Annotated in this window: 58 protein-coding genes, 2 pseudogenes and 1 riboswitch; of the genes and pseudogenes, 49 read left to right on the top strand and 11 right to left on the bottom strand. The window is 57.1% G+C overall.

Translation table 11 applies throughout. The features are described 5' to 3' along the window. Window positions 1-8: 8 nt before the first annotated feature. On the bottom strand, window positions 9-1,787 hold the full coding sequence (locus tag HMPREF9163_RS00920; RefSeq protein WP_009439738.1) for a nicotinate-nucleotide--dimethylbenzimidazole phosphoribosyltransferase: 1,779 nt from the start codon (window positions 1,785-1,787) through the stop codon (window positions 9-11). Beyond that, the gene (locus HMPREF9163_RS00915; RefSeq protein ID WP_009439737.1) at window positions 1,784-3,973 is read right to left on the bottom strand and encodes a Tex family protein; all 2,190 of its coding nucleotides are present in this window, start codon (window positions 3,971-3,973) and stop codon (window positions 1,784-1,786) included. The genes HMPREF9163_RS00920 and HMPREF9163_RS00915 overlap by 4 nt, the downstream gene beginning before the upstream one ends. A gap of 188 nt (window positions 3,974-4,161) precedes the next feature. Between HMPREF9163_RS00915 and HMPREF9163_RS00910 the strand changes: the two genes are divergently transcribed. Beyond that, on the top strand, window positions 4,162-4,614 hold the full coding sequence (locus HMPREF9163_RS00910; protein ID WP_009439736.1) for a Fur family transcriptional regulator: 453 nt from the start codon (window positions 4,162-4,164) through the stop codon (window positions 4,612-4,614). Window positions 4,615-4,693: 79 nt separating this feature from the next. On the opposite strand, the gene speD is transcribed toward HMPREF9163_RS00910, so the two are convergent. Beyond that, entirely contained in the window at window positions 4,694-5,152 is a 459-nt protein-coding gene (gene speD / locus HMPREF9163_RS00905) for an S-adenosylmethionine decarboxylase (RefSeq protein WP_009439735.1), read from the bottom strand. Window positions 5,153-5,411: 259 nt separating this feature from the next. Between speD and HMPREF9163_RS00900 the strand changes: the two genes are divergently transcribed. From HMPREF9163_RS00900 to HMPREF9163_RS00860, 9 genes are all read left to right on the top strand, one after another. Then, the gene (locus HMPREF9163_RS00900) at window positions 5,412-6,446 is read left to right on the top strand and encodes a rod shape-determining protein (protein ID WP_009439733.1); all 1,035 of its coding nucleotides are present in this window, start codon (window positions 5,412-5,414) and stop codon (window positions 6,444-6,446) included. Beyond that, on the top strand, window positions 6,443-7,384 hold the full coding sequence (gene mreC, locus HMPREF9163_RS00895) for a rod shape-determining protein MreC (RefSeq protein WP_009439732.1): 942 nt from the start codon (window positions 6,443-6,445) through the stop codon (window positions 7,382-7,384). The genes HMPREF9163_RS00900 and mreC overlap by 4 nt, the downstream gene beginning before the upstream one ends. Continuing rightward, complete coding sequence (gene mreD, locus HMPREF9163_RS00890; RefSeq protein ID WP_009439731.1) at window positions 7,381-7,878, top strand: rod shape-determining protein MreD; 498 nt, start codon at window positions 7,381-7,383, stop codon at window positions 7,876-7,878. Before mreC ends, mreD begins: the two co-directional genes overlap by 4 nt. A gap of 20 nt (window positions 7,879-7,898) precedes the next feature. After that, window positions 7,899-9,689 carry a penicillin-binding protein 2 gene (gene mrdA / locus HMPREF9163_RS00885; protein ID WP_009439730.1) on the top strand — a complete coding sequence of 597 codons (1,791 nt, stop codon included), beginning with the start codon at window positions 7,899-7,901 and terminating at the stop codon, window positions 9,687-9,689. A gap of 9 nt (window positions 9,690-9,698) precedes the next feature. Beyond that, window positions 9,699-10,355, top strand: a complete 657-nt coding sequence (gene minC / locus HMPREF9163_RS00880; RefSeq protein ID WP_009439729.1) for a septum site-determining protein MinC — start codon at window positions 9,699-9,701, stop codon at window positions 10,353-10,355. 9 nt (window positions 10,356-10,364) lie between these two features. After that, a complete protein-coding gene (minD, locus tag HMPREF9163_RS00875; RefSeq protein WP_009439728.1) occupies window positions 10,365-11,159 on the top strand; it encodes a septum site-determining protein MinD in 795 nt (264 codons plus the stop codon). Window positions 11,160-11,171: 12 nt separating this feature from the next. Next, on the top strand, window positions 11,172-11,459 hold the full coding sequence (minE, locus tag HMPREF9163_RS00870) for a cell division topological specificity factor MinE (protein ID WP_009439727.1): 288 nt from the start codon (window positions 11,172-11,174) through the stop codon (window positions 11,457-11,459). Then, entirely contained in the window at window positions 11,456-12,562 is a 1,107-nt protein-coding gene (rodA, locus tag HMPREF9163_RS00865; RefSeq protein ID WP_009439726.1) for a rod shape-determining protein RodA, read from the top strand. Before minE ends, rodA begins: the two co-directional genes overlap by 4 nt. A gap of 83 nt (window positions 12,563-12,645) precedes the next feature. Next, window positions 12,646-15,258 (top strand): TIGR03960 family B12-binding radical SAM protein, encoded by a 2,613-nt coding sequence (locus HMPREF9163_RS00860; protein WP_009439725.1) that lies wholly within the window; start codon window positions 12,646-12,648, stop codon window positions 15,256-15,258. Between the two features lie 2 nt (window positions 15,259-15,260). On the opposite strand, the gene HMPREF9163_RS00855 is transcribed toward HMPREF9163_RS00860, so the two are convergent. Together HMPREF9163_RS00855 and HMPREF9163_RS00850 are read right to left on the bottom strand one after the other, a co-directional pair. Further along, entirely contained in the window at window positions 15,261-16,157 is an 897-nt protein-coding gene (locus HMPREF9163_RS00855; protein WP_009439724.1) for a transglycosylase domain-containing protein, read from the bottom strand. After that, the gene (locus tag HMPREF9163_RS00850) at window positions 16,154-16,939 is read right to left on the bottom strand and encodes a DUF4931 domain-containing protein (protein ID WP_009439723.1); all 786 of its coding nucleotides are present in this window, start codon (window positions 16,937-16,939) and stop codon (window positions 16,154-16,156) included. Before HMPREF9163_RS00850 ends, HMPREF9163_RS00855 begins: the two co-directional genes overlap by 4 nt. Before the next feature lie 140 nt (window positions 16,940-17,079). Between HMPREF9163_RS00850 and trmD the strand changes: the two genes are divergently transcribed. From trmD to HMPREF9163_RS00825, 5 genes are all read left to right on the top strand, one after another. After that, window positions 17,080-17,820 (top strand): tRNA (guanosine(37)-N1)-methyltransferase TrmD, encoded by a 741-nt coding sequence (gene trmD, locus HMPREF9163_RS00845; protein ID WP_009439722.1) that lies wholly within the window; start codon window positions 17,080-17,082, stop codon window positions 17,818-17,820. A 92-nt stretch (window positions 17,821-17,912) separates the two neighbouring features. Then, a complete protein-coding gene (locus HMPREF9163_RS00840) occupies window positions 17,913-19,370 on the top strand; it encodes a nicotinate phosphoribosyltransferase (protein WP_037345535.1) in 1,458 nt (485 codons plus the stop codon). A gap of 7 nt (window positions 19,371-19,377) precedes the next feature. Then, window positions 19,378-20,244 carry a shikimate dehydrogenase gene (locus tag HMPREF9163_RS00835; protein WP_009439720.1) on the top strand — a complete coding sequence of 289 codons (867 nt, stop codon included), beginning with the start codon at window positions 19,378-19,380 and terminating at the stop codon, window positions 20,242-20,244. Between the two features lie 42 nt (window positions 20,245-20,286). Continuing rightward, the gene (locus tag HMPREF9163_RS00830; RefSeq protein WP_037345532.1) at window positions 20,287-21,594 is read left to right on the top strand and encodes a nitrogenase component 1; all 1,308 of its coding nucleotides are present in this window, start codon (window positions 20,287-20,289) and stop codon (window positions 21,592-21,594) included. After that, entirely contained in the window at window positions 21,587-22,879 is a 1,293-nt protein-coding gene (locus HMPREF9163_RS00825) for a nitrogenase component 1 (protein ID WP_009439718.1), read from the top strand. Before HMPREF9163_RS00830 ends, HMPREF9163_RS00825 begins: the two co-directional genes overlap by 8 nt. Window positions 22,880-22,941: 62 nt before the next feature. Here HMPREF9163_RS00825 and HMPREF9163_RS00820 read toward each other — a convergent pair whose 3' ends face one another. From HMPREF9163_RS00820 to HMPREF9163_RS00810, 3 genes are read right to left on the bottom strand one after another with little or no spacing between them, the layout of a single operon-like run. Then, complete coding sequence (locus tag HMPREF9163_RS00820; protein ID WP_009439717.1) at window positions 22,942-23,727, bottom strand: ABC transporter ATP-binding protein; 786 nt, start codon at window positions 23,725-23,727, stop codon at window positions 22,942-22,944. Between the two features lie 14 nt (window positions 23,728-23,741). Then, window positions 23,742-24,755 (bottom strand): iron ABC transporter permease, encoded by a 1,014-nt coding sequence (locus tag HMPREF9163_RS00815; protein ID WP_009439716.1) that lies wholly within the window; start codon window positions 24,753-24,755, stop codon window positions 23,742-23,744. Next, window positions 24,752-25,813, bottom strand: coding sequence for an ABC transporter substrate-binding protein (locus tag HMPREF9163_RS00810; protein WP_009439715.1), 1,062 nt, complete (start codon window positions 25,811-25,813; stop codon window positions 24,752-24,754). The genes HMPREF9163_RS00815 and HMPREF9163_RS00810 overlap by 4 nt, the downstream gene beginning before the upstream one ends. Window positions 25,814-25,897: 84 nt before the next feature. Here HMPREF9163_RS00810 and HMPREF9163_RS00805 point away from each other — a divergent pair, with 84 nt between their 5' ends. Further along, window positions 25,898-26,677: a Rossmann-like domain-containing protein gene (locus tag HMPREF9163_RS00805; protein ID WP_009439714.1), complete on the top strand. Its 780-nt coding sequence runs from the start codon at window positions 25,898-25,900 to the stop codon at window positions 26,675-26,677. Between the two features lie 65 nt (window positions 26,678-26,742). On the opposite strand, the gene HMPREF9163_RS12285 is transcribed toward HMPREF9163_RS00805, so the two are convergent. Further along, entirely contained in the window at window positions 26,743-27,927 is a 1,185-nt protein-coding gene (locus HMPREF9163_RS12285; protein ID WP_009439713.1) for a TonB-dependent receptor, read from the bottom strand. A gap of 13 nt (window positions 27,928-27,940) precedes the next feature. Further along, the gene (locus HMPREF9163_RS12280) at window positions 27,941-28,741 is read right to left on the bottom strand and encodes a TonB-dependent receptor (RefSeq protein ID WP_009439712.1); all 801 of its coding nucleotides are present in this window, start codon (window positions 28,739-28,741) and stop codon (window positions 27,941-27,943) included. A gap of 88 nt (window positions 28,742-28,829) precedes the next feature. Beyond that, a riboswitch (molybdenum cofactor riboswitch) is annotated at window positions 28,830-28,981 on the bottom strand. Window positions 28,982-29,144: 163 nt separating this feature from the next. Between HMPREF9163_RS12280 and tgt the strand changes: the two genes are divergently transcribed. From tgt to HMPREF9163_RS00650, 30 genes are all read left to right on the top strand, one after another. Further along, the gene (tgt, locus tag HMPREF9163_RS00795; RefSeq protein ID WP_009439710.1) at window positions 29,145-30,266 is read left to right on the top strand and encodes a tRNA guanosine(34) transglycosylase Tgt; all 1,122 of its coding nucleotides are present in this window, start codon (window positions 29,145-29,147) and stop codon (window positions 30,264-30,266) included. A 26-nt stretch (window positions 30,267-30,292) separates the two neighbouring features. Continuing rightward, entirely contained in the window at window positions 30,293-30,571 is a 279-nt protein-coding gene (yajC, locus tag HMPREF9163_RS00790) for a preprotein translocase subunit YajC (RefSeq protein ID WP_009439709.1), read from the top strand. Beyond that, complete coding sequence (locus HMPREF9163_RS00785; protein WP_009439708.1) at window positions 30,571-31,188, top strand: 5-formyltetrahydrofolate cyclo-ligase; 618 nt, start codon at window positions 30,571-30,573, stop codon at window positions 31,186-31,188. The genes yajC and HMPREF9163_RS00785 overlap by 1 nt, the downstream gene beginning before the upstream one ends. A 33-nt stretch (window positions 31,189-31,221) precedes the next feature. Continuing rightward, window positions 31,222-32,454, top strand: a complete 1,233-nt coding sequence (gene secD / locus HMPREF9163_RS00780; RefSeq protein WP_009439707.1) for a protein translocase subunit SecD — start codon at window positions 31,222-31,224, stop codon at window positions 32,452-32,454. Beyond that, complete coding sequence (gene secF / locus HMPREF9163_RS00775) at window positions 32,447-33,364, top strand: protein translocase subunit SecF (protein ID WP_009439706.1); 918 nt, start codon at window positions 32,447-32,449, stop codon at window positions 33,362-33,364. The genes secD and secF overlap by 8 nt, the downstream gene beginning before the upstream one ends. Before the next feature lie 117 nt (window positions 33,365-33,481). Further along, window positions 33,482-35,458, top strand: a complete 1,977-nt coding sequence (gene recJ, locus HMPREF9163_RS00770; protein WP_009439705.1) for a single-stranded-DNA-specific exonuclease RecJ — start codon at window positions 33,482-33,484, stop codon at window positions 35,456-35,458. Next, entirely contained in the window at window positions 35,458-37,689 is a 2,232-nt protein-coding gene (locus HMPREF9163_RS00765; protein WP_009439704.1) for a bifunctional (p)ppGpp synthetase/guanosine-3',5'-bis(diphosphate) 3'-pyrophosphohydrolase, read from the top strand. The genes recJ and HMPREF9163_RS00765 overlap by 1 nt, the downstream gene beginning before the upstream one ends. Window positions 37,690-37,770: 81 nt before the next feature. Continuing rightward, window positions 37,771-38,421 (top strand): HAD family phosphatase, encoded by a 651-nt coding sequence (locus HMPREF9163_RS00760; protein ID WP_009439703.1) that lies wholly within the window; start codon window positions 37,771-37,773, stop codon window positions 38,419-38,421. A 24-nt stretch (window positions 38,422-38,445) separates the two neighbouring features. Next, complete coding sequence (locus tag HMPREF9163_RS00755; RefSeq protein WP_009439702.1) at window positions 38,446-38,697, top strand: IreB family regulatory phosphoprotein; 252 nt, start codon at window positions 38,446-38,448, stop codon at window positions 38,695-38,697. Between the two features lie 8 nt (window positions 38,698-38,705). Then, entirely contained in the window at window positions 38,706-39,119 is a 414-nt protein-coding gene (gene ruvX / locus HMPREF9163_RS00750) for a Holliday junction resolvase RuvX (RefSeq protein WP_009439701.1), read from the top strand. Between the two features lie 29 nt (window positions 39,120-39,148). Further along, window positions 39,149-39,454 (top strand): DUF1292 domain-containing protein, encoded by a 306-nt coding sequence (locus HMPREF9163_RS00745; RefSeq protein WP_009439700.1) that lies wholly within the window; start codon window positions 39,149-39,151, stop codon window positions 39,452-39,454. A gap of 95 nt (window positions 39,455-39,549) precedes the next feature. After that, window positions 39,550-40,647, top strand: a complete 1,098-nt coding sequence (gene mltG, locus HMPREF9163_RS00740) for an endolytic transglycosylase MltG (protein ID WP_009439699.1) — start codon at window positions 39,550-39,552, stop codon at window positions 40,645-40,647. Window positions 40,648-40,660: 13 nt separating this feature from the next. Next, window positions 40,661-41,896 carry a U32 family peptidase gene (locus HMPREF9163_RS00735; protein ID WP_009439698.1) on the top strand — a complete coding sequence of 412 codons (1,236 nt, stop codon included), beginning with the start codon at window positions 40,661-40,663 and terminating at the stop codon, window positions 41,894-41,896. Then, window positions 41,893-42,174, top strand: coding sequence for an acylphosphatase (locus tag HMPREF9163_RS00730; RefSeq protein WP_009439697.1), 282 nt, complete (start codon window positions 41,893-41,895; stop codon window positions 42,172-42,174). Before HMPREF9163_RS00735 ends, HMPREF9163_RS00730 begins: the two co-directional genes overlap by 4 nt. Window positions 42,175-42,182: 8 nt before the next feature. Continuing rightward, window positions 42,183-42,626 (top strand): type II 3-dehydroquinate dehydratase, encoded by a 444-nt coding sequence (aroQ, locus tag HMPREF9163_RS00725; protein ID WP_009439696.1) that lies wholly within the window; start codon window positions 42,183-42,185, stop codon window positions 42,624-42,626. Continuing rightward, complete coding sequence (locus tag HMPREF9163_RS00720; RefSeq protein ID WP_009439695.1) at window positions 42,623-43,699, top strand: Xaa-Pro peptidase family protein; 1,077 nt, start codon at window positions 42,623-42,625, stop codon at window positions 43,697-43,699. Before aroQ ends, HMPREF9163_RS00720 begins: the two co-directional genes overlap by 4 nt. Before the next feature lie 49 nt (window positions 43,700-43,748). After that, window positions 43,749-44,306, top strand: coding sequence for an elongation factor P (gene efp, locus HMPREF9163_RS00715; RefSeq protein WP_006691635.1), 558 nt, complete (start codon window positions 43,749-43,751; stop codon window positions 44,304-44,306). A gap of 24 nt (window positions 44,307-44,330) precedes the next feature. After that, entirely contained in the window at window positions 44,331-44,747 is a 417-nt protein-coding gene (locus HMPREF9163_RS00710; RefSeq protein ID WP_009439694.1) for an Asp23/Gls24 family envelope stress response protein, read from the top strand. Between the two features lie 21 nt (window positions 44,748-44,768). Beyond that, complete coding sequence (amaP, locus tag HMPREF9163_RS00705; protein ID WP_009439693.1) at window positions 44,769-45,344, top strand: alkaline shock response membrane anchor protein AmaP; 576 nt, start codon at window positions 44,769-44,771, stop codon at window positions 45,342-45,344. 12 nt (window positions 45,345-45,356) lie between these two features. Next, window positions 45,357-45,602, top strand: a complete 246-nt coding sequence (locus HMPREF9163_RS00700; RefSeq protein ID WP_009439692.1) for a DUF2273 domain-containing protein — start codon at window positions 45,357-45,359, stop codon at window positions 45,600-45,602. Further along, the gene (gene nusB / locus HMPREF9163_RS00695; RefSeq protein WP_009439691.1) at window positions 45,599-46,009 is read left to right on the top strand and encodes a transcription antitermination factor NusB; all 411 of its coding nucleotides are present in this window, start codon (window positions 45,599-45,601) and stop codon (window positions 46,007-46,009) included. Before HMPREF9163_RS00700 ends, nusB begins: the two co-directional genes overlap by 4 nt. Window positions 46,010-46,086: 77 nt before the next feature. Further along, window positions 46,087-47,292 carry an exodeoxyribonuclease VII large subunit gene (gene xseA / locus HMPREF9163_RS00690; RefSeq protein ID WP_009439690.1) on the top strand — a complete coding sequence of 402 codons (1,206 nt, stop codon included), beginning with the start codon at window positions 46,087-46,089 and terminating at the stop codon, window positions 47,290-47,292. Next, window positions 47,282-47,518: an exodeoxyribonuclease VII small subunit gene (gene xseB / locus HMPREF9163_RS00685; RefSeq protein ID WP_009439688.1), complete on the top strand. Its 237-nt coding sequence runs from the start codon at window positions 47,282-47,284 to the stop codon at window positions 47,516-47,518. The genes xseA and xseB overlap by 11 nt, the downstream gene beginning before the upstream one ends. A gap of 1 nt (window position 47,519) precedes the next feature. Beyond that, window positions 47,520-48,395 carry a polyprenyl synthetase family protein gene (locus tag HMPREF9163_RS00680; protein WP_009439686.1) on the top strand — a complete coding sequence of 292 codons (876 nt, stop codon included), beginning with the start codon at window positions 47,520-47,522 and terminating at the stop codon, window positions 48,393-48,395. 8 nt (window positions 48,396-48,403) lie between these two features. After that, window positions 48,404-49,225, top strand: coding sequence for a TlyA family RNA methyltransferase (locus HMPREF9163_RS00675; protein WP_009439685.1), 822 nt, complete (start codon window positions 48,404-48,406; stop codon window positions 49,223-49,225). Then, window positions 49,222-50,076, top strand: a complete 855-nt coding sequence (locus HMPREF9163_RS00670; RefSeq protein WP_037345523.1) for an NAD(+)/NADH kinase — start codon at window positions 49,222-49,224, stop codon at window positions 50,074-50,076. The genes HMPREF9163_RS00675 and HMPREF9163_RS00670 overlap by 4 nt, the downstream gene beginning before the upstream one ends. Before the next feature lie 11 nt (window positions 50,077-50,087). Next, window positions 50,088-50,540: an arginine repressor gene (gene argR, locus HMPREF9163_RS00665; RefSeq protein ID WP_009439683.1), complete on the top strand. Its 453-nt coding sequence runs from the start codon at window positions 50,088-50,090 to the stop codon at window positions 50,538-50,540. A 15-nt stretch (window positions 50,541-50,555) separates the two neighbouring features. Continuing rightward, window positions 50,556-52,268 (top strand): DNA repair protein RecN, encoded by a 1,713-nt coding sequence (gene recN / locus HMPREF9163_RS00660; RefSeq protein WP_009439682.1) that lies wholly within the window; start codon window positions 50,556-50,558, stop codon window positions 52,266-52,268. Window positions 52,269-52,278: 10 nt separating this feature from the next. Next, on the top strand, window positions 52,279-52,761 hold the full coding sequence (locus tag HMPREF9163_RS00655) for a DUF4367 domain-containing protein (RefSeq protein WP_009439681.1): 483 nt from the start codon (window positions 52,279-52,281) through the stop codon (window positions 52,759-52,761). 149 nt (window positions 52,762-52,910) lie between these two features. Then, window positions 52,911-53,714 carry a hypothetical protein gene (locus HMPREF9163_RS00650; protein ID WP_009439680.1) on the top strand — a complete coding sequence of 268 codons (804 nt, stop codon included), beginning with the start codon at window positions 52,911-52,913 and terminating at the stop codon, window positions 53,712-53,714. Window positions 53,715-53,816: 102 nt separating this feature from the next. Here HMPREF9163_RS00650 and HMPREF9163_RS00645 read toward each other — a convergent pair whose 3' ends face one another. Continuing rightward, window positions 53,817-54,200, bottom strand: a complete 384-nt coding sequence (locus HMPREF9163_RS00645; protein WP_037345521.1) for a VOC family protein — start codon at window positions 54,198-54,200, stop codon at window positions 53,817-53,819. Between the two features lie 300 nt (window positions 54,201-54,500). Here HMPREF9163_RS00645 and HMPREF9163_RS00640 point away from each other — a divergent pair, with 300 nt between their 5' ends. From HMPREF9163_RS00640 to HMPREF9163_RS00630, 3 genes and pseudogenes are all read left to right on the top strand, one after another. Then, window positions 54,501-54,683, top strand: coding sequence for a hypothetical protein (locus HMPREF9163_RS00640; protein WP_009439678.1), 183 nt, complete (start codon window positions 54,501-54,503; stop codon window positions 54,681-54,683). Between the two features lie 238 nt (window positions 54,684-54,921). Beyond that, a pseudogene (locus HMPREF9163_RS11590) lies at window positions 54,922-55,704 on the top strand (DDE-type integrase/transposase/recombinase); the annotation flags it as partial. A 134-nt stretch (window positions 55,705-55,838) separates the two neighbouring features. Further along, window positions 55,839-56,415, top strand: a pseudogene (locus HMPREF9163_RS00630) (hypothetical protein); the annotation flags it as partial.

The following is a 56,415-nucleotide window of genomic DNA, read 5'->3' as shown; positions in this document are numbered from 1 at the left end:
TTACTGAATTATGTATTTACTTGTCGCCCCGCACCTGCGCCGTCGATGGCGACGGCGACGCCGGTCTCGGTGAAGGTTTTCATCTCGTTTACGACGTGGAGGGCGGCGCGTACAATCTCTATGCCGAGGATGCCCGCGATGCCTGCGGTCAGCTCCGTGTCGATCATGAGCATATCTGGGAGGATGTGCAGGATGTAGGGACGTAGGGCGGCGTTCTCATCAGCGGCTGTGCGTGCTGCGCGATCCGTCCGTGCGTCTCCGGGCAGGATGAGGCTTGCGCCTGCCGCCGCTCCATGCAGAGCACCAGTGAGCGCCGCCGAAACAGCGGTGCTTTCCTCCCGTTCATATGCACCGAGGATGAGGATGGGATAGGTGCGGGCGAGGGCATATGCTGTTTCGTATGCGGTGCGTGTGTCCTTTATGACCTGTGAGACGGTGAAAATATGGACGGGGATGGATGCCGACGCCGTGAGTGTGTTGAGAATGTATGCCAGATCGGCGGGCAGTTCCCTGTCTGTGATGAGGAGGAGGGCTGCCTTTGTGTCTATGGGCGGGCGCTCCGTGCCGAGGATGCCTGCAAGCTGCACGGCGATCCGCTCGAGATAGCCGAGGCTGTGGATGGGCTTTGCGAGGTTGTCGAGGCGGTATTGACAGGCATCCATGGAGGCGTGCTGGGGGGGAGAGACTGGCAGGAGCGCCCCTTCCACCGCTGCGCGATTCCCCTCCCCCGTGTCGCACGGGGGAGGCATTGCATTATGCGAGGGTGCATCCACCGCTTCCCATATTTTCAGCATCCGTTCCAGCAGTCGCAGCGCAATCGAGGAGCCTGCCGCCTCGCTGAGGCGGATGTCGAGGCGGAGGATGGGCGTGAGTCCGAGGCGGCGGAGTGCGTGGGGATGGGAGTGCTCCGTCAGGGAGGCATGCGAGGCGAGCAGATAATGTGCACAGTCGGGGGCGAGGGCGTGGGCGATGAGCGCAGCAGATGTCGTATTCGCTCCGTCGAGGATGACGAGCATGTGCCGCGCGGCAGCGCCGAGGATAATACCCGCGATGCAGCCGAGTTCAAAGCCGCCGACCTTCGCGAGGACATCCAGTCCGTCATGCGGATCGGGACGATTGACACTGAGTGCGCGGCGGACAATCTCAATCTTGTGCGCGAGGCGCGCGTCCGAGATATTCGCACCCCGTCCCGTGACCTCCTCAGGTGTTAGTCCAAGGAATGCCGCAACGATGGCGGCGCTCGAAGTGGTATTCGATATGCCCATCTCGCCGGGGAGGATGCAGCGATCGCCGCGATCTGCGCAGTCGTTTGCGAGTACGATGCCCGTCTCGATGGCTGCAATCGCCTGTGCGCGCGTCATGGCAGAGCCCTTCGTCATATTCGCCGTGCCGCGTGCAATACTGTGTTGCAAGAGTCCCGGAATATCATCATAAGCGGCATTTACACCGAGATCGGCAACGACGAGGCGCGCCCCCGCATAGTTTGCGGCTGCATTCGCTGCGCCGCCGCGTGCAATGAGATAGTTGCACATCATATTCAGCGTGGTTTCGGGCGGATAGGCACTGACGCTCTCGGCGGCAACGCCGTGGTCGGCGCAGGAGATAATGACGCTCGTCTGCGGCGGTGCGGGATGGCGCTCGCCCGTGATGTTCATATAGCGAAGGAGGATGGAGCGCAGATGTCCGAAATCTGTGCTTGTCTGTGCGGACAGCGCAGCGTCGACTGCCGAGGAAAGCTCCGTGTCGGGGACATGGATTGCCACTACCGTTTGTTCAAGAAGATTCATGCGCGCGCCTTTTCCTTTTCCATGCGTTTCAGCGAGAGCCCAATGCGCCCGCGTGCCTCGTCGATGCTGATGATCATGACATCGAGCGAGTCGCCGACGGACAGGACATCGAGCGGATGGCGCACGCGGCGGTGGCTCATCTCGGAGATGTGGAGGAGTCCCGCCTGTTTCAGTCCGATGTCGATGAATGCGCCAAAGTCCGTGATATTGCGGACTGTTCCCTTGAGGACCGTGCCGACGGCAAGGTCGGAGAGCTTCACGATGTTCTGGCGCGTGAGTGGTGCGGGCAGATCCTCGCGCGGGTCACGCCCGGGGCGCGCGATTGCCTTGAGAATGTCCGTGACGGTCGGTACCCCCGCGCCGAGCTTCTTTGCGAGCGGCGCTGCACTCATCTGCGCGGTCTTGAGTGCGAGGGCAGGGAGCTTTGCGCGGTCGCGCAGATCGTCCTCGTCCGCGCCGAGCTCCACGAGGATGGAGCGCGCAAGCTCGTACGACTCGGGGTGGATGGCGGTGCTGTCGAGCGGTGTCTCGCCGTCGTAGATGCGTAGGAAGCCCGCGCATTGGGTAAACGCTGCATCGCCGAGGCGCGCGACCTTGTGGAGTGCCTTGCGGCTCGCAAAGCGTCCGTGTTCGTTGCGATAGGCGACGATGTTCTTTGCAATCGCTGCATTGATGCCCGCAATGCGGTTCAGCAGGGCGGGGGATGCCGTGTTGAGATCGACGCCGACATGGTTTACGGCGTCCTCGACCGTTGCGTCGAGTGTTTCACGCAGCTGTTTCTGGCTGACATCGTGCTGATACTGACCGACGCCGATCGCCTGCGGATCGATCTTCACGAGTTCGGCGAGCGGATCCTGCACGCGGCGTGCGATCGAGACGGCGCCGCGAATCGTGACATCGTAGTCGGGCAGCTCGTCCTTCGCGAGCTGTGAGGCAGAGTAGACGGACGCACCCGCCTCGTTTGTGATGAGATAGTGTACGTCTTTGAGGTCGTTGTCGCGGATCAGCGCGGCGACGAATTGCTCCGTCTCATAGGACGCCGTACCGTTGCCAATCGAGATGAGCGTGACATGGTGTGCCTTGATGAGTTTCAGGAGGCTTGTCGCCGCAGATTTGCGCTCGCCGTCGCTCTTCGTGACCTGAATTACACCGCTTGCGAGGACGTTGCCGGTCGCATCGACCAGTGCCACCTTGCAGCCCGTGCGGTAGCCGGGGTCAAGCCCGAGCACCGTATGCCCTGCAAGCGGGGGCTGCAGGAGAAGCTGACGGAGGTTGTGCCCGAATATGGAAATCGCCTTCTCTTCTGCCGCTTCGGTCAGCTGCGTGCGCAGTTCGCGCTCTAGTGCAGGGACGAGCAGACGCTTGTAGCCGTCCTCAACCGCCGCGCGCAGTTCCCCCTCGAAAATGGAGGGGCGTGCATAGAGGCGCTTGTAGATCCAATCGACATTTGCCTCATGATCGACGGCGATGCGTACGGAGAGACATCCCTTCTTCTCGCCGCGATTGACGGCAAGGATGCGATGGGAGGGCAGGGTGCGGACGGGCTCACTGTAGCCGTCGTACATCTGAAATACCTGCGCCTCCTCGGCGTCAGCGTCAAGTGTCGTTTCAAGGACAGCATTCTTCCAGAATTTCTCACGCATCAGGCGGCGCAGCTCCGCCTCGTCCATGATGGTCTCAGCGAGGATGTCGCGCGCGCCCGCAAGTGCATCGGCGGCACTCGGTACATCCTTCTCTGCATCCACGTAAGGGGCGGCTGCATCTTCGGGCGTGCCGCTTGTTTCCTTCTGCAGCAGCATGGTGTTTGCAAGCCCCTCGAGTCCTCGTTCACGTGCGACAGAGGCACGCGTGCGTTTCTTCTGCTTGTAGGGGCGATAGAGATCCTCGAGGATCTGGAGCTTCTCGGCAGCTTCGATGGCTGCGCGCAGCTCGTCCGTCAGCTTGCCCTGTTCCTCAATCCGTGCAAGTATTTCCTCCTGTCGCTTGACGAGGCTGCGCAGATATGTGAGGCGCGCCTCCACCTGACGCAGCATCTCGTCCTCAAGGGAGCCGGTCGCCTCCTTGCGGTAGCGTGCAATAAAGGGAATCGTATTGCCGTCATCGAGGAGGGTGATGACAGATTCGACCTGCTGCGGACGGATGGAGAGCTCGCCCGCGATCGCGGCGGGAATATCGGAAATACGCATGGAATCAAACCTTTCTTTCTGTTAATGTCCTTCATTATAGCATGATTTTCGAGTCGTGCATAAAGAAAGGAAACAATTCTTGCAGAAGGAATATGACGGGACTATTGACAGGAGTTTTCGGATAGAGTATTATAATACATAAATAATAATGATTTTAGATTTAGTAAAAGAGTAAAGTAGGAATAATTATGCGAGAACAGATGATGCTGACATTGAATGAGGTCACGGATATTCTGCGGCAGAACAAGAAAAAGGTGACGCCGCAGCGCCTTGCCGTCTATGCGGCTCTTGCTGCGACGGAGGAGCATCCGACGGCGGAAGCTCTCTATAAGGAGCTGCGTCCGAACTATCCGACGATGAGTCTTGCCACGGTCTACAAGTCACTTGATGCGTTCTGTGAGATCGGCATTGTGCGTGAGCTGAACGTGGGCGAGGAGGCATTTCGCTATGACGCAGATATCTCCGCGCATCCGCATGTGCGTTGCATTGCGTGCGACAAGGTTGCGGACGTGCCCATTGCATCGCTCCCGTCTCTCGACAAGAATGTTGCGTCTGTGACGGGGTATCGCATTGTCTCGCAGCAGATGTATTTCTTCGGCTACTGCCCGCAGTGCCAAGAGGCCAATGCGGTAAAAAATTAAATTCGATCTGATTGAACATATCGCACAAAAAAGTGACATGCACCGCGCGTTCGGTACATGTCACTTTTCATGTGTTCTGTTATCCGCGGTTTCTCCGTGCGAGTATGCGGATGACCTTCGCGCCCGTGCTCTTGATCTTACGGATGGGCGCGACGCGTGTCGTGGTCTTGGGACGAATCTCTCCGGGAGAGCGGAAATCGCCGCGTCGCAGGTGCGTCGTCTTGGTTTTCTCGGGTTGGAACACCCTGCGCATCGTACGTGCAATCGGGTCGAGTGCGGCGTCCTCCGTGCAGAGGTAGATATCGAGTGAGACGTGGCGGAGTTCGGGATGGACATGCAGCGCGAGATGCCCGTCGGGCAGAAGTGCCATCAGGGAGAGGTGACCGCTCTCCTGCACGTCGCTGATGATCTGCAGGGGGACGAGATCAAGGGTTCTGAGTGCTTCGGAGACCTTGGCGCGCAGCGCCTCTTCACTCGTATATTTTTCACCTTTGCAATTATAAAAATCCACTGTCAGCAATCTTGATTGAATGTCCATTCGATTCAGTCTCCTTTACAGTGCTCAGTCTTAGTTTCATTATAGAGGAAAGAGACGCCGCCGTCAAGGAATATAGTCATATCGTCCTAAACAGAATAAAAAGAATCCAGAAGAGAATTACATGCTGTTGTTTTCGCTATAAAATCTCATGGAAAAATAAACGCGCTTATGCTATACTGATTCTGCACATTTCAAGGACTGTGCATATGGAATTATAGAACGTATACATCTCAGGTGATGGAAGGAGACTCCACTTACAATGTTTGGTCTTTTTGGCGGACACGATATGGGGATTGACCTCGGTACGGCGAATACACTGGTGCATGTGAAGGGGCGTGGCATTGTCCTGCGCGAGCCGTCCGTTGTTGCAATAAAGAGTGATTCGGGCGATGTGCTCGCGGTGGGTGAGGAAGCCAAGCAGATGATCGGGCGCACGCCCGGCAATATCGTTGCGATTCGTCCGATGAAGGACGGCGTTATTGCGGATTTTGATGTGACGCAGGCGATGCTGAAATACTTCATCCGCAAGGCAATGCGCTCGAAGTCGTTTGTACGTCCGCGCGTCGTGGTCGGCGTTCCGTCGGGTGTGACGGAGGTCGAAAAGCGTGCGGTTATCGATGCGGCACAGCAGGCAGGTGCGCGTGAGGCATATCTGATCGAAGAGCCGATGGCGGCTGCGATCGGTGCGGGGCTTCCAGTGGAGGAGGCGACGGGCAGCATGGTCGTCGACATTGGCGGCGGCACGACGGAGATTGCCGTCATCTCGCTCGGCGGCATCGTAACGAGCAGGTCCATCCGCATCGGCGGCGATGAGATGGACTCTGCCATCGTGCAGTACATCAAGCGTATGTATAACCTCATGATCGGTGAGCGCACGGCGGAGGAAATCAAGATCACGGTCGGAACGGCGATTGTGACGCCGGATACGGATCGTACAATGGACATCCGCGGCCGTGACCTCGTAAGCGGTCTGCCGAAGACGCTGACGATCCATGCGAAGGAAATTCGCGAGGCGCTGAACGAGCCGATCTACAAGATCATCGACGCCGTGAAGGGCACACTCGAGAAGACACCGCCGGAACTCGCGGCGGATGTTATGGATCACGGCATTATGATGACGGGCGGCGGCGCGCTTCTCATGAATCTGGACAAGCTCCTCTCTCATGAGACAGGCATGCCTGTGCTCGTGTCCGAGGATGCACTCTCCTGTGTTGGTGAGGGGACAGGGCGTACGCTTGAGAACATCGGGCTCCTCAAGAGTGTCGTTATGTCCTCGAAGAAATTGAAGCAATGATTGACCGAATCGGACGGGCAAGGCAGTCGGGACGCAAGATCTGGGCGCTGCTATTCGTTCTGCTCGCTCTTTTCTGTGTCATTTTCTTTGCTGCGCGCGGCCGCTTTCAGGCAACTGCATCGACGAGCACGGTAGGAACTGTGCTTGCCCCATTTGAGATGGTCTTCTCCTATGTGGGGCAGCAGGTTCGACATGTTACATCGGATCTGTGGGAGATCGCTACGGTACATGAGCAGAATAAGATGCTCAAGAATGAGATCGAGCAGCTGCGTCAGCAGAATACGATGGCGGAGGAATACGCGGCAGAGAATGCACGCCTGCGTGAGCTCCTCTCGTACAAGCAGTCGGCGCAGCAGTTTGATCTTCTTGCTGCGCGCGTGATCGGGCGGGACGCTGTGCTCTGGACGAGCACGATCGTCGTGGATCGCGGCTCGAAGGACGGCGTGCGTGAAAACATGCCCGTCGTGACGGGCAAGGGGCTCGTGGGGCGTGTGACGGAAGTCGCTCCGCTCTCGTCCAAGGTACAGCTGATCCTCGATGTGCGCTCCTCGGTTGGGACACTCATTCAGCGTACAGAGTCCCGTGTGACGGGCATTGTCACGGGGACGATGGACAATCCCTATATGCCGCAGATGGTGAATATTCCGCGCAATGCGGATGTGCAGGACGGCGATACCGTCATTACATCCGGTTTCGGCGGCATCTATCCCAAAGGGATTCCCGTGGGGCAGATCGTTTCGCAGCACAGCGATGATACGGGGCTTCTCAAGGTCGCGCTCATCGAGACTGCGGTGGACTTCCAGCGCCTCGAAGATGTGGCGATCATCACGGCATCGCGCGAAGCACCTCCGGCGCCGATTCAGCCAGCTCCGCTCAGTCCGGGAGCGGCTGCGGCGGCACAGATCTCTGCATCGCAGGCAAAGGCGGCGGCACAGTGAAGAGATATAGATTTTTTATCGTATTCTTTATCGCTCTCTTTGTGCTTCAGTTCTCCTTTCTTCCGCTCATCGCCGTGTACGGCGTCGTTCCCGACCTGCTCCTTCTGGCGACAGTTTCCTACGCCTTTTTGCGCGGCAGTGTGTGGGGTGGATTCGTCGGCTTTGCATTGGGGCTGGTGGAGGATCTCAGTGTCGGCTCATTCTTTGGGCTGCATGCATTCACACTGACGCTGATCGGACTCTTTTTCGGACGGTTCTCTGACCGCGTGTTCAAGGAGCAGTTCTTCCTGCCGATTACGGCATCACTCGCGGCGACCTTTGCGAAATATGTGATTTCGGCGCTGATTGTGTATCTGCTTGGCTATCATTTCAATCCATTCCTGCATATAGGACGTGTGCTCTTCATACTGCTCCTCTTCCAGCTGATCTTTGCGTATCCAATCCACTGGACGACGTTCCATCTGGACAAGCGTATACGCGATCGGGAGAGTTAAGATAATCTCGGAGTGTAGTTGTGAACGAAAATGAAGATTTCAGCGGGCGCCTGCAGTTCCTCAGCCTGATGATTGTCCTCATCATTGCGGTGCTCATCGGGCGGGCGGGCTACCTGCAAGTCTATGACGGTGAACTTTACGCGCGTCTTGCCGAGGGCAACCGCATCCGCATCATACCCGCGGAGGCGGCGCGCGGGACGTTCTATGACCGCAACGGAGAACTGCTCGTGACGAATCGTCCCGGCTTTGCGGTGTCGCTGCTCCCTCTGACGGAGCCGATTTCGCCCGAGGTGATCGCGCGTGTGTCAAAGCTCATCAATGTACCCGTGGAGGAGATTCAGAAGAAAATCGACGCACATATTGGCTTCGATCCCATTCGCATCAAAACTGACGTGCTGCCCGATATTGTGACGATCATCGAGGAGCAGAAGGATGACTATCCAGGCGTTGTGATCGAGGTGCTGCCGATTCGTGACTATATTTACGGGGAATATGCGGCACATGTCTTCGGCTATGTGAGCGAGATCAACGAGGAGGAGCTTGAGCGCCGCAAGGACGAGGGCTATAAGTCCGGCTATATCATTGGCAAGTTTGGTCTCGAGCGCGTCTATGACAAGGAAGTGCGCGGTATCAACGGCGGTGATCAGGTCGAGGTGGATGTATCGGGACGCCCCGTGCAGCTCCTCGGTCGGCAGTCACCCGTGCCGGGCAACGATCTCGTCCTGACGATCGATAAGCATATCCAGGAGGCGGCGGAGCAGGCGGTGGACGCACAGCTTGCCATTGTGCACGCCAATGCAGCGGCCGCTGTTGTCATGAATCCGCAGACGGGTGAGGTGCTGGCGATGGTCAGCCGACCCGCGTTCAATCCAAATCTCTTTGCAGGCGGCATCTCAACGCAGAACTGGAATGTGCTGAACAACAACCCCTATCATCCAATGGACAACAAGGCGATCACGGGCGAGTATCCGCCCGGCTCGACGTTCAAGATTGTGACGGGAACGGCGGCACTCGCTGAGCATAAGGTGACGCCGCAGGAGAAGATCTTCGATGCGGGGCATCACTGGATCATTCCGAAGACGAACGCAGGCGGCGAGGCGCTTGGCTGGATCAATTTCCAAGAGGCAATGGCGCATTCGGACAATGTCTACTTCTATGAGATGGGCAATCGTCTTGGTGTCGACACCATCGAGCGCTATGCACGGATGTTCGGGTTGGGCGCGCGGACGGGCATCGATCTGCCGTATGAGGCGGAGGGGCTTGCCCCGAACCGCAAGTACAAGGCGGATAATTACGAAGATGGCGAATGGTATCTCTCTGAGACGTTCGATGCGGCAATCGGGCAGGGGTTCAACCTCGTGACCCCCTTGCAGGCTGCGATGGTCATGGGGGAGATTGCGGCGAACGGCAAGCGCTTTCAGCCGCACCTCGTCCAGCGTATTGTCGATGTGAACGGGAACACGGTGCGCGAGTTTCAGCCGAAGCTCCTCTCGGAGCTGGAGGTGAATCCGTCCGTGATCCGCAATGTGCAGGAGGGGCTGCATGACGTGACGAAGATCGGTACGGCGGCGGGCGTATTCGCCGGATTTCCGATCGACATTGCGGGCAAGACGGGCACGGCAGAGAACTCACAGGGGCGCGACCACGGCTGGTTTGTGGCGTACGGTCCCTATGTGAATGCGAACATTGTCGTGGCGGTCATTGTGGAGCAAGGTGGCTTCGGTTCGATGTCGGCTGTACCGATCGGGCGTAGGATCATGGAGGCCGCCTTTGGGTTGGATCGCGCGCCGCAGAATGCAGGGAAAAAGTGAGGGAGTCAAATGGGCGAGGATAAGATCAAGATCAAAGGGGAAAATGGCGGACTCATACTCGGCTTCCCGGAGGATATGCCCTTTTCGGAGATTATGGAGGAGCTCGACAGGAAACTGGAGTCGGGCGCGGGGTTCTTCCTGCGCGGCACCCTTGTACGCATTCCGCGCGATCGCTTTGCGAAAGAGGAGCTGGCAGAGATGCAGAAGCTCTTTCGGACGCACGGGCTGGTCTGCCGTCTGGCAAAGCCCGAGCCTGCCACACCGATTGCCCCCGCCCCTAAAGCCGCAAAGCCTGCGGAGAAAAAAGAGCAGGAAACGGTTCCAGAGCCGCAGGAGCTGCAGCGCATGCTCGTCATTGACAAGACACTGCGCGGCGGACAGGCGGTGGAGACGGAGGGCTCTGTCATTGTCTTCGGCAATGTCAACCCCGGCGCGCAGATCACGGCGGGCGGCAGTGTGGACATTCGCGGCACCTGCCGCGGAGTTGTGCATGCGGGCGCAGCGGGGGACTCGACCGCATTTATTATTGCAGATCATCTGATGCCGACGCAGATTCGCATTGCGAACTATGTCGCGCGTTCGCCGGATGAGCCGGAGGATTCCGGCAAGGCGGAGCGCGCCTATGTGAAGGATGGTCAGATTGTCATTGAGCCAATAGAGAGGTAGGTTCGAAATATGAGTGAAATCTATGTGGTGACATCGGGCAAAGGAGGCGTTGGAAAGACAACGACGACGGCGAACTTGGGCGTTGGATTTGCCATGCGCGGCAAGAGCGTTGTCCTCATCGATACCGATACGGGGCTGCGCAATCTCGATCTTCTGCTGGGACTCGAGAATCGCATTATGTACGATCTGGTCGATGTTACCTCGGGGCGCGTGCCATACAAGAAGGCGCTCGTTCGTCACAAGAAATACGACTCGCTCTTCCTCCTGCCGACCTCTCAGGTCAAGGATAAGAGCGCAGTCAATCCCGAGGAACTCGCCGCGCTCTGTGAGGAGCTGCGCCGTTCCTATGATGTCATTATCATTGACTGCCCGGCGGGCATTGAGCAGGGATTCAAGACGGCAATCGCGGCTGCCGACACGGCGATCGTCGTGACGATGCCCGAGATCTCGGCTGTGCGCGATGCGGACAAGATCATCGGCGAACTTGGACGCGCGGACAAGGAGGACATTCGCCTCGTCGTCAACCGCATCCGCCCGAAGATGATCGAAAAGGGCGATATGCTCGATATGGACGATATCGATGAGATCCTCTCTGTCACATGCGTCGGTCAAATTCCGGACGATGAGATGGTTGTGACGAGCACGAACCGCGGTGAGCCGTGCGTGACGATGCCGGACTCCCCCGCAGGGCAGGCGTATCTCGATGTGGTTGGTCGCCTCTCTGGCGAGGAGATCCCGTTCCGTGAGCTTGCGAAGGAAAGTCTCTGGGAGACGATCAAGGGCAAGCTCTTTGGGAAAAAGTAAGGGGGGGTTGGCGTGATTGAGGCACTGAAAAGGCTTCTCGGGAAGAAGGAAAGTTCCGGCGAGGTTGCGCGCCGCCGTCTCCAGCTTGTCATCATCAATGATCGGGCGAATGTCTCGCCGGAGATCATGGATAATATGCGCGCGGAGATCATCCAGGTGATCTCGAAGTATATGTATATCGACACGCGGGAGATGGAGTTCGCGCTCGAGAACGAGAACGATACGATGGCGCTCGTCGTCAACATCCCTGTGGTGAGTGTTCAGCACGGCGGCAGTGATCTATCAAGGCGCAGGCGATGATACTCTCAAAGCGCCTCCTGCGCCGCACGGATTTGACACTGATCGCAGCAGCGGCGGCAATCGTCATTATGAGCCTCGTCATCATCGGCAGTGCGACCCATGTCAATACGCCGAGTGAGGAGCGCTACTGGTTCGTTCAGCGGCAGGGCATATCTATTCTCATCGACATTGCCCTCGCGGCATTTCTGATGAATTTTGACTACAAGATATTGCAGCGCTACGGCAATCACTTCTACGTGTTCAATTTGATTCTCCTGATTCTCGTTATGCTGATCGGGCAGTCGGCGCTTGGCGCACAGCGATGGATCGCACTCGGTCCCATCAGCATACAGCCATCGGAGTTCTCAAAGCTCATCATGATCATTGCGCTCGCCGCAATGATGGAAAAGCGCGGGAAGATACAGTCACTCAGTGACCTTGCCCCTGTTGCCGGCTATGTGCTCGTGCCCTTCCTGCTCGTCCTAAAGCAGCCCGACCTTGGAACGTCGCTCGTCTTTCTTGCGATTTTCTTTGGCATGGTGTTTGTCGCAGGGATTCGCCTGCGCATCCTCTTCGGCATCTTCGGGCTCGGACTTGCGGCTATGCCTGTGCTCTGGCACTTTCTGAAGGACTATCAGAAGATGCGTATCATGGTCTTCATGGATCCGAATGTCGATCCGCTCGGCGCGGGCTATCACATCATCCAGTCGAAGATTGCAATTGGTTCGGGGCTGCTCTTCGGCAAGGGGCTGTTTGGCGGGACGCAGAGTCAGCTGAACTTCCTGCCGGAGAACCATACGGACTTTATCTTCTCCGTTGTGGGGGAGGAACTCGGCTTTGTCGGCTGTGCGGTTCTGCTCCTGCTCTATCTCATCGTCCTTTGGCGCGGCATCAAGATCGCGCAGGATGCGAGTGATACGTTCGGCAGGCTGCTCGCGGTCGGCATCACCTCAATGATTGCGTTCCATGTGCTCGTCAACGTCGGTATGACGATGGGAATTATGCCTGTCACGGGCATTCCGCTGCCGCTCATGAGCTACGGCGTGAGCTCGCTCACGACGAATATCATGGCAATCGCCATTCTGCTGAACATTCAGTTGCGGCGGCAAAAACTCTTGTTTTAGAGAAGAATTCTGTGAGGCTGTTCGCCTTCGCGCGGCAGTCTCTTTTCTTTTTTGTGTGTTTATATGTGGGGGAATAAGAAACAATGGTGCAGCTCGATCACAGTATCCTGCAGTCGGTACTGAAACCTGCGCGCTATACGGGTGGCGAATGGAATGCCGTGCGAAAGGACTGGGACAGTGTGCAGTGCAGATTTGCGCTCGCGCTGCCCGATGTCTACGAGGTCGGCATGAGCAATCTCGGGCTTGCCATTCTCTATGAGATTCTGAACCGCCGTGTGGACATTGCGGCGGAGCGCGTCTATGCGCCGTGGATCGACATGGAGGAGAAGATGCGTGAGCGGGGCATCCCGCTCTTTTCGCTTGAAAGCCGCCGCCCCATCAGGGCGTTTGACTTTCTCGGATTCTCCCTCCAATACGAGATGATCTACTCTAATGTCCTCAATATGCTCGATCTTGCGGACATTCCGCTCTATGCAGACGAGCGCGGCGAGAATATGCCCTTTATCGTGGGCGGCGGACCCTGTGTCTACAACGTCGAGCCGATTGCTGACTTCTTTGACTTCTTCGTCATCGGGGAAGGGGAGGAGGTCGTGCCGGAGATCTGCGATGCCTTTATTGCATGGGAAAGAGAGGGGCGTGTGGGCGGACGGCGCGGCTTCCTCACCCGTCTTCTCGGGATCGATGGCATCTATGTGCCCTCGTTCTATGAGCCGGTCTATGATGATGCGGGGAATTTCCGCGCACTGCGCGCGCTGCATTCCAATGCGCGCCCCGTGATCTATAAGCGTGTCGTGCGGGATATGAACGGCGTTATGTCGGTCGAGCATCCGATTGTGCCCTATATGGACATCGTGCACAACCGCATGATGATGGAGCTCTTTCGCGGCTGCTCACGCGGCTGCCGCTTCTGTCAGGCGGGCATTGCCTACCGACCTGCGCGCGAGCGCACGGAGGAGCGTCTGCGTGGGATGGCGGAGGGGCTGATCGCCTCGACGGGCTACGATGAGATGAGTCTCACCTCGCTCTCCTCGGCGGACTATTCCTGCCTCGGGCGGCTTGTGGACGATCTGATGACGGACTATGCGGGGGAAAAGCTCAGCTTTTCTCTGCCATCACTGCGCATCGACAGCTTTTCGATTGACCTCGCACATCGTATGCAGCAGGTGCGGAAATCGGGGCTGACCTTTGCGCCTGAGGCAGGGACGCAGCGCATGCGCGATGTCATCAACAAGGGCGTGACGGAGGAGAATCTGCTGACGGCGTGCGGCGCGGCGTTCCGTCATGGGTGGAAGCAGGTGAAGCTCTACTTCATGATGGGGCTGCCGACGGAGACGGATGAGGACATCATCGGCATTGCACGACTTGCGAAAAAGGTGGTCGATCTCTATACGGAGATCCGCGGGCGTCGTGGCTGCAAGGTGACGGTCTCTGTCTCCTGCTTCGTGCCAAAGCCCTATACGCCGTTCCAGTGGTTCGGACAGCTGCCGATTGAGGAGTTTCAACGGCGGCAGCAGCTCCTCAAGGAGCACATCACCGATCGCTCGATTACGTTCCACTACCACGATGCGCGTCTCTCCGTGATCGAGGGGGTCTTTGCACGCGGCGACCGCCGTCTTGCGCCTGCGCTCTATGAAGCGTGGAAGAACGGTGCAAAGTTTGACGGTTGGTCGGATCTCTTTGACGACAGCCGCTACTTCGCCGCGTTTGAGAAGTGCGGCATTGACTGGGAATATTTCAGCCGCCGCACGCGTACGATTGGTGAGCCGCTGCCGTGGGCACATACATCGCCCGGTGTGCTCGAACGATTCCTGAAGTCCGAGTGGCAGAAGGCACTCGCGGCCTCGCTTACGGAGGACTGCCGCCGCACGCACTGTACGGGCTGCGGCATCTGCCCGACGCTCGGCGTGGACGTGATCGACTATGCGGGCACGGAGACAGAGTACACGGCCGCGCCTGCGGAGGTGCCGCCACGCGCGGCTGAGATGGACGCAGAGCATGCGCCCGCAGAGCGCCGCATCTTTGTCTATCGCGGACTGATTACGAAGGGGGAGGAGCTGCGCTATGTCTCCCATCTCGACTATGCAAATCTCTTTGTCCGCGCGTGCAAGCGTGCGCATCTGCCGATGGCATATTCGGAGGGCTTCAATCCGCATATGAAGGTGGCATTTGCCTCCGCGCTTTCTCTGGGCGCGGCGAGCGATGCAGAGTATGTGGACTTCGAGATGACGGAGTCGCTCGCACCGAGCGAGGTCATGAGGCGTCTCGGTGCGCATTTGCCGCGCGGGGCACAGATTGTTCGTCTGCGTCTGCTCGAGGGCAAGCATCGGGCGTTGATGGCGGATGTGGATGAGGCGCGCTATCGGATCTCCGTGCCTTATGCGGGGGACAGTGCGTCGATACGGGCAAGCGTTGAGCGATACAATGCGGCGGAGAGCGCCGTATGGGAGCGCAGTACACCGAAGAAGAGCCGCATGATCGAGACGAAGGCGTATGTAAAAACGCCCGTCTCCTTTCAACTGGAAAACGGACGTCTTGTCTTTTGGATGAATCTGGTTGTCACCCCGCAGGGCAGCGTGAAGCCCATCGAGATTTTGAGCGTCATGGTGCGTGACTTCGATCTGCCTGTCGACCCGAACGAGGCGTATGTGACGCGAACGGGGCTGTTTGCAGATGGCGCAGCACTGATGGATCGTTGATTTTATCTGGACATTTCTACCTCGCTGGGACGGAAGATCAGCGGCTGCATCTTTGCGTCCTCAGCGGTGCGCGCGTCGATCAGTCCCTGCGCTTCCATCGTGTCGAGGACGATGGCCTGCCGTTTCTTCGCTGCGATGAAGTTCGTGAAGGGGGAGAGCTCGGAGGGCGCGTTCGGAACGCCCGCGAGCATGGATGCCTCGGGAAGGTCAAGCGCAGCGGGGGACTTCCCGTAGTAGCCCTCCGAGGCGGCATTGACCCCGTAAAATCCCGCGCCGTAGTATACGACATTCAGATACATCTCGAGGATTTCGTCCTTGGAGTAGGAGAGCTCAATGTCGAGTGCAAGCAGGAGCTCCTGCGCCTTGCGCGTAAAGGTCTGCTCGTTCGCGAGGAAGAGATTCTTGACGAGCTGCTGCGTGATCGTACTCGCGCCTTCCTCGATGCGTCCGTGCTGGATGTTGACGAGCGCCGCGCGTCCCATGCCCGTGAGGTCGAAGCCCATATGATCGTAGAAGCGGCGATCCTCGATGGCGACGATGGCACTCTTCAGCTCTGGCGAAATACGTCCGATGGGCACATAGTCCGCACGGTCAAGGCGCGCCTCAATGGCACGGCGGATGAAGAGAATGCGCGCAATCTGCTCGGCGGCATCCGGCTCATGCATCTCATGCAGCTGATTCGCAGGCAACTGCCGCTCCGCTGTTGGCAGCATATCGCCGACCTCCTGCCATACCTGCGGGATGAAGAGAAATGTCCCCAGCGAGACGAGCAGGAGGCAGACGAGTCCACTCAAGAAAAAACGCCCAAATCTGAGGGGCGTTTTTTTGCGTGTTCGTTTGCGCGCCGTCGTCTTGCGCCGCTTTCGCTTTGGCGGCAATTCGTTGATTGTATCGTTCATAGATTGCTCCATTTGCTGTCATGTTCAAAATATGTTGCGCGCATCCGATCACGCATCTCCACAAGATTGGACGGGAGAAGTCGGATGTTGTAGCCAATGAAGACGGGAGAGGTGGCAAAGCGCGGCATGATCTTGATAAAGATCTCGTCCCCCTCGTTGTAGAAGAAGATATTGTAGCTTGTGAGAGGGCGGCGGAAGGCGTTCATGAAGAAATCGACGGCGATCTGTATATAGTCCGCAATCGTCCTGACTGACCCTGCATCGGCGGGCACGATGTTCAGCTCCCAGAAGCCGACGCGCGGTGCAGTGGAGAGGTTCAACGTGACGCCGTCCTGCTCTGCCACGGTCAGCCCTTCAAACTCAGCGCGTCGAAATGCAAGCTCCTGACGAAATGAGGGGAAGCCGACGAGCTGCATATGCGGATGACGGATTGTGCCACCCGAATACGGCCCGTAGTTCTTGAAGAAGAGCACAGTCTCGTACTTTCCACTTGCGCGCATCTGTGCCCAATGATCCATGCCGAACGCAATGAGGCGGTGCATATGGTCGCGCGTATAGCTCGGCATATCCGCGTTGCAGTCATGCCCCTCGATGAGGACAAACTGATCTGCCTCCTCGATGACATTGTATTTGTTTTTGAGCAGGATGATGTCGCCATCCGCCGCAATGATGTCCGTGAGCTTATCCGTTTCGCAGAACGGGCAGGCGGCATCGCTGTGGATGATGTTCTCGGGCTTCTGACGTCCAATCTCCGTGTTGAAATGGGCGAGGTTGATGTCCATAAATGCTCCCAGTTTCTGTAATCACTTTCACCCTATTATATCGCTTCTCCACGCATTCGTAAAATATTTTATCGCAGCACTCAATTATCTTCTCTATTCTGCTATAATGGGGAGCATTACGAGATAGAAGGGAAGCAGCTATGAGGATCGATCTTGTCACGCTCTTTCCCGAGATGTTTGCGGGCGTATTCGGCACGAGCATCATTGGGCGAGCGGCAGAGCGCGGCATATTGGATGTTCACTATACAAATTTTCGTGACTATTCGACGGATAAACACCGTCATGTGGACGATACCCCGTGCGGCGGCGGGGCGGGCATGGTCTTAAAGCCGGAGCCCCTTTATGCTGCCGTACGTGACATTCGTGCCAAGACCGCCGACTGTGAGGGGCGGCGGTGCACCATCATCTTCGATCCTGCGGGCGAGGTGTTCACGCAGAAGACGGCAAAGGAACTGGCGGCATACGAACAGCTCATTCTTATCTGCGGACACTATGAGGGCTTTGATGCGCGTGTCTACGATCTCGCAGACCGTCTCATCTCCGTTGGGGACTTCGTGCTGACGGGCGGGGAGATCCCTGCGATGCTCGTGGTCGATGCAACGGCGCGCATGCTGCCGGGCGTGCTCGGCGACGATACGTCTGCACCGACGGATTCGTTTTTTGATGTGCTGCTCGGCTATCCGCAGTACACACGTCCGCGCGAATTCGAGGGAAAGTCCGTCCCCGATGTCCTGCTCTCCGGCAATCATGCGGAGATTGCACGCTGGCGGCGTGAGCAGTCGCTCCTCGCAACGCTGCGTCATCGTCCCGAACTTCTGCCGTTGGCAAAACTGACGAGCGATGACTTGAAATTTCTCGCGAGACAGAATGAAATTCTGTGAAAAACTCTTTTTGCGTGAATCTTGAGGAAATGGTATAATGCAAAGGAATGATTGTTATGCCATTTCTTTCTGCCCGATAGGGGGACACTACTGTGACGCAATTTGATAAGCGAAATTTGTCGATGATGATGGATTTCTACGAGATGACAATGTCCTACGGATATTTTCATCAATGCCACGGCGATGTGCGCGTTGCATTCGACCTCTTCTTCCGCGCTGTTCCGGACAAGGGCGGCTATGCGGTGTTTGCGGGGCTTGAGCACGTGATCGAGTTCGTGGAGAACCTCGCGTTCTCGGATGAGGACATCGACTATTTCCGCGCACAAAAGCTTTTCTCGGAGGAGTTCCTGAGCTTCCTGCGCGGCTTCCGCTTTCGCGGGGATATCTATGCCGTGCCCGAGGGGACGATCATCTACCCCGATGAGCCGCTGATGACGATTGTTGCACCGATCATTGACGCGCAGCTGATCGAGACGGCGATTCTCGCACAGATCAATCATCAGTCCCTGATTGCAACGAAGGCTTCGCGCATCGTGCGTGCGGCAGAGGGGCGCAAGGTGTCGGACTTCGGTGCGCGGCGTGCGCACAACATGGACGCTGCGACCTACGGCGCACGCGCGGCATACATCGGCGGTGTCGATATGACGGCAACGGTGTCGGCAGGACAGCAGTTCGGCATTCCCATATCGGGGACGATGGCGCACAGCTGGGTCATGTTCTTCGAGGATGAGTTCACGGCATTCAAAAAATATGCGGAGCTCTATCCGCAGGCGACCGTGCTCCTCGTCGATACCTACGATGTCATTCATTCGGGGATTCCGAACGCCATTCGTACGGCGCATGAGGTGCTTGCGCCGCAGGGGCATCGCCTTGCGGGGGTACGCATCGACTCGGGCGACCTTGCCTATCTGTCGAAGCGCATCCGCGTGATGCTCGATGAGGCGGGGCTGGCGGACTGCAAGATTATCCTGTCGAACAGCCTCGATGAGTTTACGATTTCCTCACTCCTTCTCCAAGGAGCGCAGGTGGACAGCTTCGGTGTGGGCGAGCGTCTGATAACGGCGAAGTCCGACCCCGTCTTTGGTGCGGTCTACAAGCTCGTCGCCGTGGAGGATGCGGGCATCTTTTCGCCGCGCATCAAGATGTCAGAGAATGTGGAAAAGCTGACGAATCCAGGACTCAAGGATCTCTACCGTATCTACGACAGGTACGGCAAGGCGGTCGCAGATATGCTCGCCGTACAGGGAGAGGAGATCGATCCCACGAAGCCGTTCCGCTATGTTGACCCGCGCAAGCCGTGGAAGAACCGCTTCTTTGAGGGGGTCACGGCGGTGAATCTGCGCCGTCCCTATATGCGTGCGGGCAAGCGCGTGGAGCAGCTGCCGACACTGGAAGAGGTTCGCCGCTATGTGCAAAAGCAGCTGACGGAGGAGATCTGGCCGGAGGAGCAGCGTTTTGAGAATCCGCACCGTCACTATCTCGATATGACACCGATGTATTACGAGATCAAGATGGGACTGCTCGACGATATGCGCGGCAAGCATAGTTAGGATATATATGATTACAGGAAAGACAAGACTGCTCGCCGTCATCGGCGCACCCATCGCCCACAGCCTCTCACCGATCATACAGAATGCAGCCCTGCACGCCGCAGGGCTTGACTATGTCTATGCGGCTCTTCCCGTGCGTGCGGATGCCCTCGCGTCTGCGGTGCGTGGCCTCTATGATGCGGGGATTGCAGGATTTAACGTGACGATCCCGTTCAAAACGGCGATCATCCCGCTGATGGATGCGCTGAGCGAGGACGCGCGGCGCATTCAGGCGGTGAATACCGTAGTGGTCGAGGACGGCAGGTTGGTCGGGTACAATACGGATGTTGCGGGATTCCTTGCGGGATTTGCGGAGCGGGGGATTGCGCTCACAGGAAAAAATGCCGTACTGATTGGTGCAGGCGGCGCAGCGCGGGCGGCACTGTGGGGGCTTCTGCGCAGCGGTGTTTCCTCTGTCGCAATCGGTGTTCGCAGCGTGGAAAAGGGCGCGGCACTTGCGGCAGACTTTGCGGCAGACGGCGATGTGCAGACGGTATCCTTTGATGATGCCGCATGGATTGCTGCGTGCAGCGATGCCGATATTGTGGTGCAGACAACGCCGCTGGGCATGACACCACACACGGAGGAGATGCCGCCTGTGGATGCGGCAATGATAAAGCCCTCTGCGGTCGTCTACGATCTGATCTATACGCCCGCTGAGACGCGCTTTCTGCGCGAGGCACGGGCGCGGGGATGTGAAACGATCAACGGCGAGACAATGCTTGTCGCGCAGGGCGCAGAGGCATTTCATCTCTGGACGGGGAAACGTCCCGACGTGGAACTCATGAAGCGCGTGCTGCGTGAGGAGCTTGCACGGAATACTTTGCGGTACTGACACCGATGGCGGTTGAGGAACTGGAGGACTTGGTGGAGCAGTATGGCAATTAAGGTAAAACGCGCGGGGGTGCGGCGTGCGCAGTGCAGCTGCAGTATGCCCGCTGTCTGGTGGGCGCTCTCGTACGCGCGGGGAGCACTGGTTATCTTTCACAGTCCACGCTCCTGTGCACATGTGGTGCGTGAAAAGGATGTCGGCAGCTTTCACCGTCTGGTCGGTGCGGGCACGTATGCACCGCCGTCGCCCGTACCGCTCCTCACAAGCGGCATCGGTGAGGGCGACGCGGTGTTCGGTGCGGCGGAGCGTCTGCGTGCGTGCGTCCGCTATGCGGTGGAGAAGTATCATCCGCATGCTGTCTTTATCGGCGGCTCCTGCGTGAGTGGCATCATCGGAGACGATACGCGGGCTGTGGCGGAAGAGATGGAGGAGGAACTCGATCTGCCTGTTGTGGCAGTCCCCACGAGCGGCTTTTTGGACAATGAATCCTTTGACGGCTATCTCTCGGTTGCGCGTGTGCTGACCGACCGCTTTATGCATCCACCCGCGCGGGTGCGGCAGGGGACGGTGGCGTTTCTCGGGGACTATGGCGGCTTCTACAGCTCCTATGTGCAGGAGCTGAAGCGGCTGCTCGCGGGGATCGGACTGCAGCTTACGGTACAGTTTCCCACCTATACGCCGCTGGATGAGATACAGGCGGTATCGGAGGCGGAGCTGCTCGTTGTGCTCGGCAGTGCGATGTCGGATGAAAAACAGGAGATGCTCATCGCGTTCGCCGAGGAGCTGCATACGCGCTTCGGTACGCCGTACTTTGCCGAGGCGTTTGCGGGCGGTGCGGAGGAGACGGCGCATTGGCTGCGCTGCATCGGTGCGCGGTGCGGGCGTGCGTCGGAGGCGGAGGAGGTGATCCGATGCGAGGAGGAGGCGTTCGAGCGCATTCTCGTGCGTGCGCGGGAGATGCTTGACGGGCGGCGCACAGTGCTGGTCGTCGGGCGCGAACTGCACTGGCTGCAGCCCGAGATTCTCCTGCGTCTGATCGAAAAGGCGGGCGTACGTCTCGCCGGGATCATCCTCCTCGCGCTCTTTACCGAGGAGCAGCGCACCGCAGTGGAGGAAGGGCTGCGGCAGTGCACGGATGTACCGATCCTTGCGGTGGAGGAGCCCGCGAGCGAGGATCTGCTGCGGTCGGTGGATTTCGTCTTTACCACGCATGAACTCGTGGACGTGGAGCTGCGGCAGATCCTTCTCGGCAAGCTGCCCACGGTCGGGTGGGCGATGGAGCGGCAGCTCATCGAGGATATGGAGCACGTACTCTATCGGCATACGGACAGAGGAGGGCTGATCTATGGATGAGGCGGTTCTCTCCTTCGACGATATGTCCGTGTGGATGGAGAGCTGTGCGCTGACAGGTGCGGCGGCGTTCTTTGCGGGGGTGCGCGGCTGTGCCGTGATCGTCAACGGCCCGCTGTGGTGCTATCTCTTTACGCAGCGGCACATCGAGCAGAGCCAGAGCGACATCTCGCACCGCATGAAGTGCACACAGCTCGACAACGATGCAATTGTGTTCGGTGCGGAGGCGTATCTGCGCGAAGCCCTGCAGCCGCATATCGACCATCCGCCCGCGCTGCTCGCCGTCATTAGCGGCAGTTCGGCAAGTCTGATCGGCGATGATGTCGGTGCGATTGCACGCGCGGCGGGGGTGACCTGCCCCGTGGTCGCCATTGACAGCGGCGGGCTGGTCGGCAGCTTTGCGGATGGATGGGCGCGTGCCTCCTGCGCGACGCTCGATGTGTTGCTCAGAGAGACACGGGGAGAGGTGCGGCGCGGGGTCAACCTCATCGGCATGACCTCGTCCTACTACAACAGTGAGAACGATGTACGGGAGCTTGTACGCCTGTTGACGGGGGCGGGCTATGAGGTGCGCCACGTATTCGGTTGCGACATGCCACCCGAGAACATTGGCGATCTCTCACAGTCGGAGCTCAATATCGTTGTGCATGATGAGCTCGGGCTTGCAGCGGCAAAGCACATCGAACAGCACTGCGGCACGCCGTATATCGCACCGCTTCCCCCGTACGGCCGCGCAGGGACGAAGCGGTGGCTTGCGGCGATCTTTTCCGCACTGCCGCCCGTACGCGGCGAGGATGCCATGGAGGAGATTGCGGCGGCGGAGCGCAGGGACTTCCTGCGGATCAACGATCTCAAGAATACGTGGGGAGAGCTGCTCTTTGATACCGCGCTCATCCGTGCACCGCGCTCGTCGGCGTGGGGGCTTGCCGAGGCACTGCGGACGGAGTGGGCGGATGTGCGCCACCTCGCGGTTGCAGCGCAGCTGCGCGAGGACGCTGCTGCCGTAAAGATCGCGGACGAGCAGCTCGCGGAGACCGATACGGCGCGGGCACAGGGCGTGCTCGCGGCGATGGAGCGTGGTCTGCTCATGGGGAGCAGCAGCGAGTCCGTGCTTGCCGACCCGCGCAGGATGCTCTACGTCCCCGTCTCTTATCCTGTCGTGGATCGGCTTCACATCTCGGATCAGCCGTTTATGGGACTGCGCGGCGCACGGCACATCGAGGACATGCTCTGGAACGGGAGCGTCCTCAGGCGGGAACTGTCTGTCCGCGCAGGTATACATGGATAAGATGGCTGCTCTATGAAAAAACGGGGCTGCTGCACATTTCTTTCGTGCAGCAGCCCCGTTTCTCATTGATGAGCTTGTGGTGGGAGGGGGACACAGGTGCGTGTCTCGGGGATGTGTTCATACCCGACAATCTTTGCGGTGACCCCATACAGTTTTGTGAGTCGTTCCTCTGTGATTGTATCGTTTGTCTGTCCCACGAAAAACACGCCGTCCCGCCCCATGATGGCAGTCTGATCTGCACAGTAAAAGGCATGACTTGGTGCATGTGTCGTCATCATAACCGTGATCCCCGCTGCACTGAGTGTACGGATGCGGTTCATCACGAGCACCTGATTGCCGAAATCGAGGCTCGCCGTGGGCTCGTCCATGCAGAGGAGCTGCGGCTGCTGCGCAATCGCACGTGCCAAGAGGACAAGCTGCCGCTCTCCGCCGCTGATCTTTGTATAGATCTTGTTTGCAAGATGTTCGATGCCGAGCATCTCTAGTGCGTTGTCAGCAATTTTGCGATCCTTTTTTCCGGGAATACCGAGACTGCCGATGTGGGCTGCCCGCCCCATCAGCACAACATCGCGGACTGTGAATGGAAACGGGGGCGTGTGTGTCTGCGGAACATAGGCGATGCGGCGTGCTCGCTCCTCCACGGTCCACGCGGACATATTCTCACCAGATAGAAATACATCACCCGCAAGGGGGGTGAGCAGCCCCAGAATCGTCTTGAAGAGCGTCGTCTTTCCAACGCCGTTCGGACCGAGCAGACAGAGCGTCTGCCCTCGCTCGACAGAAAAGGAAATGTTTTGGAAGATGGGAACGCTCCCATAGCCGCAGGAAACATTTTTTAGTTCAAGCATCAACCGATTCCTCCTCAGTCCCAGCCATGATGGTATTTGACCAGCAGATAGAGAAAGAACGGGACACCGAAGAGTGATGTGAGAATCCCAAGCGGGATCTCCATTGTCCACAGGGTGCGTGCGAGGTTATCCGAGGCAAGCAGGGACAGCCCGCCCATCAGTGCCGACCCAGGCAAGAGAAAGCGGAAGTCCGGTCCAACGATAAAGCGCACAAGATGCGGCACAATCAGACCGACCAGACCGATGATGCCGGATAGCGAAACGGCTGCCGCCGTCATGAGCGTGGCACAGAGAATGACGATGAGACGGAGTCGTTCCACGGGAATCCCGAGAGTCTGTGGCTCCTCATCGCCAAAGGAGAGCAGATTGATCCGCCATCGCAGGAGAAAGAGGGGGATAAATGCCGCGCCCATAAATACGAGCGGAAAGAAAAGGCTGTCCGGCGATATAGCGGCGAGGCTGCCCATCAGCCAGTAAACGATGACAGGCAGCTTGTCATATGGATCGGCGACATACTTAATCATGGAGAGCAGCGATGTAAAGAGCGTGCTCACAATGATGCCCGAAAGGATGATCGCAAGTGTTGTGTTTCCGCCGCGGCAGAACTTTGCGCCGATCACGTACGTGATCCCAACAGCGCACAACCCTCCGAGAAACGTTGCCGCATGGACGAAAAAGGAGGGCACACTCCACAGGATCGCGACTGCCGCCCCAAATGCTGCCCCCGCCGAGACACCGAGAATTGCGGGGGAGACCATCGGGTTGCGGAACATCACCTGATAGGCTGCTCCGGAGACAGAGAGTGCCGCCCCCACCATGACCGCCCCGATGATGCGCGGAAGGCGCAGTTCCATCACGACGTGAGAGGCACTGCGTGTTTCCGGCACAAATCCCATCCAGCCGCCGAATACAGAAATGACATCCGCTGCGCTGAGATGGAATCGCCCTAGCAGGAAGGAAATGAAGATCATCGCAATGAGCAGGAACAGCAATATGGTGAGTTTGAACTGCGGTGAAACGCTGCTCATGGGAGGACACGATCCCGTGCGAGCAATGCATCACACTCCGCATCGCTTAGTTCGTAGTGATAGAAGAGACGATAGTATGCTCTCATCTCCTCGTGCAGATTAATTCCGGATTCCTCGGGATAGAGACGCGCCGCAAGCCATGAGAGCCCCATAAATCGATTGACGGAGGGGGGACGCCCCATCCAATCGTATGGCTTCGATGGCACGCGCAGAACGCGCTGTGACTGCACTGCACGCAGTTCACGCCATGGGAGGGCGGCGAAGTCTACTTCTGTTTCGGCTGCGATCACGAGAACCTCAGGATTCCATGCGAGAATCTGCTCCATCGACACCTGACTCATCGAGCCTTCGGCTGGTGCTGTTGTCACTGCAATGTTATCGGCAAGCAGGTCAACAATCTGTGCATGGAACGACCCTTTGACGACTGCCATATTGCCCTGTGCCCCGCCAAGGTAGAGCAGTGATGGCTTGTTTTGTTTTTTTGCAGCGAGTTCCGTGCTGTGTGCATACACCGTGTGACAGTAGTCAGCGAGTGCATTTCCTTCCGTTTCGCGGCCGAGGATTTTCCCCAGTGTACGATATGCCTCATCGGTATTGTCGAGCCGCGCCTCGATGAAGATCACAGGAATGCCGAGCGATGCCTGAATCTGATCCATATCCTCGACAATGGTCGCTTTTTTCTCCCCCACGTCAATAATGACCTGCGGGTTGACAGAGAGCACCGCCTCCTTGTTGAAATTCTTCATGCCGTAAAACTGACCGAGCACGGGAAGATCGCGGTACTGATCCCCTACATAGGGGAGCGCAGCATCTTTCCACTGTCCGGAAATACCGACGAGCTTGTCCGGAGCAATGGCAAAGAGTGCCATCTGGGCAAGACCGCCGGATGGTGCGATGCGATCAATCTGTTTTGGAAGCTCGACCGTACGTCCTGCGGAATCCGTAAACGTATAGGTTTCAGAGGCAGAGTTCTCCTTTGTCTCCTGGCCGCATCCGACGAGTAGTACGAGGAGGAGGAATAATACGGTGAGCAGTGCATTTCTTTTTTTCACAATCATCTTCCTTTCGTTCTCTGTTCACAGTTGAATCTGCTGAATCGCTGTGTTATTCTAGGGGCAACAGATCTGTGAGGAGGTATTTTCGTGAACTACTGGAATCTTTACGATGAGATCATCGACGGATTGCCGCAGGACATCTATATCGACGACTATGCCGTCGGACGCCCGTGGACGTATGTGCGTGCAGGGGATTTGGTCGGCATCTGCATGACGATCCCTGCGTACAGCCGCCCGCGTCTACGAAAGGAGAGCTTTCTCGGCTGTTCGCTGCGCGAGGCGGGAGAGTACGTGCGCTCGTGGCAAGGGCAGGAGGCATCCATCGCCGCTGCCGCCATCAACGCATTTTACAATCAGCCGTCCAAGGTGGAGGCGATGCAGGGATTCCACGGCGAGGATGCGTCCGCCGAAACACTGGATGAGCGCAAGAAGCTGGAAGCATTCGCCATGTATACGGAGCAAATTCGCGGCAAGAAAGTCGCTGTCATCGGTCACTTTCCGAACTTCCAAAAGAAATGGGAATCGATATGCGAGCTCTCCATCCTTGAGATGCAGCCCGAGTGGGGGGACTACCCGGCGGAAGCGGCAGAGTTCCTTCTGCCGCAGCAGGACTTTGTCTTTATGACAGGGGCGACCTTTGCCAACAAGACTATGCCGCGCCTCTTAGAGCTCTCAAAGAATGCCGTGACTGTCCTCGTTGGTCCCTCCGTGCCCATGCATCCATGTCTTTTTGACTACGGTGCAAATGGGCTCTCGGGATTCACCGCAACCGATGCCGCGCTCGCTGCCGATCTCGTGCATTTCGGCTATGGAACCGACATCGCCAGCTGTGGAAAGATGGCGGACGTTCTTCCACATTTTGTCTGAATACAACATAACAGAGTTGCCGTACGTTCTCAAAGCGTACAGCAACTCTGTTTTATGTCGAGCGATTAGAACGTCATATCCACGCCGAGGAGGAAGTTTGCTCCTTCTGCCGGATGATAGAGCTTGTCCTGATAGTCTTTGTTGAAGATGTTGTTAATGCGCAGGAAGACACCGAGATCCGTCTGCGGCTCATACCGCAGATCGAGATCTGCCGTAAAGTAGCCGGAGCTGTTCGGATACTTTTCACCATTCGTCCATCCGTTCACAGCACGTCCGAGCAGGGTGGAGCGCCATTTGCCCTCGCGATAGGTCAGCCCGAGATTCATCATCTGATGGGGGATACCGGCAGCATCTGTCGTTTTCCCATTTGACTTGTCCTCCGCGCTCATCCATGTATAGTTGGCAAAGGCGGACAATTTCTGTGTGAATTTGTGCTGATAGCCAAGTTCTGCCCCGCGAATCTTGGTCTGATCGATATTATAAAACGGACCTCCTTTGACAAGGCGCACAATGCGATCCGTTACATCCGTATAGAATACGGCAAGATCGAGTTCTGCCTTGGGACTGAAACAATGCTTCCAGTCCAGCTCAAAATTGCGGTCGCGTTCCGGCTTCGGTACAGCCACATTGGCACGAATATTGGTAGCTGCTGACTTTGCTTGCACAAAGACATGCGTGCGTCCTGCCGAGAATCGCAGGGTATCCGCTTTCGTCAGATCATGCGTGATATTGAGGACAGGATCCGTTGCACGATCCGTACTCTTTACATTATTTGCATCCTGTGACAGGGACTCATGGCGCACGCCGAGCGTCATACGCGTCTTTGCGTCAAAGCTCCACGCATCTTCAAGGTAGAAGCTTGTGCGCTTATCCGTTCCCTCATCCCCTTTGGAGAGGTTGTTGGAATCCGTATGCCAGTCAATCTTGACGTACTTTGCCCCAAAACTCAGTTGGTGCTTGTCGCCAAGTGCGGTGGAAGCGTTCGCCTCAATGCCGTTTCCTGTGGAGAACCAGCCACTGCGATACCATTCCGGTCTGCGGGGATTGTTATAGTTTGGAAGAGCTCCGCCGTCGCTTGCCAAGAGATTGTGCACCCACAGATTATTCTCATCAATCAGATGATAGTATTTCACATCATACTGCCACCGATCATTGGGACGGCTTTCGTACTGGAGTGCAGTGTTGCTCTGTTTGAACCCCTTGTAATGCCAGTTGTTCGTTTTGTTCTTCTTTCTATATGACTTCTGCATAGCATCTGAAAGATCATCGACATTGATTGACCAGTTGATATCTGCAGTCAGTGTTTTTCCCGTTTGTGGATCGATACCGTTGGAGATCTCGCTTGTCCATATCGGAGTAATATCCGCTCAATATGAGAGAGGACTTGTCACTCGTTTTGAACTTAATCTTACCGTCAAAGTACAGCTTGTCGTTTTCCGCATTCGGCAGATAGCCGCCCGTATGACGCTTTGATGCATTCAGTGCATAGCTGATATTCTTGTCGCTGCCGCTATATCCGATGCGTGTATCATAGGTATGATGGGAGCCACCGGCGATACTCAGATGGAATTTCCCTGCACCCTTACCGTCCTTCGTTGTTATGAGGATGACGCCGCCCTTGTAGTCTGTGCCATACTGTACGGGTCCCGGTCCCTTGATGATCTCGACCTTTGCAATGCTGTCTGCCGGAATCGTCGAAAGATCAGCCGCTGCATTCGTAGCAATACCGTTGAGAGGAAACGCAGGGATGCCGTCAATATAGACTTTCGTCTGCCCGACCTCCGCGCCACGGATGCGCACCATCTTGCTGTTCTTGTCGGCAGGCGCCATATAAAGCCCCGGGATCTGCGAGAGGATGTCGGCAAGGTCGCGATAGCCGCGCTCCTTGATCTCCTGCTCCGTGATCGTGTTCGTTGTCACAAGGTACTTGTCAACGCCCTCTGCCTCGACTTTGACCGTGTCAGTCTCATATTCCGTGTCGGCGGCGTATGCCTGCGGCAGAAATGCAAATCCTGCCATGACGGCTGCCACGAGGGCGGTTTGGTACTTCCGTGTTCGCTTCATGAATACCTCTCCTTTTCTTCATCACACAAAAATAGACTGTTTCCCGTACGAAGCGCACGACAAACAGTCCCTGCATGACAAAGAAGCAGTCCGTTCCTGTCGTTTTCCTTTTCGATACGGGAAGGCTGTCGCATTTCTTTGACAACCCTGTGAGCAGAAGTGTTCAAAAGAACGCTTGCTCAGGCGAAATATCATAGGCAAACTGCCCTTAGATATTTTTGCTCGGAAAACAAATTTATTTAATTGCGGATTAATTCTATCAAATTGTATGTAATACTGTCAATCCTTATTTTCGATTGAAATCAATGAACTTCATCTTATCAGCGATTCCCATGGATTTGTGTTTTGAAAATCTCTCGCTTTTGTGTTATGATACAGGGTGTTTTGAGATGGGAGGGCATGAGTGGCAGCGATAACATATGAGCTGATTCGCAAAGACGAGACGACGGGCGCACGTGCGGGCGTGATTCACACGCCGCACGGGAGCTTTCCGACGCCCATCTTCATGCCCGTGGGCACGCAGGCGACGGTCAAGGGCGTATCGCCTGACGAACTGCGTGAGCTTGGTGCGGGCATCATCCTCAGCAACACCTATCATCTTTTTCTCCGCCCCGGCATGGAGCTCGTGCGCGAGGCGGGCGGGCTGCATCGGTTCATGCACTGGGACGGTGCAATCCTCACGGACAGCGGCGGCTTTCAGGTGTTCAGCCTTGGCGATCTCCGCAAGATCACGGAGGAGGGCGCGACATTTCGCTCGCACATCGACGGCTCGAAGAAGTTTCTGTCGCCCGAGGTATCGATGGAGGTGCAGAAAGCACTCGGCTCGGATATTGTCATGGCGTTCGACGAGTGTATCCCGTATCCTGCCGACCACACCTATGCAAAGGCATCGACGGAGCGCACGCAGCGGTGGCTCGTGCGCTGCCGTGACGCAATGGCGGATGCAGAGGGACAGGGGCTTTTTGGCATTGTGCAGGGCGGTATGTACCGCGACTTGCGTGCGTGGCACGCCGCTGAGGTAACGGCACTTGAACTGCCGGGCTATGCCATCGGAGGTCTGAGTGTCGGCGAGCCGCACGAGCTGATGGAGGAGATCCTCTCCTACACGGTGGAGCTCCTGCCGGAGCACAAGCCGCGCTACCTCATGGGTGTCGGCACGCCGGACTATCTTCTCACGGGCGTACGGCATGGAATCGATATGTTCGACTGCGTTTTCCCGACCCGTGTGGCGCGCAACGGTATGGCGATGACGTGGACGGGGCGGCTCGTGATGAAGAACGCCGTGCATACGCACGACCATACGGTGCTTGAGGAGGGATGCGGCTGCTATGCCTGCCGCAACGGCTATACACGGGCATACATCCGTCATCTCGTGCGTGCCGAGGAGATCTTTGGTCTGCGCCTCCTGACGCTGCACAATCTTTACTTCTTGCAGGAGTTCATGCGGCGTATGCGTGCGGCGATTATCGCGGGGACGTTCTCCGCATTTTATCACGATTTTATGAATCACTATCATAAAAAATAAGGTTATTAAATGAAGGAGTTGTATTTATGGATGCAGAAATGATGGCACAGCTGAGCTCGTGGGGGCCCATTATCATATTGGTGCTCTTCTTTTATTTTCTTCTCTATCGTCCGCAAAAGCAGGCGCAGAAGAAACGTGATGCGATGCTTGCCGCGCTGAAAGTTGGCGATGAGATTATCACGCTCGGCGGGATGCATGGCAAGATCACGGCACTTGATGATAAAAGCGTGACGCTGCGTGTGGCAGACGGCGTGAACATCGTCTTTGAACGCTCGGCAATCAGTGCTGTGAATACGCCCGAGTGATGCGGTGCGTGGCAGATGAGATTTTAGCGGAACAAAAGAGCATACTGCGGCGGGAAATGCTTGCCCGTCGCCGTGTATTTTCGGCTGAGGAGCGCAAAGAGGCGAGCCGCAGAATATGTGCGCGCGTGGCACAGCTGTCCGTGTTGAAGGCAGCGCAAACCATTATGCTCTACGCCTCCATGGCAGAGGAGATTGACCTGGTTCCGTTTATGGAGATCCTGCTCGCGGACGGGCGGCGTATCGTCCTGCCTGAGATCACGGGCAGGGGGACGATGGAGGCGCGGGAGCTGCCCTCGATGGATGCGCTGACGGACGGTGTTTTCGGTATAGCAACACCGGATCCCACGCGCGGCAGCATTGTCCCCCCCGAGGAGATTGATGTTATCATTGTCCCGGGAGCGGCATTTTCTTCGGACGGCGGACGTTTGGGGCTGGGCGGTGGTTACTATGACCGTTTCCTGCCGCGTGCGGGAAATGCAGTGCGGGTTGTGCTCGCCTTTGATTTTCAGATTGTTCCTGCTGTACCGATGGGTGTGCAGGACGCCCGCGTCGATGTCATTTTGACCGAGCGGCGCATGATTTCCTGCAATGGATACTACCTTGAGGAAGAGGTGTGAGGACTGTTGAGACAACATAGTCTGTTAAAGCTGGTGATTTCGATTGTGGTCATCATCGGCGCGTTTTTTTTCCTAGTTCAGCCGCTCGCGAGCTCGATTCGGCAGGGCCTTGACCTGCAGGGCGGAACGCACGTTGTTTTGGAGGCGGTCGATACGGAGCAGGCGCAGGTCAACGACGATGCGATGAACCGCGTCATTGCAATCATGGAGAAGCGCGTCAACTCGCTTGGACTGACCGAGCCAATCATCCAGCGCGAGGGAGAGCGTCGTGTCATCATCGAACTGCCGGGCATCAAGGATCCCGATGCTGCGATCCGAACGATCGGCAAGACGGCGATGCTCGAGTTCCGCGACGAAGAGGGGCATACGGTGCTCACGGGTACGGATCTGAAGGATGCACAGGCATCGACGAATCCGCAGTCGGGGCAGAACGTCGTCAACCTAGAGTTCTCGGATGAGGGCGCACAGAAATTTGCCGACCTCACGATGAAGAACGTCGGGCGTACGATTGCGATCCTGCTCGACGGCGAGGTGCTGACTGCGCCGAACGTGCGTGAGCCGATTCTCGGCGGGCGTGCGGAGATCACGGGGCAGAAGACGCTTGAGGAGGCGCAGAACCTCGCGGTCGTGCTGCGCAGCGGTGCACTTCCCGTGAAGGTTGAGATCATCGAGACGCGTACGGTCGGCCCGACGCTTGGACAGGACTCGAAGGACAAGTCTCAGTTCGCGTTTGTGGTCGGACTCGGTGCGGTCGTGCTCTTCATGATTTTCTTCTACCATCTCTCGGGCTTTATCGCGGACGTGGCACTCATGGCGTATACGGTCATGCTGCTCGGCATCCTCTATCTGATGGATGCGACGCTGACGCTGCCGGGCGTGGCGGGCATCATTCTCTCGATCGGTATGGCGGTTGATGCGAACGTCCTCATCTTCGAGCATTTCAAGGAGGAGTACCAGGTCAACCAAAAGACCCTGCGGCATGCGATGGATGCGGGCTTCAAGCGTGCGTTTACAACGATCTTTGACTCGAACGTCACGACGCTGATTGCTGCAGGCGTGCTCTTCTTCCTCGGGACGGGGACAATTCGCGGCTTTGCGATCACGCTCGGGGTTGGAACGATGCTCTCGATGTTTACGGCGATTACACTGACGCAGTACCTGCTGAAGCTCATGATTAACTCGAAGCTGTCCGAGAGCCCCGCACTCTATGGTGCGAACGGCTTTATGCTCGGTGTGAAGAAGAAGGGGGATGAGAAGAATGCCTAAGTTCGATATTGCGGGACATCGGAAAATCTGGTTTCTCATCTCCCTCGCGCTCATCATCCCCGGGTTGATCTGCATGGGGGTGCGTGGCTTCAACTTCGGCATCGATTTCACGGGCGGGACGATCATCGACCTGCGCTTTGAGCAGCCTGTGACGCTCTCCGATGTGCGTTCGAGTCTTGCGAAATACGATCTCGATGGCAGTACAATTCAGCTTGCGGGCGCGGAGTCGGGCATCGAGTCCTCCGAGAATGTCATGATCCGTACGATCGACCTCGAGGAGAGTCAGCGCAAGGAGGTCATGGCATCGCTCACGCAGGATGTCGGGCCCTACACCGTGCTGCGCGAGGAGAAGGTCGGCGCGACGATTGGCGGCGAGCTGATTACGAATGCGGTACTCGCGCTTGTCATCTCGTGGGCACTCATCATTCTCTACGTCGCCTATCGCTTTGAGTGGCGCTTCGGCGTGTCGGCGGTGCTCGCGCTCATCCACGACATCATCATCGTGCTTGCCGTGTTCTCCTTTACGCAGCGGCAGATTGATTCGTCGTTTATCGCGGCACTGCTTACCATCGTCGGTTACTCGATCAACGATACGATCGTTATCTTTGACCGCATCCGCGAGAATCTGAAACTGCATTTCCGCCGCGGCGGCGATATTGATGAACTTGTGAACCGCTCCATCTATCAAACGCTGACACGTTCACTCTATACGGTGTTCACGGTTCTGTTCACGACATTTGCACTGTATTGGTTCGGCGGCGAGACGACAAAGGACTTTGCCTTTGCGCTCCTCGTCGGCTTTGCCAGCGGCTGCTACTCCTCCATCTTCATCGCGAGCCAGCTCTGGATCGAGCTGCGCAATCGTACGGAGCGGCATCCTGCCGCAAAAACTGCGGTTGTGGAGGGATAAAAGGAAGCACTGACGAAACGAAATTCTCGGCGTTATCAGTGCTTCTATAAAAGAGCCTGCTTTCGGGAGTCCCGGGACGGGCTCTTTTGCTGTTGCAGGAAGAGAGGAGGTGAGATTATGCTCAAAGAGTGGATTGTACGTGCAGAGACGGCGGAGGGCGCGTCGCTCGCAAGGGAACTTGGGACGGCGCCCATCATCGGGCAGATCCTGTGGAATCGCGGTTTGCAGTCGGCAGAGGAGGCGCGGGCTTTCCTCCATCCGGAGGACGAGCCGTTCCACGACCCGTTTCTCATGATGGATATGGAGCGTGCCGCACGCCGTATCATACAGGCGATTCATGCGGGTGAGCAGATTGTCGTCTACGGCGACTACGATGTGGACGGGATGACCTCGACCACGCTGCTCATGAAAAATATTCGTGCGCTCGGCGGCATGGTTTCCTACTATATTCCGAATCGTTTTACGGAGGGGTATGGGCTCAACGGAGCAGCGCTCCGTCAGATTGCGGCGGATGGCTGCGGCCTGCTCGTCACGGTGGACTGCGGCATCTCATCGGTGGATATTGTGGCGCAGATGGATGGGGCGATGGACATCATCATCACCGACCACCATCTGCCGGGCAGTGTCCTGCCGCCCGCCTATGCTGTCATCAACCCGCACCGCGCGGACTGTCCCTACCCGGACAAGGATCTTGCGGGCGTCGGCGTCGCGTTCAAACTCGTGCAGGCGCTGTGGCAGATCGAGGAAGAGCGCCTCTATGCCGATGATCTGGATATTGCTGCGCTCGGAACAGTCGCCGATCTCGTGCCGCTCGTCGGAGAGAACCGCAAGATCGTCCAACTGGGGCTTGCGCGCATGACAGAGTGTCCATGTCTCGGTATTGCAGCGCTTATCCGCGTCTCAGGCTGTGAGGGCAAGGCAATCAATACGGGGATCGTCGGCTTCCAGCTTGCGCCGCGTCTGAATGCGGCGGGGCGTATCGAAACGGCGCGGCGCGGTGTGGAACTGCTCTCTGCGGAGGATGTACACGAGGCGGATCACATTGCGGTGGAGCTGAACGCGCTGAATACGGAGCGCCGCGATCTCGAGCAAGACATCCTGACGGAAGCGGAATCAATGCTCGGGGGCTTTACACCCGATGTGCCTGCGATTGTGGTCGCCGGTGAGGACTGGAATGCGGGCGTGATCGGCATTGTTGCCTCGCGTCTGGTTGAGAAATACTACCGCCCGAGCATTGTGCTGACGCGGCAAGGCGATGTATACAAGGGCTCGTGCCGCAGCATAGCAGGTCTTCATATGTACGATGCGCTCGCTGCATGCCGTGACACGCTCATCCAATTTGGTGGTCATGCGATGGCGGCAGGATTGACGCTTGAATGCAATCGCGTGGAGGACTTTCGCCGTGCATTCGCGAATTATGTAAATACGCAGTTGAAGATTGAAGACTACACGCCGAAAATCCCTATTGAGGCGCTGGTCGCTCCTGCGGATTGGACGCTCCCGATGGTGGAGGAGATCGCCCTGCTCGAACCGTACGGGATGGGCAACCCACGCCCGATTTTCGGCGTGCGGGATCTTCGCCCACGTACGGCGGCTGCCATCGGAGCGGAGGGAAAGCATCTGCGCATGGAGGTCGGTACGCGGGACAAACGCGTCGCGGCGCTTTACTGGAACTACGGCGAACTTGCGGAGCTCGTGACCGAGGAGGCGGGAGACCTCGCCTATACGCCGAGCATCAACGAGTGGCAAGGCATGCGCTCGGTACAGTGCATGGTGGACTCCATCATGCCCGCCGTGCAGGAGCGCGTCTTCCCGGATCGCACGTTGCTGAAGACCATCTACGCATTTCTCAAGGGGTGTACGGATGCGGATGGGGGCATCCCGTATGGCGCAGTCGCACTCACCCAGCATTTTTCACGCAGGATGGGGCATATCTCGCATTATACGATGGACTGCGCGCTCTGTATCTTTCGTGAGCTCGGGATGCTCACGCAGGAGGAAGATGGTTGGCGGCTCATCCCGCCGCAAGGAAAGCTCGAACTCATGGATGCGCCGACCTTCCGTCGACACGCAGAAAGAAAGGGTGACATATAATGTCAGATGATGCGCAGAGGGCTGTCACTCTCGATATGATCTTGGATAAGGTGCGCTCCTATCAGGCGGATGCCGATCTCGATAAGATCCGAAAGGCGTATGCCTATGCGGAACAGGCGCACAGTGGGCAGGTGCGCATCTCGGGCGACGCCTACATTATCCATCCGCTCAATGTTGCTTACATCCTCACAGGGCTTCACCTCGACGACGAGACGATCTGCGCCGCACTCCTGCATGACGTGGTGGAGGACACCTGCGCGACGCTCGAGGAGATGGAAGCGGAGTTCGGCAAGAACATCATGGCGCTCATCGACGGCGTGACAAAGCTCGGGCGCATCGAGTATATGTCAAAGGAGGACGTCCAGCTCGAGAACTACCGCAAGATGTTCCTTGCAATGGCAAAGGACATCCGCGTCATCATGATAAAACTCGCGGATCGCCTGCACAATATGCGGACGCTCAAGTATATGCGCGAGGACAAGCGTCAGCGCATCGCCAAGGAGACGCTCGAGGTCTATGCACCGCTCGCAAATCGTCTCGGCATTTCCAATATCAAGGTGGAGCTCGAGGATCTCTGTCTGCGCTATCTCGAGCCGGAGGCGTACTATACCCTTGTGGAGGAAGTTAAGCACAAGCGAAAGGAGCGGCAGGAATTCATCCGCGAATCCATCGAGCAGATTCGCGAAAAGCTCGAGGCGGCGGGAATCAAAGCGGAGATCAAGGGGCGCGCGAAGCATTTTTACAGCATCTACCGCAAGATGAAGCGCGACAACAAGAGCGTCAACGAGATCTACGACCTCTCGGCGGTGCGCGTCCTCGTCTCCTCCGTCAAGGACTGCTACGGCGTGCTCGGCGTCATCCACGCGATGTGGAAGCCCATCCCCGGGCGGTTCAAGGACTACATCGCAATGCCGAAGTCGAACGGCTACCAGTCCTTGCATACGACCGTCATGACGCACGGCTATCCGCTCGAAATCCAGATCCGAACGAAGGCGATGCACCAGGTCTCCGAGTTCGGCGTGGCCGCGCATTGGAAATACAAGGAGGCAGGGCGGAGCATCGGCGCAACCGATGAGAACGATCAGAAGATGTCGTGGCTGCGCCAGATGGTGAGCCTGCAAAAGGAATACGACGATCCGAAGGAGTTCTTCGAGGCGCTGAAACTCGACGTGTTCTCCGACGAGGTCTTTGTCTTTACGCCGCGCGGCGATGTCATCGACCTACCGAAGGGCTCGAACCCGATCGACTTCGCCTATCACATTCACACAGAGATCGGGCATCACTGTGTCGGCGCAAAGGTCAACGGAAAGATTGTGCCGCTTGAGTATAAGCTCAAGAACGGTGACATCGTGTCCATCGTCACGAACAAGGCGAGCAACGGGCCGAGTCCCGACTGGCTGAACACAGTCGCCTCCTCTGCGACGCGCAGCAAGATCCGCGCGTGGTTCAAGAAGGAGAACCGCGAGGAGAACGTCGAGCGCGGCATGAACCTCATCCGCGACGAAGCGAAGAGGCTCGGCTACGCGCCGAAGGAACTGATCGCGGGCGGACGGCTCGGCAAGGTCGCGGAGAAGCTCAACGTGCAGAGCGAGAGCGATCTCCTTGCCGCGCTCGGCTACGGCGGCGTGACCCTGCGCGGCGTTATGACGAAGCTCATCGAGCTGCACCAGCAGTCCATCAAGGACAGCACGCCGCCCGAGGTCTCGCAGATGCTCTCCGAGCTCAAGGCACCGCGTAGGGGCAAGCGCAAGAAGGCGAGTCACGGCGTCCTCGTCGAGGGCGAGGGAGGCTACCTCGTGCGTCTCGCACGCTGCTGCAACCCGATTCCGGGCGATCCCATCACAGGCTACATCACGCGTGGACGCGGCGTCTCCGTGCACCGCTCCGACTGTCCGAACGTGCTCAACGATACGGAGTTCACACGTGTAATTGAAGTGAGTTGGGACATCGGGCTCGACAAGGACTATATCGTCGGCATTGAGATTATATGCAACGACCGCAACGGTATGCTCGCGGAACTCCTCGCAGTGCCCGCCGAGATGAAGGTGAACATTCACACGGTCAATGCAACGCCAAACCGCCGCAACAAGACTTCGACCGTCCTCCTCGGGCTGAACGTCAGCAACATCGACCAGATCACACAGGTCATGACGAAGATGCGCCTGCTCAAGGACGTCTACCGCGTCACGCGCACGCTTGGCAGCGCGGGGATTCCGGGTGGCGAAGCGTGACGGTCAGATTGTTTTTTTATACATTTTGTGGTAATATCAACCATGTAAATTTGCGCATGATAATCATCTGTGGGGGTATTCATGAAAAAGGGTGCGATCTTCGATATGGACGGTCTGCTCTTTGATACAGAAACCGTGTATCAGAGGGGCTGGACGATCATTGCCGACGAGTTTGGTGTCGAACGCAAACCGGAGCTGGGGAAGGCATGCTGCGGAACCTGCGGTGACCTGACGTTGCGTCTGGTGAACGAGTTCCATCCGACGGCGGATGCCGAGGCCTATGTTCGCCGCGTGATCGAATACGTTCACGATGAGGCAGCGAAGAATCTGCCCGTGATGGAGGGTGCGCGTGAAATCCTCCACTACTTTCACGAGCACGGTGTACGCATTGCAACGGCGAGCAGTTCGACGGTGGAGCAGATTGAAGCGAATCTGATAAAGAGTGGGTTGCGTGATTATTTCGATGCGGTGGTTGGCGGCGATCTCGTCGTGAACGGAAAGCCTGCGCCGGATATCTTTTTGCTCTCGGCGGAGCGCATCGGTGTTTCACCTGCGGACTGCTATGTGTTCGAGGACGGCTACAATGGGCTGCGCGGCGCTGCTGCAGCTAGCTGTGCACCCGTGATGATCCCCGACACGCTGCCGCCGACAGATGAGATGCGTGCGATCTGCACGGGGGTTTATCCGTCTCTTTCGGCGGCTCTCGCGGCAGTCAAACAGGGCGCATTATAGCTCTTCCTCAGTGAGGTGATTCAAATGGATGAACAAAAAACAATGATGTTCTCCTTCGGTGAGGATAAGCCGAAGGCGGATGTTGTCATACGGGAGGCGGCCGCCGCGATGCGGGAGAAGGGCTACAATCCCATCAATCAGTTGGTCGGTTACCTGCTCTCGGGCGATCCTGCGTATGTGACGAGTCACAAGGACGCGCGGAGCAAAATTCGCAGCCTCGAGCGCGACGATCTGCTCGACGAACTCGTGCGGTTCTATCTGGAGCACGAGAAGTGAAGCGCTATATGTCACTCGACATCGGCGATGCAACCATCGGGATTGCCGTCAGCGACCTGCTCGGACTCACGGCGCAGGGTGTTGAGACAATCCGCCGCACGGAGCTTTCCGCCGATCTTGATCGTCTCAATGCGCTCGTGCAGGAGTATGAAGTGGCGGCATTCGTCGCAGGTCTGCCGAAGCATATGAACGGAGACGAAGGCGAACGCTGCGAAATCGTACGCGCCTTTATGGCGGATGCTGCGCAGCGCTTTCCGACGCTTGAGATCCATTACTGGGACGAGCGCCTCTCGACGGTTGCTGCTTCGCGTGCACTCATCGAGGGCGATGTCTCCCGCAAGAAGCGTCGCAAGGTCATCGACAAGATGGCGGCGGTCTACATATTGCAGGGATTTTTGGATCGGCAGCAGCATTTGAAATAAGAATACTTTAGAGATAAAGGAGAACGAAAATGGCAGAACATGAAGAGCTTCACGATGAGGATGTCATCGTTGTCATGACGAATGAGGACGGCGATGAGCGTTACTACCGTGAGGAGATGATTATCCCGATCGGTGAGGATCGTTTTGCCGTTCTGATTGCGCTCACGGCAACCTCTGAGGAGGAGCTTGAGAATGCTGAGGAGGGGGACGAGGCGACGATTGCGAAGATCGTCACGGACGACGACGGCGAGGATATCTACACCGATCCGACGGATGAGGAGTTCGATGCCGTGCGCCGTGCCTATGAGGAGATGCTGGAAGAAGAGGAAGAATAAAGAAAGAAGGAGGCTGTCATCACGGGAAGATGACAGCTTTTTCTTAGGGCATTTAGGGAATTTATGGAATTTGGATATAGAGAGGGAGGATTCGGTTGAAGGAGTCATTGCGGGGAGTATTGGACTTCTTGAACAACGATGGCTTGCGCAAAGCGCTGGATGCGGTCTATCGAGGGAAGGGGACGCCGATGCAGAAGAAGATTGTATTCGGGATTCCGGCGCTGGCAGTCCTGTTCATTCTGATTGTTGCGTTCGTTATCATTCCACTGTCAGGCTCACCTTCGCATACAGGAGAGCGCGGGACGCCGATCTATTTCACAGTGCGTCCGGGTATGAGTGTGAGCGAGATCGGCAAGGAGCTGCATGAACGTGGGATCATCGACAGCGAGCGAAAGTTCTGGTGGATGGCGAAGCTGAACGGCTTCGAGAACAAGGTCAAGAGTGGCACGTTTGCCATGCATACAGGCATGGAGCCGCGCGATGCGCTTGAGACACTGGTCTATGGCAATACGGTGGTGCTCCGCTTTGTGATTCCCGAGGGCTTTAGTGTGCGCGAAATCGCAGAGCGTCTTGCTGCCGATGGGCTGGTCAATGCGGATGACTTTATGGCGCGTGCGAAGAACTACCGCCCCTATCCCTATGTCGAAAAGCATGAGGATGTGCGCTATGCGGTAGAGGGCTTCCTCTTCCCCGATACGTATGAGATCAACGGGGAATTCGACGCAGCGCGTATTATGGAGATGATGGCGGCGAATTTCGACCGCCGCCTGACAAAGGATATGCGCGACCGCGCGAAGGAGATGAATCTCTCAATCTATGAGCTCGTGACGCTCGCCTCACTCGTGGAGAAGGAGGCGTATCATGAGGAGGATCGCCCGATCATTGCACAGATTTTCCTGAAGCGTCTGCGGATCGGTATGCCGCTACAGGCAGATCCGACGGTACAGTATCTGCTGAACGAGCCGAAGGAGGATCTGCTGTATAAGGATACGGAGATCGACTCGCCTTATAACACCTATCAGAATGTCGGGCTGCCGCCGGGGCCGATTGCAAGCCCCGGGACGGCATCGCTGAACGCTGTGCTGCATCCTGCGGACACGGACTACCTGTACTTTGTCGCCGACCGCAACGGCAACAATTACTATGCGACGAATTATGCGGATCATCTCACACTGGTCGATCAGGCGCGCTGACGGAGGCTGATGAATGAAGAAACCTGAGCTGCTTGCGCCCGCAGGGACGATGGAGAAGCTGCAGATGGCGCTCGCCTACGGCGCGGATGCGGCGTATCTCGGCGGCACGCAGTTCGGGCTGCGCGCGTTTGGCGGCAATTTCACGAACGATGAGATACGGGCTGCAGTGCAGCTGGCACACGCTATGGGGCGAAAAGTCTATGTGACGGTCAATGTATTCCCGCACAATGACGATCTCGTCGCGCTGCCGGACTATCTGCGCTTTCTTGCGGAGGCGGAGGTGGACGCCGTGCTTGTCGCCGATTTGGGCGTCTTTATGTGCGCGCGTGACGTCGCTCCTACGCTGCCCGTACACATCAGCACGCAGGCGAACAATGTGAACTGGCGCACGGTGCGCGCGTGGCAGGAACTCGGCGCAGAGCGTGTCGTGCTTGCACGTGAGCTATCGCGCGAGGAGATACGGGAGATTCGACGGCAGACGGATGTGGAGCTGGAGCTCTTCGTGCATGGTGCGATGTGCATCTCCTATTCGGGGCGATGCCTTCTTAGCAGTTATTTCACGGGGCGCGATGCGAACCGCGGCGGATGCGCACAGTCCTGCCGCTGGCAGTATGCGCTCGTGGAGGCGTCGCGTCCCGGGGAGTACTATCCCATTGCAGAGGATGAGCGCGGCACCTACATCATGAACTCGAAGGATCTCTGCCTCCTGCCGTATCTGGACGAGGTCGTTGCCTCGGGCATCGACAGCCTCAAGATCGAGGGGCGCATGAAGAGCGTCCACTATGTTGCGAGTGTGGTCAAGGCATACCGCATGGCGCTTGATGCTGCGTGTGCGGGTACACCCTATGAAGTGCGGGAAGAGTGGATCGAAGAACTCGGTAAGGTCTCGCATCGTGCCTATACGACAGGATTTTTCTTTGGCAAGACGACGGAGGTAGATCAGATCTACGGTTCGTCCTCCTATGAGCAGACCTCGGACTTCGTGGGGCTGGTGCGCGCCTACGATGCAGAGAGTGGGTTGGCTACAGTCGAGCAGCGCAACAATATGAAGCTGGGGCAGGAGATCGAGATCTTTCAGCCGCATGGCGCATCCTTTCGGCAGGAACTCGCGGAGATGTGGGATGCGGACGGACAGTCGATCACGGCGGCGCCGCATCCGCAGCAGATTGTCCGCATACGGATGATGCAGGCGGTCGAGGAAAATAGCATTCTGCGCCGCGATGTTCCGAAAAAGGAGGAAGTGCAATGAGCGATGTGATTCGCCACTATGCGTGCGCCGCAGGGCGCGTGCAGGGGGTTGGGTTCCGTATGTTCGTCCGCCAGCAGGCGGTGATGAACGACATCACAGGATGGGTGATGAATATGTCCGACGGTACGGTGACAATGGAGCTGCAAGGCAAAGCATCTGCTGTCGAGGCGGCATTTGCGGCAATGCGTACAGGCAACTATTTCATCCGTGTGGAGCGTCTGGACATCGAGGAGCGAGAGCCTGTGGACGGCGAGCGCGACTTTTCGATCAAATACTAGGAGTGCACATGGGAAAGATACTGGTACTGAACGGCCCGAATCTCAATCTGCTCGGCACGCGCGAGCCGGAGATCTACGGCTCTCTGACGCTCGCAGACATCAACGAGCGTCTGCGTTGCCGCGCCGAGGAGGCGGGACTCGACATCGAGTTCTTGCAGTCGAATCACGAGGGCGTGCTCGTGGATGCGATTCAGGCGGCGCGCGGCACAGCGGACTACATCATCCTTAACGCCGCCGCGTTCACGCACTACAGCATTGCAATTCGCGATGCGATTGCGGCGGTGGAGGTGCCCGTCATCGAGGTGCATCTCTCGAACATCCATCAGCGCGAGGCATTTCGGCATACGTCGGTCATTGCACCCGTCGTGCTCGGGCAGATCGCGGGGCTCGGTGCGGAGAGCTATATGGCGGCGCTCGAGGCGATTATCTGCCGCATGGGGGGAGCAAAATGAACATAGAGGATCGGATTGCACGTCTGCGCGCGCTGCTCACGGAGCAGGTCGTGGACGCCGCCTTGATTACGAAGGAGGAGAATGTCCACTATTTCAGTGGCTTTCGCGGGGACAGCACGGCGCTTCTCGTGACGCCCGAGCGCCTCATTCTCGTGACAGACAGTCGCTATACGGAGCAGGCAGCGGCAGAGGCGCCCGACTATGAGATTGTGGAGCAGAGGGACGGGCTGTATCGCAAAGTCGCAGAGCTTGCGACAGATGCGGGCGTCGTCTCGCTCGGCTTCGAGGGCAATGCGCTCGTCTACGATACGGTCGTCAAGCTGCGCGAGCTGCTCGGGGAGGTCTCCTGCGATACCGCACTGAATCTTGATCCGCTGCGGCAGGTGAAGGATGCGGACGAGATTGGGCTCATCCGCCGCGCGTGTAGGATTGCGGACGAGGGATTTGCGCATATCCTCTCGTACATTCAGCCGGGCATGACGGAGATGGAGGTTGCGGCGGAGCTGGAGCATTTCATGCGGCGTGCGGGCTCGGAGCGCCCCGCCTTTCAGACGATCATCGCATCGGGTGTGCGCGGGAGTCTGCCGCACGGAACGGGGAGCGACAAGGTCATTGTGCGCGGCGAACTCGTGACGATGGACTTCGGCGCGGTGTGCGGGGGTTATCACTCGGACATTACGCGAACGGTCTGCGTCGGGCGCGCGGACGCACGGCAGCGCGAGCTCTATGACGCCGTGCTCACGGCGCAGAAGCGGGCGCTTGCGGCGCTTCGTCCCGGAGTGACGGGCGTCGAGGTCGACCGGATTGCACGCGAGTCACTTGCAGAGAAGGAGCTGAACCAATACTTCGGGCATGGACTCGGACACAGCCTTGGCCTTGAGATCCACGAGGAGCCGCGCCTCTCGAAGGCGGGGACGACCGTCCTGCAGGAGAATATGCTCGTCACGGACGAGCCGGGCGTCTACATCCCCGGCTGGGGCGGCATCCGTATCGAGGACACCGTACTTATCACTCGGGATGGGGCGGAGTCGCTGACGCATGCGCCAAAAGAATTTATTGAAATCTGCCAGTAAAACCGCTATAATATGCAGAGAATATGTATTGTATGGAGGAACGAATAATATGATTAACAGCACCGATTTCCGCACCGGCCTCACCATTGAATACGATGGGGGCGTCTGGCAGATTGTCGATTTCCAGCACGTGAAGCCGGGAAAGGGTGCCGCGTTCGTCCGTACGAAGATCAAGAACGTCGAGACCGGCGCTGTGGTTGAGCGTACGTTCAACCCGAACGAAAAGATGCCCGCAGCACATCTTGAGACGCACACGATGCAGTTCCTCTACGAGGCGGACGGCGTCTACACGTTCATGAACACGGAGACCTACGAGCAGTCTGAGCTCTCACGTGAGCAGCTCGGCGACGCGCTGAACTACCTCATGGAGAACATGGAGGTCGCGATGCAGCAGTTCAAGGGGCGCATCATCGGTATTCAGCTGCCGAACTCCGTGAGCCTCAAGGTCGTCGAATGCGAGCCGAGTGTCAAGGGCAACACGGCAACGGGCGCAACGAAGATGGCAAAGGTCGAGACGGGCTACGAGGTGCGCGTGCCGCTCTTCATCAATGAGGGCGATGTGCTCCGTATCGATACGCGCACGGGCAACTACATCGAGCGCGCATAAATACGGCTGAGATATTCCTTGCGAATGGAGGATTTGGAAATGGACAACGAGAAGAATGCAGTCAAGAAGGAAAATGGGCTTGGCACGATCCGCGTTGCGGATGAGGTCGTCAGCATCATCGCAGGTCTTGCCACAACGGAGGTCGAGGGCGTTGCTGGCATGAGCGGCGGCATTGCTGGCGGAATCGCAGAGATCCTTGGACGCAAGAATTTCTCCAAGGGTGTCAAGGTCGAGGTGGGCGAGAAGGAAGCCGCCGTCGATCTCTATATCATCGTGAAATACGGCATCCGTATCCCTGAGGTCGCACTCGCCGCGCAGGAGAATGTCAAGCGTGCAATCGAGACGATGACGGGGCTCTCCGTGATCGAGGTCAATGTGCATGTGCAGGGCGTCGGCTTCCCCGAGGAGGAACCGAAACCTGAGGAAGCGCGTGTACGCTGAATGCATCTGAGGGGCTAAGCAATGGGAATTTTAAATCGTCTCCTGCTCCTGCCCTATGCCCTCGTTACGATGGCGCTGTCCGTTGCCGTCGTTGCCGTGGCTCTGCGCATCGTGCCGGAGAGCATATGGCTGAATGAACTGCGCTATGCACTGTCGCGTCAGGAACTCCTCGCGGTGTGCGGCGTATTCTTCCTCGTCAGCCTCAAGCTGTTCTTTGCGGTCTTTTCCAGAACCTCGCATTCTGCGCGGACGCATGGTGAGTTCATGGTTGTCGATACGAGGGCGGGGGCTGTTCAGGTGGCTCTGCCCGCCGTGCGCGGCATCGTCGAGCGTGTAGCGCTCTCCATGCAGGGGGTTCGGACGGCGACAGCCGTGATCTCGGTACATGACGCGCCCAAGGACAGCGCAGGGACACCGATGCAGGTGGAGCTGAAGATTACGCTCGCCGATCAGACGAGTCTGAATGCCGTCTCCGAGGAGCTGACCGAAAAGGTGCGGCAGGAGCTCCACGATGTACTCGGTATTGCGGATGTGCCCGTGGCACTCCGCGTCACGGAGATCACAAATGCCGGAGCATCGAAGCGTTCGGTGTCTTAGTGGGGGAACGGGATGAAAGAAAATATACTGCTCTTCCTGCAAGACCAGTGGCAGAGTCATCGCGGGCGGTCGGCAGGGCTGCTGCTTGGTGCATTGTTCGGCATATCCGTCCTGATCTTTGGCTTTTGGAGCACGCTGTTCGTCATTCTCTGCGCAGGCATCGGTATGTATATCGGGGTGCGGACAGAGCGCGAGGGCGGTTGGTCGGAGATGTTTGACACGTCAGCACTCAATCGGCTGTTTCGGAGGATGTCATGAGCCGAAGACACGCGCGCGAAGCCGCGCTTCTGACGCTCTTTCAGCTGGAGTTCGGCGCGGATGGTGTACCTGCGGACGGTGCAAGTGAGCTTGCGCTTGATGAGGTCGAGGGGCTCACGGAGAAAGATCTGCCCTATGCCCACGCGCTTGTGCAGGGGACACATGCACATCTTGAAGAGATTGATGCGGAGATCGCACGTCTGGCAAAGGAGTGGAAGCTCCACCGCATGGCGGCTGTTGACCGCAATCTCATCCGCATGGCGTACTATGAGATGCGCTATCAGGACGAACGCATCGATCCGCCCGTTGCCATCAACGAGGCGGTCGAACTGGCAAAAAAATACGGCTCGGACGATGCACGCCGCTATGTAAACGGGATCCTTGCTGCAATGCAAAAATCTCTTTGAGAAATGAATCAAGAAAGAATCCGTTGCGCGAGTATGTCGTGCAATGGTTCTTTTTTTATCAAAATCGAAGGTGTCTTATGACTGTTCACTCTGTCAGCGATGTCACACGCTACATCAAGGGAATGTTCGAGGGGGAGGCAATCCTCTCGGATATCCTCATACGTGGTGAGGTTTCCAATTTCAAACGCTATCCCTCGGGCCACTGCTATTTTACGCTGAAGGACGCAGGCGCGAGCATGAAATGCGTCATGTTCAATGGCTACGCACGCAACCTGCGCTTTACACCGGAGAACGGGATGCAGGTCATTGCGGGCGGCTCTGTGTCCGTCTACGAGCGCGACGGTGTGTATCAGCTCTACGTGAACTCACTGACACCCGAGGGCGCAGGTGCGCTTGCGCTTGCCTTCGAGCAGCTCAAGGAGAAGCTGTATGCCGAGGGACTGTTCGACGAGGCGCATAAGCAGCCTCTGCCGCGTTTTCCGAAGCGAATTGGCATTGTCACATCGTCTGCAGGTGCCGTCCTGCGCGACATCCACAAGGTCGCAAAGCGGCGCTGGCCGAATGTTCAGCTGATCCTGCATCCCGTGCTCGTGCAGGGCACGGAGGCAGCGGAGCAGATTGCAGCGGCGATTCGCTTTTTTAACGAGAAATATCCTGTGGACGTGCTCATTGTCGGGCGTGGCGGCGGTTCGGCAGAGGATCTGTGGGCGTTCAACGAGGAGCCGGTTGTGCGCGCAATCTACGCGTCACGAATCCCCGTGATCTCTGCCGTGGGGCATGAGACGGATACAACGCTCGCGGATTTCGTCAGTGACCGCCGTGCGGCAACACCGTCACAGGCAGCGGAGTTCGCCGTCCCCGATGCCGGCGAGCTGAACCAGTATGCGGCAGGTCTCCTTGCACGTCTCCATGCGGGGCGCAGACGGGCGGTGGAGCAGCAGCGAAGTCGTCTGAGTGCACTGACGGAGCGTCCGTGGTGCAGGAATCCGACACTCCTGCTTGCCGGCGCGGCACAGCGCACAGACCGTGCGACGGAGCGGCTGCACCGTGCGGCAAAGGATGCGCGCACGAGTGCAAGGCATCGCCTGGAACTCCTGCTGAAGCGTCTGGAACTGCTGAACCCCGTCCAAATTCTCTATCGCGGATTCAGCACCGTTGAGAAGGACGGGAAAGCGGTGAGCCGCGCGAAGGATTTATCCGTGGGAGATCATTTGAAGATTACATTTGCAGACGGGAAGATCTCTGCCGTCGTTGAGGCAAAGGAGAAGCAGCATGGCGCGTAAGAAAGAAATGGCGTTCGAGGATGCAATCGGCGCATTGGAGCAGATTGTCGCGGAGATTGAGACGGGGGATCTGCCGCTTGCCGATCTCATGGCGAAGTATTCGGAGGGAATCAAGCTGTCCGACTTTTGCATGAAGTCCCTCAAACGCGCCGAGGAGACGATGGATCTTCTCGTGAAGGAGACGGCGGACGGCGTCTCCGAAGAGAAGCTGGAGATCGGAGGCTGAGATGAAGGAACTTTGGAAAGCGCGTCAGGCGCTTGTCGAGCGTGCGTTGGAGGCGGAGCTGGCGAAGACAGACATTCTGGATCCCATCCTGCGGGAGTCGATGTCATACAGCCTCATGGCGGGCGGCAAGCGCCTGCGGCCAATCCTCCTGATGGCTGCGGCGGATGCCGTGGGTGCGGACGGGACGAAGTTCCTTCCCGTTGCAGCCGCGCTCGAGATGATTCATACCTATTCGCTCATTCATGACGATCTGCCCGCGATGGACGATGACGACTATCGTCGCGGGAAGAAGACGAACCATATGGTATATGGGGACGGCATTGCCATCCTTGCGGGTGATGCCCTTCTCACGCTGGCATTTTCGGTAATCCTGCGGCAGAAGAATGTGCCCGCCGAGGCGCTCTTGCGCGTGGTGGATGAGATCAGCCGTGCGGCGGGTGCTGAGGGCATGGTCGGCGGGCAGGTATTGGATCTCAGAGCCGAGGGCGTGCGAATCACGATGGATGAGCTGCGCCGCATGCATATGGGAAAGACGGGCGCACTCTTTCACGCGGCACTGCGCAGCGGGGCGATCCTCGCGGGCGCGACGGAGAAGCAGCTTGCGGCGCTCACGGCATACGCCGACCACTTCGGGCTCGCATTCCAGATCACGGACGACATTCTCGATGTGATCGGGACGGCGGAGGACATCGGCAAGCCCGTCGGCAGTGATGAGAAGAATCACAAGTCGACCTATGTGACGCTGACTTCACTCGCCGAGGCGCAGGAGCTTGCGCGCCGCACGGTGGAGGAGGCGACTGATGCACTCGCCGTATTCGGCGCGGAGGCTGATTTCCTGCGCGAGCTTGTCGCATATCTTGTCAATCGGAAGCAGTAGGGGATATTTTGAAAAAAGAGCGGTTGGATGTCCTGCTCGTGGAGCAGGGATTTGCACCGAGTCGGGAGCGCGCAAAGCGACTCATCATGGCGGGGCAGGTGCTCGTGGACGAGCAGCGCATCGACAAGGCGGGCACAACGGTTGCGATCGATGTGAAGCTGCGTGTCGTGGGGGAGGATCTGCCCTATGTCAGCCGCGGCGGACTGAAACTCGCAAAGGGGATGGAGGTCTTCGGCGCTGTGCTCGATGGAAAAACGGCGGCGGATATCGGTGCATCGACGGGCGGATTCACGGACTGTATGCTGCAAAACGGTGCGGCAAAGGTCTATGCGATCGACGTCGGCTACGGGCAGCTCGACTGGAAGCTGCGGACAGACGTGCGGGTTGTCAATATGGAACGCACGAACATCCGCAATGTCACGCTCGAGACGTTGGGGGAGACGCTGGGCTTTGCCTCGATTGACGTGGCGTTCATCTCTCTGGACAAGGTGCTGCCTGTTGTGCGGGCGCTGCTCGCAGAGGGCGGCGAGGTCATTGCGCTCATCAAGCCGCAGTTCGAGGCGGGCAAGGAGCGCGTGGGCAAGAACGGTGTTGTGCGCGATCCCGCCGTGCATGAGGATGTCATTCGGCAGGTGCTTGCTGTCGCACGTGCACAGGACTTTCGGACTGCGGGGTTGACGTATTCGCCCGTGAAGGGACCAAAGGGGAACATCGAATACCTCCTATATCTGAAAACGCAGGGGGAAGATGTGGAAATGGATGATGTGTTTGTGCGCGAGATCGTGTCAGAGGCACATCGCAGGCTGGATGGACGAGGTAATGAGCATTGATGACCGTTGCGGTTTTTCCGAATCTGATCAAGCCCGAGACGGGCGCAGTTCTGCGGCGCATTCGTGATTTTCTGGCTGCGCGCGGTGCAAGGATCATGTTGCCACGCGTGCGTGCGGCGGAGTTTGGCATGGAGGATTGCGGCGTGGACGGGATTGAGACCCTGCCCGCCGACTTTGCGCTCAGCCTCGGCGGCGACGGGACTCTCCTTGGTATCTGCCGCAGATATGCAGCAAACCCCGTGCCCGTCTGCGGTATCAACATGGGGACGCTCGGCTTTATGGCGGACATCGAGCAGAATGAGCTTGAGCAGCGCCTTGAAAAACTCTGTGCGGGGGATTACCACGTCGAGTGGCGCCCGTTTCTCGCGGGCTATGTCACGAAGCCGGATGGTACGGAGCATTTCCTCGGGCATGCAATCAACGACATTGTCGTCATGAAGGGCGATGTGGCGCGCATCATCTCGCTCGCACTGCGGGTCAACGATACGCCTCTCGTCGAGTGCAAGGCGGACGGCTTCATTGTTGCCACGCCAACGGGCTCTACGGCGTACTCGCTCTCGGCGGGCGGACCCATCATGAACCCGATGGTGAAGGGGATCGTCCTCACGCCGATCTGCCCGCATACGCTGAACATCCGCCCGCTCATCATACGCGAGGAAGATGCCGTGCATATCCACCTTGTCGATACGCGGCAGAGTATCATCGTCACCCTCGACGGACAGGAGACGACGCCGATCCATCCAGACGACACCGTCACCGTCAAATGCTCGGATGTGCGCGCGGGCATCATCAAATTTGAGGACAAGGACTACTATCAGATCCTGCGTACGAAACTTTGGAGAAACTGCTAGGAGAGAGTGGAATGAAAAGTCGACGCCACGACCTCATCAAAAAAATCATCGGCGAGGAAATCATCGAGACACAGGAAGCGCTCGCCGAGGCGTTGCGTGCGCGTCATATGCGCGTCACGCAGGCGACCATCTCACGCGATATCAAGGAGCTTTTCCTCATCAAGGTGCCTGCGGAGGGGGGGCGCTATCGCTATGCCGTGTCTCCGCACGAGAACGTGCACTTCTCCGAGGGTCGGATGAAGCGCCTCTTCAAGGACAACGTGATCTTTTCGGATTTCAGTGAAAACATCGTCGTTGTCAAGACCATCCCAGGGGCGGCGTCAACGGTCGGGGCGGCACTCGATGCCTCGGACTGGACGGAGATCATCGGTACAGTTGCGGGTGACGACAGCATCTTTGTGCTCGTCAAGCCGCGAGAGGCGGCAGAGACGATCGTCGAACGCATTCGCGAGATGACACGCTGAGAGGAGGGAGACGCTATGCTGCAAAGTCTGCGCGTATGGAATTTTGCATTGCTTGAGGAGGTTGCCGTCGAGTTCGGCACGGGGCTGAACATTCTCACGGGTGAGACCGGCGCGGGCAAATCCATTCTGATCGACGCACTCGGTGCGATACTCGGACAGCGCATCTCCTCTGACGCCATCCGAAGCGGTTGCGACGCCCTGCGCGTCGAGGCAGTATTCTCGTGTGAGGGGGATGCGGCACTCGCGGCGCTCCTCGCAGAGCAGGAGATCGAATACGAGGACGAACTCATCATCCTCCGCAAGGTTGTGCGCACGGGCAAGGGCTCCATCCTCGTCAACGGCAGCCACGTTACGTTGACCTTTCTCAAGAAGCTTGCTCCGCATCTCGTGGACATCCACGGACAGAACGAGAACCTTGCGCTCCTGCGTGAGGATGCGCAGCGGAGTCTCCTCGAGGGCGGAGATGAGGAGCTGCAAAGACTGCTCGCGGCATACGCCGAGGTCTATGCGGGCTGGAAGGAAAAGACACGCCTGCGCGAGGAGCATGCGGAGGAGATCGAGAACATCGGCGAGCGTCTGGATCTCCTGCGCTGGCAGGAAAAGGAGATTGCAGAAGCGGAATTGAACGAGGGTGAGGATGCGGAACTCGAGGCGGAGATTCGCCGCCTCGCCCATTCGGAGCGCCTCGTCGAGAACGCCGGTGAGGCATCGAATCTGCTTAGTGAGGACGGAGAGGAGGGCATCTCCGTGCTCTCGGCGCTCTCACGCATTACCGGCGCGCTCGATGAGATTGCGCGCTATGATGACGGGCTCTCGAATGCGCAGACGATGATCGAGGAGGCATACATCTCCCTGCAGGAGGCGTCCTACGAGGTGCGCGACTATCTGGACGCGATCGATGCCGATCCCGCGCGCCTCGACCGAATACAGACGCGCATGGACGTGATTGACCGCCTCAAAAAGAAGTACGGCGGCAGCATTGTCGCTGTACTCGAACGCCTCGCCTCCGTCCGCAGCGAGCTCGAGTGCATCGACAACTATGATACCGACATGGTGCAGCTCGACAAGGACATTGCCGCATTCCACGAGCGTCTCGAGGAAACGGCAAAGTCGCTGACCGCACGTCGGCAGGCGGCCGGCACAGTGCTCTCTGCGGACATCGAACGCGAACTGCAGGGGCTGGGGATGCCGAAGGCACGGTTCCGTATCGTCGTCACGCCTGAGGAGAAATACACGAGTCGCGGCGCGGACAGCCTCGATATGCTATTTTCGGCGAATGTGGGCGAAGCGGAAAAGCCCATCGAGAAGATTGCCTCGGGCGGCGAGCTCTCACGCATTGCGCTCGCCATCAAGTCCATCGTCGCCGCACGCGACACGGGCGGGACGAGCATGGTTTTCGACGAGATCGACACGGGCATCGGCGGGCGCACCGCTCAGATGGTCGCCGAACGCATCGCCTTCGTCGCACATTACAAGCAGGTGCTCTGTATCACGCATCTGCCGCAGATCGCGTGTATGGCGGACACGCATCTCTACATCGCGAAATCTGTCAAAGGCGAGAGTACTGTGACACAGGTGGAGGCTCTCTCCGCCGATGAGCGCGTGCGCGAGATCGCACGCATGGCGTCGGGCGATGATGTCACGGAGGCGGCGCTTGCAAATGCGCGCGAAATGCTTGCGGGTGCACAGCAGAAGAAACAGGTCTTTCAGAAGAAAGCGAAGAAATGAGAGGTATCTGATGAAAAAATATGGAATGAAACACATTTTGATGGCGGGCGCTGTTGCATCGGCACTCCTTATGGGCGGCGGGAGCGCACAGGCAATGCCCTCACCGCTCGTCGAGTACACGAGCGTGCGCGATGCGTGGGCAGTTGCGGGACTTCCCGTCTACACGCCGACCCTTCTGCCCGTCGGCTACGTGCAGAAGGAGATCATCGTCATTGACAAGAGTCTTGCCGAAATCTTCTACCGCAACGACGCGGGCAAGGAAATCCTCTTCCGCATGGCGAAGGGCGACGCGGACATCAGCGGCGACAATAACATCTACGAAGTGAATCAGGTCGTGCAGGTTGGACGACAGTACATCCGTGTCAAGGGCACGGAAAAACTCGTCAGCCTCGCCCTCTGGTCGCGCGGCGGCTACACCTTCTCCATTTCGTTTGAAGAACCCGTTTCCATCGAAGCCGTACAGGCAATCGTCAGCACGATTGCCTGGAACTAACACTGCATCCTACATTTTGATATGCGTATGCCCCCAAGATCGGATCTATGAGATCCGGTGTTTGGGGGCATTGTATTTATTTATTTTTTACTGCGCGGATAAATTAAGCAGTGTACGAAAATCTATGTTATAATTTTTTTGTCTGGGATATGGAACTAATGAAAAGAGGAAGAAAAATGTTTGACGAGATGTTTGATGAGATGTTCCAAGATGTAGAAAATGATTCGATGGAGTATGGCGTGAGACTTGCCTGTGCGGATGAGAGTGTGTTTGCAGCATTGGCGCAATACTATTCCCAGGTAGAGGAGTGTGAGCCTCTGTGCAATATGCCTGTGCGGCAATTTTATCCGGAATTGGAAGAGGAGAATGAGATATCCACCTCTGCGGAAGAGGTGGCATGGCGGAATACCATGCTGATTTCGGATGTGCAGGCGGCGGGCATTCCACTTGAGATATTGCAGCAGCAGGATGTAATCTGCATCTATCGTACAGGTTCTGAGGAGGACTTTGCCGCGTGTGCAGAGGGGGTCACTGCACAGCAAGAGGAAGATGGGGATGGTATTAGACCGGCTGTCTTTTGCTTTGCGGATGCTGCTGTGGCGAAGGCTTATGTTTGCGACTCTGGCGTATGGGCGCCCAGCAGTTCTCAAGTAGTTGGTACAAATTTAGATGATGTTCTGCCTCTTCTTGCATCGACAAAAGGAGATATTCGATATATCTCGGAAAAATCTCTGCTTTGGGAGGAAATGCCTGCCGTAGATCGATCGGTACAGGGCGTACAGCTGATCTGTAGAGGGGCGAAAGACCTCTCTATGTTTGAGGTTATGGAAAAAGCGGAAGCAATTGCCGCATGCTTCTCGGAAGGTGTTCATATTTTATGGCAGATCGAGATATATGAAAAGAGAGAGATTTTGGCGTTCTTTGTGCGGGAAATGCCCCATATGGGAGCATAGCGAAAGCGTTGTGAGCAGGAAGGCGCTTTCTTCGTATCATAAATTTTTTGGATGATGAACATACACAAAAAGCGAGAGCTGATGGCGGCTCTCGCTTTTGTCTTACACAGTTATCTCAATTTGATTTCCTTCAATACCAATTATGCAGCTCTCGTAATATCCATCTCCCGTAGTACGAGGTCCGCTAATGACTTCGTAGCCGTCGGCTTTCATACGAGCGGTAAGGGAATCAACCGCTTCTTTGCTGCCAACGCTAAAAGCCACATGAATAAATCCTGTTCTGGCGAGAACCTTCTTGTCATCTGCCATTTCTGGCTTTTTCATAATTTCCAATCTCGCTCCATCATCAAAAGATATGAAATAAGATCGGAAATCTGTGTTCTTGTTGTGGTAGCCATTGTTAGCCTTGCCGTTCAGATATTTTACGAAGAAATCCTTGGCGGCCTCCAAATCATTCACATACATTGCAATATGCTCAATCTTCATCGCAGAACCCTCCATAGATCGACTTCATAATCTCATGAAGTGAACTATTCTCTGTGCCTTAGTCGTATTTCTGTTCGTCTCGAAAATTTTAGGAAGTGTAAATCTTTGGAAAAACAACATCCGAAATACAGTTTGTTCCGATCAGAAAGCTGGTTCCATATCTATATGGTATCATTTATCATACTAAGTTGCAAATAACTGCGTACTTGATATACACTGTAAACATACTACAATAACTGTAATACAGCAAGTATTTTATCATGTGGGATTTCCATCTGTGCGGCAAAGGAGAAGGGAAGAATGGCAGGTTCGACAAAGGCGAATATGACGTACGAGGAATATCTCATACGTCTCAAGGAAGGGCATCGTAACAGATCATGGGAAATGTCCTGTGACGCCGCTGCTGCTCATGCGCAGGGGCGGTGGAAGGCACAGATCTTGTATGAGATGTGCATGCATGACGAGTCTGTTGTGGTAAACTAAAGTTGTAACAGGAATGTCTAATGGGAAACACCGAATGAAAGGGGATTCGATTCTTCTCACAACAACACTATGAACCAGAGTTCAAGCAACAGATCGTCCGGCTTCATATCGAAGCTTGACAGCAGAGTATGGAGTCTCAAAAGCAAGCATTTGCAAATGGTGCAAAGAATTCAGCGAAGAATGCCAGCAAAACGCCTCAAAGAACCCGACTGCCCAGAACGATCTGGAGCTTATGAAGGAGAATCGCCGCTTGCGCGAAGAACTTGCAGAAGCGCGAAAAGAAAACCTTTTCCTAAAAAAGCAGCGACATTCTTCGCAAAGGGAATCGACTAGAGGCATATCAATTCATCGATGAACATCGGAAGCTGTTCGGCGTCCGGTGGTTGCTGCGACGTTTTGGAATTTATCCGAATGCTTATTACAACTACCGAAAGCACAGGCGGGCAAAAGAAGATGCCCGAAAACAGAACATCCTGCGTTAAATTCAAGCCCTATACCATGAAACCAATGGCGTTGACGGGTACCGCAGGATGCGCACGCAAAGGCATCGAGCTTTCTGCTCTGACAGTTCATAACTACATGAACACAGAACTGGGATTGCGCTCTATTGTGCGGCAAAAAGCTCCGAGATATCAAGGCGGCATAGAGCATAAGAAGTATGACGAGCGATTTAGCAATCCGAACGCTTGGCAAAGCACTCAGCAGTCAACGAAAGAGAAGCAACGGTCTGATTCTTCATAGCGATCAGGGCAGCCCGTACACATCGAAGGCGTTCACCGACTTTTGCGAGGAACACGATCTGACGCAAAGCATGAGCAAGGCTGGATGCCTGTATGATAACGCACCTATGGAGCGCTATTTCAATACGCTGAAGAACGAAGAAATTTTTCTTCATGAGTATCGAGATGAGGAATCTCTCTATCGCGCAGTGGAGCATTTTGCTTATACCACATACAACCATGTACGACCGCATTCTTATAACGGCTATCGTACGCCATTCGAAGCGAGGTATTCGACACAAGTTTATTGGACACTCGTGTTACAAAAACGCTTGACCACAACATCTACTGCAAAACGGCATCTCGCATGTTCCATTGCACTGTCGAAAAGCACGGTGAGAATGCGGAACTACGGCAGAAAGGGAAGCAGGCGGTTTTGAGCTGTGGATACGGCGGCTCCGTCGGCGCACTGATTGCGACGGGCGCAGTCGAGTCGGGAATGAAAGAAGAGGAGCTTCAGCCTCTTGTGGATCTATGGCGTTCGTCAAATCCACATATCGTGCAATTATGGTGGGATGTGGATCGTGCCGTCAAGACCTGTGTGAAACGGGACGTTGAAACTAAAACACATGGCATCTGCTGTGCATATGGGAGCGGCATCCTGTTTATACGATTACCAAGCGGAAGAGAGCTTTCGTATGTAAAGCCGCTCATCGGAGCAAACAGATTCGGTGGAGAAGCCGTCACCTATGAAGGACTCGGTATGACGAAGAAGTGGGAGAGGATAGAGACGTTCGGCGGGAAACTGGTCGAGAATATCACACAGGCGACGGCGCGTGATTTGCTCGTATGTGCAATGAAAGGGCTGCAGGACAAGGGATTCCATATCGTCATGCACGTCCATGATGAAATCGTACTCGAAGTCCCATACGGAGTTTCGTCGGTGGAGGAGATATGTTCTGTCATGGCTGAGAATCCACCGTGGGCGAAGGGGCTGCCGCTTAAGGCGGATG

It is taken from the genome of Selenomonas sp. oral taxon 138 str. F0429 (assembly GCF_000318175.2).
GTDB classification, from domain to species: domain Bacteria; phylum Bacillota; class Negativicutes; order Selenomonadales; family Selenomonadaceae; genus Centipeda; species Centipeda timonae.
The sequence above is the reverse complement of the archived record's forward strand: the minus strand, read 5'-3'. Positions and strand labels throughout refer to the sequence as shown.

Coding starts and splice junctions, on each gene's coding strand:
- HMPREF9163_RS12280 (WP_009439712.1), bottom strand. CDS start 28,741: ATGAAGCGAACACGGAAGTACCAAACCGCCCTCGTGGCAGCCGTCATG.
- minC (WP_009439729.1), top strand. CDS start 9,699: ATGGGCGAGGATAAGATCAAGATCAAAGGGGAAAATGGCGGACTCATA.
- HMPREF9163_RS00745 (WP_009439700.1), top strand. CDS start 39,149: ATGGCAGAACATGAAGAGCTTCACGATGAGGATGTCATCGTTGTCATG.
- HMPREF9163_RS00855 (WP_009439724.1), bottom strand. CDS start 16,157: ATGAACGATACAATCAACGAATTGCCGCCAAAGCGAAAGCGGCGCAAG.
- HMPREF9163_RS00860 (WP_009439725.1), top strand. CDS start 12,646: ATGGTGCAGCTCGATCACAGTATCCTGCAGTCGGTACTGAAACCTGCG.
- trmD (WP_009439722.1), top strand. CDS start 17,080: ATGAGGATCGATCTTGTCACGCTCTTTCCCGAGATGTTTGCGGGCGTA.
- HMPREF9163_RS00900 (WP_009439733.1), top strand. CDS start 5,412: ATGTTTGGTCTTTTTGGCGGACACGATATGGGGATTGACCTCGGTACG.
- HMPREF9163_RS00645 (WP_037345521.1), bottom strand. CDS start 54,200: ATGAAGATTGAGCATATTGCAATGTATGTGAATGATTTGGAGGCCGCC.
- HMPREF9163_RS00755 (WP_009439702.1), top strand. CDS start 38,446: ATGGATGAACAAAAAACAATGATGTTCTCCTTCGGTGAGGATAAGCCG.
- HMPREF9163_RS00820 (WP_009439717.1), bottom strand. CDS start 23,727: ATGCTTGAACTAAAAAATGTTTCCTGCGGCTATGGGAGCGTTCCCATC.
- HMPREF9163_RS00830 (WP_037345532.1), top strand. CDS start 20,287: ATGGCAATTAAGGTAAAACGCGCGGGGGTGCGGCGTGCGCAGTGCAGC.
- HMPREF9163_RS00700 (WP_009439692.1), top strand. CDS start 45,357: ATGAAAGAAAATATACTGCTCTTCCTGCAAGACCAGTGGCAGAGTCAT.
- amaP (WP_009439693.1), top strand. CDS start 44,769: ATGGGAATTTTAAATCGTCTCCTGCTCCTGCCCTATGCCCTCGTTACG.
- secF (WP_009439706.1), top strand. CDS start 32,447: ATGCCTAAGTTCGATATTGCGGGACATCGGAAAATCTGGTTTCTCATC.
- yajC (WP_009439709.1), top strand. CDS start 30,293: ATGGATGCAGAAATGATGGCACAGCTGAGCTCGTGGGGGCCCATTATC.
- HMPREF9163_RS00655 (WP_009439681.1), top strand. CDS start 52,279: ATGAAAAAATATGGAATGAAACACATTTTGATGGCGGGCGCTGTTGCA.
- HMPREF9163_RS00910 (WP_009439736.1), top strand. CDS start 4,162: ATGCGAGAACAGATGATGCTGACATTGAATGAGGTCACGGATATTCTG.
- HMPREF9163_RS12285 (WP_009439713.1), bottom strand. CDS start 27,927: ATGCAGAAGTCATATAGAAAGAAGAACAAAACGAACAACTGGCATTAC.
- minD (WP_009439728.1), top strand. CDS start 10,365: ATGAGTGAAATCTATGTGGTGACATCGGGCAAAGGAGGCGTTGGAAAG.
- HMPREF9163_RS00815 (WP_009439716.1), bottom strand. CDS start 24,755: ATGAGCAGCGTTTCACCGCAGTTCAAACTCACCATATTGCTGTTCCTG.
- HMPREF9163_RS00915 (WP_009439737.1), bottom strand. CDS start 3,973: ATGCGTATTTCCGATATTCCCGCCGCGATCGCGGGCGAGCTCTCCATC.
- HMPREF9163_RS00760 (WP_009439703.1), top strand. CDS start 37,771: ATGAAAAAGGGTGCGATCTTCGATATGGACGGTCTGCTCTTTGATACA.
- HMPREF9163_RS00850 (WP_009439723.1), bottom strand. CDS start 16,939: ATGGACATCAACCTCGCCCATTTCAACACGGAGATTGGACGTCAGAAG.
- recJ (WP_009439705.1), top strand. CDS start 33,482: ATGCTCAAAGAGTGGATTGTACGTGCAGAGACGGCGGAGGGCGCGTCG.
- nusB (WP_009439691.1), top strand. CDS start 45,599: ATGAGCCGAAGACACGCGCGCGAAGCCGCGCTTCTGACGCTCTTTCAG.
- xseA (WP_009439690.1), top strand. CDS start 46,087: ATGACTGTTCACTCTGTCAGCGATGTCACACGCTACATCAAGGGAATG.
- speD (WP_009439735.1), bottom strand. CDS start 5,152: ATGGACATTCAATCAAGATTGCTGACAGTGGATTTTTATAATTGCAAA.
- HMPREF9163_RS00720 (WP_009439695.1), top strand. CDS start 42,623: ATGAACATAGAGGATCGGATTGCACGTCTGCGCGCGCTGCTCACGGAG.
- HMPREF9163_RS00735 (WP_009439698.1), top strand. CDS start 40,661: ATGAAGAAACCTGAGCTGCTTGCGCCCGCAGGGACGATGGAGAAGCTG.
- HMPREF9163_RS00730 (WP_009439697.1), top strand. CDS start 41,893: ATGAGCGATGTGATTCGCCACTATGCGTGCGCCGCAGGGCGCGTGCAG.
- xseB (WP_009439688.1), top strand. CDS start 47,282: ATGGCGCGTAAGAAAGAAATGGCGTTCGAGGATGCAATCGGCGCATTG.
- HMPREF9163_RS00810 (WP_009439715.1), bottom strand. CDS start 25,813: ATGATTGTGAAAAAAAGAAATGCACTGCTCACCGTATTATTCCTCCTC.
- recN (WP_009439682.1), top strand. CDS start 50,556: ATGCTGCAAAGTCTGCGCGTATGGAATTTTGCATTGCTTGAGGAGGTT.
- HMPREF9163_RS00650 (WP_009439680.1), top strand. CDS start 52,911: ATGGAACTAATGAAAAGAGGAAGAAAAATGTTTGACGAGATGTTTGAT.
- argR (WP_009439683.1), top strand. CDS start 50,088: ATGAAAAGTCGACGCCACGACCTCATCAAAAAAATCATCGGCGAGGAA.
- HMPREF9163_RS00640 (WP_009439678.1), top strand. CDS start 54,501: ATGGCAGGTTCGACAAAGGCGAATATGACGTACGAGGAATATCTCATA.
- HMPREF9163_RS00765 (WP_009439704.1), top strand. CDS start 35,458: ATGTCAGATGATGCGCAGAGGGCTGTCACTCTCGATATGATCTTGGAT.
- HMPREF9163_RS00710 (WP_009439694.1), top strand. CDS start 44,331: ATGGAGGATTTGGAAATGGACAACGAGAAGAATGCAGTCAAGAAGGAA.
- aroQ (WP_009439696.1), top strand. CDS start 42,183: ATGGGAAAGATACTGGTACTGAACGGCCCGAATCTCAATCTGCTCGGC.
- rodA (WP_009439726.1), top strand. CDS start 11,456: ATGATACTCTCAAAGCGCCTCCTGCGCCGCACGGATTTGACACTGATC.
- efp (WP_006691635.1), top strand. CDS start 43,749: ATGATTAACAGCACCGATTTCCGCACCGGCCTCACCATTGAATACGAT.
- HMPREF9163_RS00920 (WP_009439738.1), bottom strand. CDS start 1,787: ATGAATCTTCTTGAACAAACGGTAGTGGCAATCCATGTCCCCGACACG.
- ruvX (WP_009439701.1), top strand. CDS start 38,706: ATGTCACTCGACATCGGCGATGCAACCATCGGGATTGCCGTCAGCGAC.
- mreC (WP_009439732.1), top strand. CDS start 6,443: ATGATTGACCGAATCGGACGGGCAAGGCAGTCGGGACGCAAGATCTGG.
- HMPREF9163_RS00785 (WP_009439708.1), top strand. CDS start 30,571: ATGCGGTGCGTGGCAGATGAGATTTTAGCGGAACAAAAGAGCATACTG.
- HMPREF9163_RS00835 (WP_009439720.1), top strand. CDS start 19,378: ATGATTACAGGAAAGACAAGACTGCTCGCCGTCATCGGCGCACCCATC.
- HMPREF9163_RS00680 (WP_009439686.1), top strand. CDS start 47,520: ATGAAGGAACTTTGGAAAGCGCGTCAGGCGCTTGTCGAGCGTGCGTTG.
- HMPREF9163_RS00825 (WP_009439718.1), top strand. CDS start 21,587: ATGGATGAGGCGGTTCTCTCCTTCGACGATATGTCCGTGTGGATGGAG.